The sequence below is a fragment of the Pseudomonas hormoni genome (genome assembly GCF_018502625.1).
Classification (GTDB): domain Bacteria; phylum Pseudomonadota; class Gammaproteobacteria; order Pseudomonadales; family Pseudomonadaceae; genus Aquipseudomonas; species Aquipseudomonas hormoni.
This window is the reverse complement of the sequence record NZ_CP075566.1, coordinates 1,543,009-1,600,679: the sequence shown is the minus strand read 5'-3', so window position 1 is coordinate 1,600,679 and position 57,671 is coordinate 1,543,009. Positions and strand designations below refer to the sequence as shown.

Sequence of the window (57,671 nt, the reverse complement as noted above, 5' to 3'; positions counted from 1 at the left end):
TCCGTCGGCAACGCTTTTGCCGCTGGCAGCCCAGGCGTCGAACACAACACCCAAGCCTTCCTCGAAGCCCTCGCCGCCGGTGGTGGCAAGCCGCTCGAGCAACTGAGTCCGAAAGACGCCCGTGCGGTACTCACCGGTGCGCAAAATTCGGTGAAGGTTGACCTGTCGGGTGTGGACGTCAGCGACCGTGCAATCAAGGTCGATGGGCAAACCATCAATCTGAAAATCGTGCGTCCGGCCAAGGTCAAAGGTGAATTGCCGGTGTTCATGTTCTTCCACGGTGGCGGCTGGGTACTGGGCGATTACCCGACTCACCAGCGTCTGATCCACGACCTGGTGGTCGGCTCCGGCGCCGTCGCGGTGTATGTCGATTACACGCCGTCGCCGGAAGCGCACTACCCGACCGCGATCAACCAGGCCTACGCCGCGACCCGCTGGGTGGCTGAGCATGGCAAGGACATCGGCGTCGATGGCAAGCGCCTCGCCGTGGCCGGCAACAGCGTCGGCGGCAACATGGCGGCGGTCGTGGCGTTGATGGCCAAGGAACAGAAAACCCCGGCGCTGCGCTTCCAGCTGTTGATGTGGCCGGTGACCAACGCGCAGTTCGACACCGGGTCGTACCAGCAATTTGCCGAGGGCCACTTCCTGACCAAAGGGATGATGAACTGGTTCTGGGACAACTACACCACCGACCAGGCCGAGCGTGCGCAGATCCATGCCTCGCCGTTGCAGGCCAATGCCGAACAGCTCAAAGGCTTGCCGGCAGCTTTGGTGCAGACCGCCGAATTCGACGTGTTGCGTGACGAAGGCGAAGCCTATGCCCGCCACCTCGATGCGGCCGGTGTTCCGGTGACGGCGGTGCGTTACAACGGCATGATCCACGACTTCGGTTTGCTGAACCCGTTGAGCCGGATTCCGGAAGTGAAGGCGGCGGTGCGTCAGGCAGCGCTGGAACTCAAGACGCATCTGAACTGAGTCCAGCCTCGCCACACAGCAATGTGTGGCGAGGTTGTTTTTTGTGGCGAGGGAGCTTGCTCCCGCTGGGCTGCGAAGCGGCCCCAAAAACTTCGCATCAATGCAAATTTTGTGAGTGCTGCGCACTCAAGCGGGAGCAAGCTCCCTCGCCACAAAAAGCACGCTGACAAAAAAACCGTTTGCCCCCTTCCACCGGAGTGTTTCCCATGTCCTTTGTCCTCGCTCACCTGCTGTCATTGAGCGCCCTGCTGCTGGTGATCGACGCCGTGCTCTGGCACCTCGCGCCGTTCAAGCATCGCGTCACACGCGTCGGTGTGCGCCTGGCGCTGTTCGTAATGTTCAGCGCGCTCATCATCAACGCCGGCGTCAGCCCCTTGCAGGCGCCGCCGTTTGCCGAAGATCGCGTGGCGCAACTGGGCGCCACGGCGCTGGGGATTCTCTGGTGGTTGTACACCGCGCGAGTGCTCACCGAAGTCATCGGCCTGGTGCTGATGCGCCGCATCGGTCACAGCGGTCGCTTGCTGCAGGACGTCATCGGCGCGCTGGTGTTTCTGATCGCCATCGTTGCGGCGGCCGGTTATGTGCTGGAGCTGCCGGTGAAAGGTTTGCTGGCAACGTCCGGGGTGGTCGCAATCGTCGTCGGCCTGGCATTGCAAAGTACCTTGAGCGACGTATTTTCCGGGATCGTGCTCAACACCACCAAGCCGTATCAGGTGGATGACTGGATCATGATCGACGGCGTCGAGGGCAAAGTGCTCGACATCGACTGGCGCGCGACGCACCTGCTGACCAGCGCCGGCAGTACCGCGGTGGTGCCGAACTCGGTGGCGGCCAAGGCGAAAATCGTCAACCTGAGCAGGCCGAACAACATGCACGGCGTGTCGATCAGCATTCAGGTGCCCAACCACATTCGCCCGCGTCGGGTACTGGATGCACTGGATCGTACGCTTCAGGGCAGTAGCCAGTTGTTGCTCAACCCGGCACCGAAAGCGGTGCTGAAAGAGGCCGGCGAAACCCTGTCCGAATACGTGGCAAGCGGGTTCATCGCCGAGCTGGGCAAGAAAAGCGAAGTGCGTAATCAACTGTTCGACCTGGCCCATCGGCACCTCGAAGCGGCGGGTATTTCCCGTCAGCTCGACGGCGTGATCGAACCGACAACCCGAGCGCGGGCGTTGCTGGATGAGGTGAAAATTTTCCGTTCCTTGAGTGAAGATGAACGCGATCAGATGGCGCAGTCGATGGTTGCGCAGCAGTACTCGGCAGGTCAGGTGGTGCTGGAGTTGGGTGAAGTGCCGGACAGTCTGATGGTCATCGCCACGGGCGTGGTCAGCGCCACCGTTCCCGACGGCACCGGGCAAACCGAGGCCGGTCGAATGGGGCCGAGCGAAGTGATGGGCGAACAGAGCATCCTCACCGATACGCCGTCCCAGGCGACCTTCACCGCCCTGACCTCGTGCATCATTTACCGGATCGAAAAATCCCTGACCCGTAGCTGCATGGAACAACGGGTTGAAGTGGGTCGGGCGTTGAACAAGTTGCAGGCGGTAAGGCAGCAGAACAGCCGGTTGGCGTTGCTGGCCAAGCCGGTGCCGATCAAGAAAGGTGGTTTTCTGAGCTGGCTGCAGAAACGCCAACAAGCCTGACTTTATTGAGGGGCCTTTTGTGGCGAGGGAGCTTGCTCCCGCTGGGCTGCGAAGCGGCCCCAAAAACTTCGCATCTATGCAAATTTTGTGAGTGCTGCGCACTCAAGCGGGAGCAAGCTCCCTCGCCACAGAATGGGGTGATTCAGACAAAAAAATGCCCGCACATTGGCGGGCATTTTTATGGGTGGTGGGGCTTACTTCGACGTCAGCACCGAATAGCTGTTCATCAGATTGCGGTAGTTCGGAATGCGCGGCGACAGCAGGTTCGCCAGGCCTTCCATGTCGTTGCGCCAGTCGCCCTGCAGCTCGCAGGCTACCGAGAACCAGTTGACCAGTTGAGCACCGGCTGCCGCCATGCGCGCCCAGGCTGCCTGTTGCACGGTTTCGTTGAAGGTGCCCGAAGCGTCGGTCACCACGAACACTTCAAACCCTTCAGCCAGTGCCGACAGCGTCGGGAACGTCACGCAAACATCAGTCACTACACCGGCGATGATCAGTTGCTTGCGGCCGGTGGCTTTGACGGCCTTGACGAAATCTTCGTTGTCCCAGGCGTTGATCTGGCCTGGACGCGGGATGTACGGCGCGTCCGGGAACTGCTCTTTCAATTCCGGAACCATCGGGCCGTTCGGGCCGTTTTCGAAGCTGGTGGTGAGGATGGTCGGCAGTTTGAAGAACTTGGCCACGTCACCCAGGGCCAGCACGTTGTTCTTGAATTCGTTCGGCGAGAAATCCTGAACCAGCGAGATCAGACCGGTCTGGTGGTCGACCAACAGGACAACTGCATCGTCTTTATTCAGGCGTTTGTACGGAACGTTGCTCATGTGAAGCTCCTCGATGGATGGGTGTTACATAAGGCGCCGACACCGCGGCATCGGCGCTTTTTGTGATCGTCAGAACGCGAAGCACGAGCAGCCAAAGGCACCCCAGAAACCCGCGAAATCGCTGACCGGCGCATTCGACAAACGCGCCTTTTCATGGCTGTGGGAGTGCACGCCGCACGGTCCGCTGCAATGGTGAACCTGCGCCTGCATCGGCGACGTCGGGCGCCAGTGACCCGGCACCTTCACCACCGGCGACCAGTCCGGCAGCACCGGTACGCTGGCCGGCCCGAGTTTTTCAAAATCACCGGCGGCGTACACCACCTTGCCGCCGACCACGGTCAACACCGATTCGATCCACTTGATCGCTTCTTCGTCGACGCTGAAAAAATCCGCGCTCAGGGCCGCGACGTCAGCCAGTTGGCCGACCTTGATCATGCCTTTCTTGCCCTGTTCGGAAGAGAACCAGGCGCTGCCGTGGGTAAACAGTTCCAGCGCGGTTTGACGGGACAGCCCCTCGGCGTGCAGCTCCAGGCCACCGACGGTTCGGCCGCTGACCATCCAGTACAGCGAGGTCCAGGGGTTGTAGCTGGACACTCGCGTGGCATCGGTGCCGGCGCCGACCGGCACGCCTTCGGCCAACATGCGCTTGATCGGCGGCGTGGCTTCAGCAGCCTTGGCGCCGTAACGCTCGACGAAATACTCGCCCTGAAACGCCATGCGATCCTGAATCGCAATGCCGCCGCCCAACGCCCTCACCCGCTCGATGTTCTGCGGCGTGATGGTTTCCGCGTGGTCAAAAAACCACGGCAACCCATTGAACGGAATGTCGCGGTTGACCTTCTCGAACACGTCGAGCATGCGGCTGATGGATTCGTTGTACGTGGCGTGCAAACGGAACGGCCATCGCTGCTCGACGAGGTGGCGGACCACCGGTTCCAACTCGTCTTCCATGGTTTGCGGCAGGTCCGGGCGCGGCTCGAGGAAGTCCTCGAAATCCGCTGCCGAGAACACCAGCATTTCCCCGGCGCCGTTGTGCCGCAGGTAATCATCGCCCTGATGCAGGGTGACGCTGCTGGTCCAGTTCTTGAAGTCCGTCAGCTCCTCCTTGGGCTTCTGGGTGAACAGGTTGTAGGCGATGCGAATGGTCAGTTGCTGGTCTTTGGCCAACTGCTCGATCACCTGGTAATCGTCCGGATAATTCTGGAAACCGCCGCCGGCGTCGATGGCACTGGTCAGGCCGAGACGGTTGAGCTCGCGCATGAACTGACGGGTCGAGTTGACCTGATATTCCAGCGGCAACTTCGGCCCTTTGGCCAGGGTCGAGTACAAAATCATCGCGTTCGGTCGCGCGACCAACATGCCGGTCGGCTCACCGTTGGCATCGCGCACAATCTCGCCACCCGGCGGGTTCGGCGTGTTGCGGGTGTAGCCGGCCACGCGCAACGCGGCGCGGTTGAGCAAGGCGCGGTCATACAGATGCAGCACAAACACCGGCGTATCCGGCGCGGCCTGGTTGAGTTCTTCGAGGGTCGGCATGCGCTTTTCGGCGAACTGGAATTCGTTCCAGCCACCGACCACGCGCACCCATTGCGGCGTTGGCGTGCGGTCGGCCTGATCCTTGAGCATGCGCAAGGCGTCGGCCAGCGACGGCACGCCTTCCCAGCGCAGTTCGAGGTTGTAGTTCAAACCGCCACGGATCAGGTGCAGGTGCGAGTCGTTGAGGCCGGGAATGACGCAACGGCCCTTGAGGTCGATGACCTGGGTGCCGGAACCGCGCAGGGCCATGGCTTCGGCGTCAGTGCCGACCGCGACGAAACGACCGTCGCTGATGGCCACGGCACTGGCGAGCGGGTTTTCACGGTCAACGGTATGAAATTGGCCATTGAACAGAATCAGATCGGCGTTCATCGCGTTTCCTTTGGCTGAGTGGAAGAAGACAGCCAAGGCGCGAACAACCGTGTCGCCATCGGCATGAACAGGTACACCACCGAGACGACGATGGTCAGCGTGATCAGAAACGTGGCGACCACGTAATTCGAGAGAACGGCATTGAGCTGCAACAGCGGTCCCCAAATCAGTGGCACCAGCAAGGTGTGCGGCAGAATCACCAACAACGTCACCACGGCCTGCTTCCAGCGCGGCGGCGGTGAACTGGTTTCAGCCTGCGGGGCGAACCAGAATTCGTTGACCGGATTGACCTCGGTCTGGTCACCGTCCGCCAGCATCGGCGTGGCTTCGTTGACCAGTTCCAGCCGTTGCGGCGAATCGAGCCAGCGCTGCATCGTTTCGGTGGAACAAAAGCGCAGCACGCAGGTGTACAGGTCGAGCCCGGCGCTTTTGCCGCGAATCACGTCGACGCCCAAGTGCCCTTCCTGCTGCCCGGCAATGCTGACAATGTTGCGCAACCAGGCTTCATAGGGCACTTCAAAACCGGCCTTGACCCGATGCTTGATAACCAGGGTCACGACTTCCTCAAAACGATTGGATTCAGGCATAACGCAAAGCTCCGGCGAATCGGACATTGAGCGCCAGCCGTCCCGGCCCGGCGATAAGAATGCTGGTGAACAGTATCAACAGCAGCCAGCCGAACTGCCCTTCATCGAGGCTCCATTGCGGGTGCACAACCAGCAACGCGACCCACAGCAAACACAGAATCGGCAGGCACGCCAGACGCACCAACACCCCAAAAATGATTAACAGCGGACACAACACCTCGGAAAAAATCGCCAGCATCAGCGTGACGTTTGCGCCCAGGTGAAAAGGGTCTTCTATGACTTGCAGTTGAGCGCTGTAGTTAAGCAGCTTCGGCAGACCGTGCACCCACAGCAGAAACAAACCGCCGCTGACCCGCAAAAAAAACAGCCCGACGTCCTCAGCCCGTTCATTCCATCGCGAAACGTTCATGGGATACCTGCACAAATGAAAAACCACCGGCATCAATACGCCGGGACCTCGTTTGATAGTGCCGGTGTGGGGATGGGGAAAATTGAATGTACGTGCTCTTTTTGATTGGCGTCGCTAATCCACCGCGCACTGAAGATCCCCTGTGGGAGCTAGCGGGTTCTCGAAGGCGGTGAGTCATTGAAAGTGGTATTGACTGGCACACCGCCATCGCTGGCAAGCCAGCTCCCACAGGAATCGGGGGCATCGGCGGACATCGGGTTGGTTGTCAGGGCGCTATCGCTGGCAGGCCAGCTCCCACAGGGATTTCGGTACATCCGCGAGAACAGGTCGGCTGTCAGGCCGCCTTCGCTGGCAAGCCAGCTCCCACAGGGATTTCGGTACATCCGCGAGAACAGGTCGGTTGTCAGGGCGCTATCGCTGGCAGGCCAGCTCCCACAGGGATTTCGGTACATCCGCGAGAACAGGTTGGTTGTCAGGGCGCTATCGCTGGCAGGCCAGCTCCCACAGGGATTTCGGTACATCCGCGAGAACAGGTTGGCTGGCAGGCCGCCATCGTTGGCAAGCCAGCTCCCACGGGGATTTCGGTACATCCGCGAGAACAGGTCGGTTGTCAGGGCGCTATCGCTGGCAGGCCAGCTCCCACAGGGATTTCGGTACATCCGCGAGAACAGGTTGGCTGGCAGGCCGCCATCGCTGGCAAGCCAGCTCCCACAGGGATTTCGGTACATCCGCGAGAACAGGTCGGTTGTCAGGGCGCTATCGCTGGCAGGCCAGCTCCCACAGGGATTTCGGTACATCTGCGAGAACAGGTCGGCTGTCAGGCCGCCATCGCTGGCAGGCCAACTCCCACAGGGATTTCGGTACATCCGCGAGAACAGGTCGGCTGTCAGGCCGCCTTCGCTGGCAAGCCAGCTCCCACAGGGATTTCGGTACATCCGCGAGAACAGGTTGGCTGGCAGGCCGCCATCGCTGGCAGGCCAGCTCCCACGGGGGTCAGCGAACATCTGGGAGGGATAGGTCGGCTGTCAGGCCGCCTTCGCTGGCAAGCCGGCGCCTACAAAAGCTGACCGGCGTACACCCGCTTTTCACCACTCATCAGGCCGAGCGTTAGCTCGCCTGCAGCTCTTGATCTTGATCCACCCGCCCCTTCGGGAGGCTGAGTGGAGGTGTTCATCCGGGGAGTGGCGCGCAGCGCCGTTCGACGCAGTCGAACACGCTGCATGTAGGTCGTCGCGAAGCCAACCTGCGGGCAGTGTCCCCGGATGAATACCGGAGCGAAGGAACGCCGAGCCTTAGCGAGGGGCCGGACGCTCGGGGCGAGCCTTTTTTTGCTTACTTTTTTTTGGCGTTTGAAAAAAAAGTGAGTCGCCGTAAGGGCGAAACCCTAAGTCGCCGTTACCGCAGAAATGGATATGTACTCAATCAGCAAGAACCTGGTCGGCCCGAAGGCCGCCACGTTCACCCCACAATCGGCAAAGGCCTGGACATGAACTCACCAATGCGAGACCGCAACCACCGCTCCGCCGGATCATTGTCATGCACCCCACTCCAGGCCATCGACAACTGCGCCGCCTCAATCGGAAACGGCGGATCCTCGGCCCGCAAACCACACCCCTCAACCAACGCACACGCCGCATAATCCGGCACCGTGGCAACCATCTCGGTCCCGGCCAGCAACGCCCGCAACCCACTGAACTGCGGAACCCCCAGCACCACCCGCCGACTCCGCCCGATCTTGGCCAGATCCAAATCGATATTGCCGCTCAAATCACCAGAGAACGACACCATCGCATGAGGCCGTTCACAGTACTCGTCAAGCGTCAGCACCCCCGGCCGTTTATCACCCCGCAGCACCTTGCACGGAATGTCCCGCAACTTCTTGCACTTGGCATTCGCCGGCAAATCCGTGGTGTAGCTCACCCCCACAGAAATTTCCCCCGAGGCCAGCAACGCCGGCATCAGCAGATAATTGGCGCGACGCACCACAACGACGATCCCCGGCGCCTCTTCCTGCAGCTGCCGCAGCAACGGCGGAAACAACCCGAACTCGGCATCGTCCGACAGGCCAATGCGAAACACATCGCAGCTTGTCGTCGGATCGAATTCCTTCGCCCGGCTGACCGCCCCGGAAATGACATCCATCGCCGGCTGCAACTCCTTGAGAATCGCCAGCGCCCGCCCCGTAGGCTCCATGCCGCGACCGTTGCGCAGCAACAACGGATCATCGAACAAATCCCGCAGCCGTCCCAGCGCAGCACTCACCGCCGGTTGCCCCATGAACAGTTTTTCAGCGACGCGGGTCAGGTTCTTTTCGAACATCAACGCCTCGAAAATCACCAACAGGTTCATGTCGACGCGGCGCAGATCATTACGGTTCATAGGCACGGTTTCCTTGGGAGGGCATCGGACTTTACTCGATCAGCGGGACTTTCGCCGCTCGTTTGTAGGGGCCGTATTCGACCGGCACCCATTGGAAGTACAGGACCGCCACATAACGTTAATCATGCACAGGACCCGCACCCTGAAAATTGCAGCAATGTGCTGAGTTGGCACGGTTGTCCTTAACTGCGCACAGACGAAATTAACAACGTTTAACTCGCCGGCCAGAGCACTCGCGCCCAAGAATGACGCTCACCGACACGGACATCTGTCATGGCTCATTCTCAGCAAAACGTCGCCTGCGTGACCGCCACTGAAACGCCAAAGAAAAATACGGGCGGCCTGACCCCGTGGCGCGAAAACCTGGCCAAGCAACTGATCCTCGAACGTCTGGGTGAAACCCTGGAAGTGACCGAACTGGCCCACGCCTGCGCGCTTTCGCGCAGCCACTTCTCCCGCGCGTTCAAGTGCAGCACCGGCCTCTCGCCCCAGGACTGGATTCGCCACCAGCGCATCGCCCGCGCCAAGCAGCTGATTCAGAACACCGACCTCAGTCTTACCCAGATCAGCCTCGAATGCGGCTTCTGTGACCAGGCACATTTCTGTCACATTTTCACTCGTAGCGAAGGCATCAATCCGTTTGCGTGGCGTTGCCGGGCCGTGCGTTCCCTCCCCCGCATAAACCTGTAGGTGACCAGCTTGCGGACGATGGCGATTTCACGGGCGCCTTCGCCGGCAAGCCGTGCTCCTACGGGTTGGCTGGATGTCCGGCATTAACGGTTCACACAAAATCTGTAGGAGCACGGCTTGCCGGCGAAGGCGCCCGTGAAACCGCCATCGCGAGCAAGCCAGGATCGTTTAAACCAACGGCACCAACCGTTCCAACGCCTCGGCCACGCCAAACCCGTACGCCGGATCAGCCTTGGTGCAATTGTCGATATGGCGCTGACGAATCGCCTGCGGCACGCCATTCATGGCTCGCGCGGTGTTGTCGAACAGCAACTGTTTACACACCGGGTCCAGCAAGCGAAACAGATTGCCCGGCTGCTCGTAATGATCCTCTTCCAGCCGATGATCATAGTGTTGCGCAAAACCTTCCAGCGGCAGCGGCGGCTCGGCCAGTTCCGGCGAATCCTGCCACTCGCCGACGCTGTTCGGGAAATAACTGGCGGTGCCACCCAGGTTGCCGTCAGTGCGCATGGCGCCGTCGCGATGGTAACTGTGGGCCGGGCAGCGCGGTGCGTTGACCGGTATGTGATTGAAGTTCACCCCCAAGCGATAGCGCTGGGCATCGCCGTAGGAAAACAGCCGCGCCTGGAGCATGCGGTCCGGCGAGAAGCTCACGCCCGGCACCACGTTGGCGGGCGAGAACGCCGCTTGCTCGATCTCGGCGAAGTGGTTCTCGGCGTTGCGGTTGAGCTCCATGATGCCCACTTCAATCAGTGGAAACTCGCCGTGCGGCCAGACCTTGGTCAGGTCGAACGGGTTGTGCCGGTAGTTGAGCGCCTGCTGTTCTTCCATCACCTGAATGCACAGCTTCCAGCGTGGAAAGTTGCCCTGCTCGATGACTTCGTACAGATCCCGCAGATTGCTTTCGCGATCCTTGCCGACCACGGCTTCTGCCTCGGCGTCCGAGAGGTTCTCGATGCCCTGCTGGCAGACAAAGTGAAACTTCACCCAAACGCGTTTGTTGTCGCGGTCAATCAGGCTGAAGGTGTGACTGCCAAAGCCGTGCATGTGGCGGAAACTGGTGGGAATCCCCCGGTCGCTCATCACGATGGTCACCTGGTGCAGCGCTTCGGGCAACAGGGTCCAGAAATCCCAGTTGCTGGTGGCGTTACGAAGGCCGGTGCGCGGGTCGCGCTTGACCACGTGATTGAGGTCGGAGAAACGCAACGGGTCGCGGAAGAAGAACACGGGCGTGTTGTTGCCGACAATGTCCCAGTTGCCTTCAGCGGTATAGAACTTCACCGCGAAACCACGGATGTCGCGCTCGGCATCCGCCGCGCCACGCTCGCCGGCTACCGAGGAAAAGCGCACGAACAGCGGCGTTTCCTTGCCCACGGCGCTGAAAATACTGGCCTTGGTGTAGCGGCTGATGTCATGAGTGACGGTAAACGTGCCGTAGGCGCCCGCCCCCTTGGCGTGCATGCGTCGCTCCGGGATCAGTTCGCGGTCGAAGTGGGCGAGTTTTTCCAGCAACCAGATGTCTTGCAAAAGCGCCGGCCCACGAGGACCGGCGGTCTGGATATTGAGGTTGTCGACCACCGGCGCGCCGGTGGCGTTGGTCAGCTTTTTCATGGTCATGTACTCGAAAAATCGGCTCATCAGGAGCAAAAACGGCGCGGATCTACACCCGCGCCGGTGTGCATCAACCCTTGAGGAACGCCAGCAGATCGGCGTTGAGCTGATCCTTGTGGGTGTCAGTCAAGCCATGGGGCGCGCCGGGGTAGACCTTCAGGGTAGAACCTTTCACCAGTTTTGCTGAGGCGATGCCGGCGGCTTCGATCGGCACCACCTGGTCCGCATCGCCGTGCACCACGAGGGTCGGCACGTCGAATTTCTTCAGGTCTTCGGTAAAGTCGGTTTCGGAGAACGCCTTGATGCAGTCATAGGCGTTCTTGTGGCCGGAGGTCATGCCTTGCATCCAGAACCAGTCGATCATGCCTTGTGATGGTTTGGCGTCCGGCTTGTTGAAGCCGAAGAACGGTCCGCTGGCGAGGTCGATGTAGAGTTGCGAACGATCGACCAGGGAGGCCTGACGAATGCCGTCAAACACTTCAATCGGCAAGCCGCCGGGGTTGGCTTCGGTCTTGAGCATCAGCGGCGGCACCGAGGAAATCAGCCCGGCCTTGGCCACCCGGCCAGTACCGTGGCGACCGATGTAACGCGCCACTTCGCCACCGCCGGTGGAGAAGCCGAACAGCACGGCGTCTTTCAGGTCCAGCAACTCGATCAGTTGCGCCAGGTCATCGGCGTAGGTGTCCATGTCATTGCCGGTCCACGGCTGACTGGAACGGCCGTGGCCACGGCGGTCGTGAGCGATGACCCGATAGCCTTTGGAGGCGAGGAAGATCATCTGCGATTCCCAGCTGTCGGCGTTCAGCGGCCAGCCGTGGCTGAAGACGATGGGCTGACCGGTGCCCCAGTCCTTGTAGTAAATCTCGGTGCCGTCTCGGGTGGTGAACGTACTCATGCGATGTCTCCTTAGTGAGTGTTGAGGTGAATCAAACCGGTGGGTGGCTCATGCGATCAGCCAGCCGCGCCACGCGCTCACCCAGGTGCGCGGCGGTGCAACGGTCTTCGGCGGGCGGTGCGAATTCGGGGGACTGTTCGACATTCGATTGCGCCATGGCGCCGAGCGAGCTACCGAGGCGGTTGAGTTGCCCATCGAACACGCCGATGCCGGAGCGCGCAGGCAGCAGGTCGAGACCGACCCAGATCATTGAATGCTGCGCGGCGAAAACCGCCATCTGCAGCAAGGTATTGAGTTTGTCGCCGCACAGGCAGCCGGAATTGGTGAAGCCGGCAGCCAGTTTGTCGCGCCAGGGTTGAGCCAGGTAGAACGCCGCCGTGGCTTCCATGAAGCCCTTGAAGCGTGCCGACGCGCTGCCCATGTAGGTCGGCGCGCCAAAGATGATCGCGTCGGCGCTGTGTAAACGGTCCCAGTGTTGGTGCACGTCCTCGACCGAAATCAGCTGGCAGGTACTGCCTAAGTGCCGTTCCACACCTTGGGCCACGGCTTCGGCCATGACCCGGGTGTGCCCGTAGCCACTGTGATAGACCACCACCACGTTGCTCATTCCGGCGTCGCTCCCTGTGTGTTCAATCCCTTTGCATCAATCCCGCTCGCACAGGTTGCACACGACGGCTGACCGGTGGGAGTTGAAGACCCAGAGTTTTGGGCGTAGACCAGACGCAGCACGAGTTAAACGTTGTTAATTTTCCCTGGCGCGCCAAAAGCCCCGACGACACCTTTTCGAGTGCCCCGCCCAATGAATACGGAACTCACGAACAGAGACGAGAAACCGCCAGGCCAGACGAACACCCGGGAGTCGCTGCACAGCACATTGCACAGATCAACAAACCTGACGACTATGCTCGAAAACCGCGTACCAGACGGTTGCAAGCAGGAGTGACCCGTTGACCCTTTCCCCCGCACAGGCCATCCATTTCGGCCCCTACCGGATCTATCCCGGCCAACGCCTGGTGACGGAGGCCGACCATCCCGTGCGTCTGGGCCGACGTGCCATGGATATTCTGTTGATTCTTCTGGAGCACGCCGGGAATGTGGTCAGCAAACAGGAACTGATCGCCAGGGTCTGGCCCAAAAGCGTCGTCGAAGACATCAACCTGCGGGTGCACATGGCGGCATTGCGCAAGGCTCTGGGCGATGGTCAGGCCGGCCAGCGTTACATCGTCACGGTGGCCCAACGTGGCTACAGCTTTGTCGCACCGTATTCGCTGGAATTCATTGAGCAACCCGCGGCGAGTCAGACACCAACGCCGAGCGGCCACAACCTGCCGGTGCGTCGAACCCGCATGATCGGGCGACAGTCCCTCGTCGACAGCCTGGTGGTCCAGCTGTCACGCCAGCGTTTCATCACCCTGGTCGGTCCCGGCGGGATCGGCAAGACCACCGTGGCCCTGCGCGTCGCCGAGCAGCTGATCGGGCGTTACCGGCACGGCATTCGCCTGCTGGATCTGGCACCGATCAACGACCCGGCGATGATCACCGCGCATCTGGCGACCTTGCTCGAACTGTCCTTGCACGGCACCGAGCCGATGAGCGGCCTCGCAGCGTTTTTGCGCGACCGGCAAATGTTGCTGGTGATCGATAACTGCGAACACCTGATCGACGACATCGCCTTGCTGAGTGAAAGCCTCCTGCGCGCCGCGCCCGAGGTTCACATTCTGGCCACGAGCCGCGAATGCCTGCGGGCCGAAGGTGAATTCGTCCAGCGCCTTGGGTCACTGGACTGCCCCCCGCCCATCGCCGTGCTCGACCGCGCTCAAGCCCTGACGTTTTCGGCCCTGCAGCTGTTTGTCGAGCGGGCGATGGCCAGCCACGACAGTTTCGAACTTACCGATGACGAACTGCCGCTGGCGATTGAAATCTGCCGGCGCCTGGACGGCATTCCATTGGCGATCGAACTGGCGGCCGCGCAAGTCAACAGCCTCGGATTGAGCGGATTGCTGACGCAACTGCAGGGCAGTTTTCGCCTGCTTACCCAAGGCTGTCAGACCACCTTGGGTCGACATCAAACCCTGCGTGCGACGCTGGACTGGAGCTTCGAACTGCTCAGCCCCTGCGAGCAAATCTGCCTGCGCCGACTGGGTGTGTTCAGGGGCGGTTTCACACTGGAATCGGCAGCAGCGGTGATCGTCGGCGAACACATCGAACCCCGTGAGGTGTTTGGTTCGATCACACAACTGGTGGCCAAGTCGCTGTTGAATGTGGAGGTCGGTGATGAAGAGGTGTTTTACCGTCTGCTCGACACGACCCGCAGTTATGCGCTGGAAAAACTCGACCAGGCTGACGACCTGCCGGACACCCGCAAACGTCACGCCGAACGCTGCCTGGCCTTGATGAGTCAGGCCCAGCACGACTGGGAACTGATCCCGACGGGGACGTGGATCGAGCGTTATGCACGCGGTCTGGAAGACATTCGCTCGGCCCTCGACTGGGGCTTGAACGCAAAAGGACCACAGGCATTGGCAATACGCCTGACTGCGACGTCCACGCCGCTGTGGCAGGAATTGTCGCTGCTCAGGGAGCACGGCGTGTACGTGCGCAAGGCGCTGGTCCTGCTGGACGCCGCGCCCGAGCCATGCCCTCGGCTGAAAATGGCCCTCAAGCTGGCGCTCGGCAGCTCGTGCTATCACACCAAGGGCGGCACGGCGGAGACCGTTGAAGCCTTTGTCAGTGCCAGAACTCTGGCCAGGCAGTGCAACGATCTGGCCGGTCAACTGCGAGCCGTGTCCGGGCACATGGCGGTCAACCTCAGTTGCGCCCACTATCAAACAGCCCTGGAGCAGAGCCAGCAGTTCGATCGGTTGGGCGAGCACAGCGATCCGGTGTTGTCCCTCAGCACCCACCGCTTGCGGGTGCTGGCGCTGCACTTTGCCGGGGACCAGCCACAGGCGCGTTTGAATGCCGAACAGGTACTTCAGCGCATGACCCAGAGTGGGCATCTCAACCGCTTCACCCACGGTTTTGGCGTGCAATACGACCAGAGCGTCGCCTCCCTGACGATTCTGGCGCGCATCCTCTGGTTGCAGGGTCAACCGGAACAAGCCTGGCGCACAGCCCGGCAGGCACTGGACATTGCGCTCCAGATCAACCACGGCACCTCCATCTGCTACACCCTGGCGCTGGCCAGCTGCCTGATCGCTCACTACAACGGCGACACCCGCACCGCTCGCGAACTCTTGCACCTGCTGCTGGAACAAGCGCAAAAACACTCGGTGCTGCTGTTCTACACCTGGGCCCGGCACTACGCCCAAGTGATCGACTACGCCGAGGTTCGCTCGTCCCTTCTGCCGGGCGAGGGGCTGATCAAGGACATCATGGTCACGCTGGACACCGGCTTCGTCGATGACGCCTTGTTGCAACGGGCGGACACCGGCACGGCCGGCTGGAGCACGGCGGAAATCCTGCGAGCCAGGGCTGATGCGCTGCTGGCGCAAGGTTGCCCGTTGAAAACCGAAGCAGCGGAAGCCGTGCTGATTCGGGCCTTGAACGTGGCAAAACATCAGGGCGCCCTTGCCTGGGAACTGCGCAGCGCCACTTCACTGGCTAAGCTTTGGCAGCGACAGGGACGGCACCGGCAAGCGCACACGCTGCTGGCACCGATCTACCACCGGTTCACTGAGGGTTTTGCCACACCGGACCTGACCAAGGTGCGCCGATTACTCGACGAGTTGCAGCGCCACCTGCCCGCTTGATGTCCAGCGCGTCCGGCTGATGTAGCGGGCGTAACGCATTTCAAAGGCACGCAGCTCACCGCTGTGTTCAAGTTTTTCGAGGGCGTAGGCGCGCGTGGTGTTGAGGAAGCGGTATCGGCTCAGTCCGCCGCCCTGCTCCAGCGACAGCAGCGATTTGAGCGCCAGGCTTTCCACCACCTCAACCACACGGTCGGGCAACAGCGCCGCGCAACCGAGCACGCCAACCGCCGCGTCCAGCGTAAAGGCCATTTTGAACACCGCCAGACGCTGCAACACGGTTTGCTCCAGCGGACTCAGCTGTTCAAAGCTCCAGTCCAGCGCCGCTTTAAGGGTTTGATGGCGGGGCACGGCGGTGCGCCGGCCGTGGCTCAGCAACTGAAAACAGTTGTCGAGTTGGGCTTGCACGCCCACCAGCGCCAACGCGTCGATTTGCGCGGCCGCCAGCTCGATGGCCAATGGTAATCCATCGAGGCGGCGACAGATTTCGCCCACGACCTTGAGGTCCTGTTCGCGCAGGGCAAACCCTTGCTGACGGGCGCGGGCGCGACTGACGAACAGCTGCACCGCCGAATAGCCCATGGCCTCCGCCACACTGTGCAATCCCGACGCCGGCGGCACCGCCAGTGGCGGCAAACGCAGGACCGATTCCCCCAGCGCATTGAGCGGCTCTCGACTGGTGACCAGGATCGACAGCCGCGGTGCGGATTTCAGCAGGTCCTCGACCAACGTGCGGCAGCGTTCGTGAAGGTGCTCGCAATTGTCCAGCACCAGCAAAGCATGGCGTTGCTTCAACGTATCGAGTGTCGTCCCGACCTCCAGTTCAAGCGCCCGGGTCAACTGATCGACCACCATTGCGGGATCATCGATTGCCGCGAGATCGACCCAGACGCCATCCTGATAGTGCTGCAAAAGCAGTTCGGCCACACGCAGCGCCACGGTGGTCTTGCCGATGCCACCGGGACCGACCAGGGTCATGAAGCGTCGAACCGGCAATTGCCGGACCAGGCTGCCGACGATCGAGTCGCGACCGGTTACCGGCGTGAGCCGTGCGGGCAGGTTGTGCTGAGGTTTCTGAACGGTCTCGATCGACGCCAGAGAACACGCAGGCACGCGTTGCACTGCCGCGATAAAGCTGTAGCCACGTTGGGGAATGTTGACGATATAGCGCTGCGCATCCTGCCCGTCGCCCAAGGCGCGACGCAGCGCGGCGATGTGCACGCGCAGGTTGATTTCCTCGACCACCGAAGTCGGCCAGACGAGCGCAATCAATTCATCCTTGCTGACCACGGTACCTGCGCGCTGGACCAGCACCTGCAGGATATCCAGGGCTCGCCCGCCCATGCGCAGCGGCCGGTCACCGTTCAGGATCAACCGTTGCCGCAGGTGGAGTGCGTAGGGGCCGAATTGCAGCACCGCGTCGCTGTTCAAATTTGTAAAGCTGTTCATGCACGTTCACGTGCGCAAACCCGGGGCGGCTCGAAGGACTGCACATCCATCGCGCGCCAGGCTCCCGCACCTCCATTGCAAAGAGTTCAGCGGTATCTTGGCAGGCCTCGGTGACGGTACAACTGCGGCGGTGGGAGCGTCACGGCCATCACGGTGCGCAAAACGGACAACAAGGCTCTAGCTGAACTGTTCCCGGTACTGGGTCGGCGTCAACCCAAGCTTTTCACTGAACAAAAACCGCATGTGCCGCACACTGCCGAAGCCACTTTTGAAGGCCACGGTCTTGAGCGGCAAGTCAGTGGTTTCCAGGAGATTCCTGGCGCAGTCGATGCGGGCGCTTTGCAGAAATTCCATCGGGGTCATGTTCACTTCCCGGGCGAACACCCTGGCGAAATGACGTGGGCTCATGGTGGCCAGGCCCGCCATGCGTTCGATGCTGAACGCCTCATCCAGATGCTCAAGCATATAGTTCTGCACGCGGGTCACAGGCGTTTCATGCGGCGCGACAGCGGCCATCAACGGACTGAATTGCGCCTGACCGCCCTGGCGTTTCATCACCACCAGCAACACCTTGGCCACGTCCTGGGCGACTTTCTTGCCGTGGTCTTCGGCGACGACTGACAACGCGAGGTCGATGCCGGCCGTGACGCCACCGGAGGTGATGAGGTTGCGGTCCTGCACGTAAATCTGGTCGGTCTCCACCGTCGCCTTCGGGAACCCCTTGATCAGCCGTTCGGTGTAATGCCAGTGGGTGGTGACGCGATAGCCGTCGAGCAGACCGGCGTGCCCAAGCACGAATGCGCCGGTGCAGATCGAGCCATAGCGGCCTGCGCGGCTGACGGCGTTTTGCAGCCAGTCGAGTAACGGCGGGTGCTTTTCGCTGTAGGCACCGGGACCGCCGGGCACCAGCAACAGGTCATACGCTTGATCCGCCTGGTCGATGTGGACGTCGGGGCGAACATTGACGCCGTTTGATGCACGCAATGCCCCGTGTTCGGTGCCGACAGTCGACAACTCATAGCGCTCCGCCGGATCCAGGTAGCGATTGGCGATGGAAAACACTTCCATGGGCCCGGCCATGTCGAGCAGGAGAAAGTCGGGGAACAGCACCATTGCTACGGTTTTCATGGTTCAAAATCACTGAGATCAAAAAAGGATTACTGGCTGAACACCAAATCCTGTAGGAGCCGAGCTTGCTCGCGATAGCGGTGTATCAGTCGCCAACAGTATCGCCTGATACACCGCTATCGCGAGCAAGCTCGGCTCCTACAGGGGACACGCGCGGCATCAAGTGGAGCAGTGCATTATCGCCAAGTGTGGCATTGGCAGCCGATTTTTATTGTCAACTTGATAGAGACAGTATTTCAATTTTCATCTACTTATTGCACTAGCCGATAAACATTAACCTTCTCCTCACTCGGACGAATCAACGTCCCAACAGGAGATTTCATCATGCTGACCCTTCGCAAAGCTTCCGATCGCGGCGCGGCCAATCACGGTTGGTTGAAGTCGTTCCATACCTTTTCTTTCGCCAACTACCGCAACCCGAAAGAGCAGGGTTTTTCCGACCTGCTGGTGATCAACGATGACCGCGTCGCCGCCGGCAAAGGCTTTGGCCAGCACCCGCACCGCGACATGGAGATTTTCTCTTATGTGCTCGAAGGTGCCCTGGAACACAAGGACACCCTGGGGACCGGTTCGGTGATCCGCCCCGGTGACGTGCAATTGATGAGCGCCGGCAGCGGCGTGGCACACAGCGAGTACAACCACTCGGCCACCCGTGGCGTGCACTTCCTGCAAATCTGGATTGTGCCGGACGTCAGCGGTGCCAAACCGCGCTATCAGCAAGAGCATTTCAGCACGCAGAAGAAACGCGGCCGCCTGCAACTGATCATCTCCCCCGAGGGGAAAAACGGTTCGCTGAAGGTGCGTCAGGATGCACGGGTGTATGCCGGGCTGATCGACGGCAAGGAATCCGCCACCCTGGAACTGGCCGCCAATCGCTATGCCTACGTGCATGTGGCGCGCGGCAGTGTCGAACTCAACGGCATGCCATTGCATGAAGGCGATGGCGTGCGGGTTCGGGATGAACAGCTGTTGACCTTGAGCAATGGCGTCGATGCCGAGGTGCTGGTGTTTGACCTGCGTCCTCAGGAACTGCCAGAAATGCCATAACGTTGGAACGTCAAAAGATCGCAGCCTCGCTGCGATCTTTTTGCCTTACTCGCCCGTCCCCGAAAACCCCGCAACAATCTCATCGATGACCACACGTACCCTGGCGGTATGCCGCAAGTCGGCGTGGGTCACCAGCCACACGTCATACGGCACCGGTCGTGTGCGCTCCGGCCACAGCCTCACCAGTGCGTCCCTCTCCCCCATGTACACCGGAATTTCCCCCAGACCGAGCCCGGCGGCAATGGCCCGGCGCACCAGCAGACCGGAACTCAGGCTCGATACGATGCGCCCGCGCCCCAGCGGCTCCGAGACCAGCGTCATCTCCTTGTTGCCCTGCAAATACGGCTGATACACCACCAGATCATGCCCCTCGAACGCTGAACCCGGTGCCGGCACGCCGTGGGCGTCCACATAGTCTTGCGAAGCAAACAGGCCCACCGGCCAACGCGCAATGCGCCGGGCGATCAGGTCAGGGTTATCGGGCCGGGTATTGCGCACGGCGATGTCGGCTTCGCGTTTCGACAGGCTGAGAATTTGCGTCGAGGCGTCCAGTTGCACCCGCACGTCGGGGTGTTGCTCGTGCAAGCGGGCAATGGCCGGGATCAGGAAGTCGATGGCCATGGAGTCGGTGGTGCTGACCCGAACGGTGCCCGTCAGTCGATCATCAAGCCCTTGAATCTGTCGTTGCAGTTCCAGGGCGGAATGCTCCATTTTTTCCACGACTTTCAATGCGGCTTCGCCAACGGCAGTCAGCGCGTACCCCTCGGACGTGCGAAGAAACAGCGTCGCACTCAAGGACTTTTCCAGTGCCGTGATTCGCCGGCCAACGGTGGCCTGATCGACACCCAGCACCCGCGCTGCGCCGCGTAGCGTCGATTCCCGGCAAACCGCGAGAAATACCCGTGCGTCATCCCAATTCATACGGTTCTCCACTGATGCATATATGCATCACGATAGCGCAAACTCGCTGCGTTATTGAATCAGAAAATCTGGATAAGCTGGGCATTAGAGATAAACCTACAGGACAGCCCCCATGCTCAGTACATCAACCACCCCGCGCAGCGTGATCTGGCTGCCGATCTTCGCCGGTCTTTGCGCCAGCCTCGTCAGCATCGGTCTGGCGCGGTTTGCCTACACGCCGTTGATTCCTTCGTTGATCCAGGCGCACTGGTTTTCCGCCAGCGACGTGGTGTACCTCGGCGCCGCCAATCTGGTCGGTTACCTGATCGGTGCACTGATCGGCCATCCGCTGGCTCGCCGCACCTCCAACAAAAGCGCGCTGCGCCTGATGATGCTGGCGGTGACGCTGTCGTTTTTCGCCTGTGGCTTTCCGCTGTCGGTGAGCTGGTTCTTTGGCTGGCGCCTGCTGTCGGGCATCGCGGGTGGCGCGATCATGGTGCTGGTCGCTGCGACTGTACTGCCGCATGTGCCGGTCGCCCGTCGAGGATTGGCCAGCGGTGCGATTTTTCTGGGCATCGGTTTGGGCATTGCCGGATCGGGAACGATTGTTCCGCCGCTGCTGAGCCTGGGTTTGCAGAACACCTGGTTCGGTCTCGGTTTGCTGGCGCTGGTGCTGACCGCCGCAAGCTGGTTCGGTTGGCCGTCAGCCGCGCACCCTGCAACCGTCGTGATCTCTGGTGACAAATCCAGTGTGCCGACCGATCCGAGGGTTTATCTGTTGTTTGCCCAGTACGCGTTCATGGCGGCCGGCCTCGTACCCGCCATGGTGTTTCTGGTGGATTACGTCGCCCGCGGGCTCGGTGCCGGGTCGCATGTGGGTGCGCTGATTTGGGTGATGTACGGTGTGGGCGCGATTATCGGTCCGGTGAGCTACGGTTTCCTGGCCGACAAACTGGGCGCACGACTGAGCATTCGCCTGGTGCTGGCGGTACAGGCGCTTGCCGTGGGTCTGCTGTCGATTTCCAGCTCCTTCACCGCGCTGGCCTTGCTGGCGGTGATCCTCGGCTCGTTCCCGCCGGGCATCGTGCCGCTGGCTCTGGCCCGGGTTCACGAACTAATCCCGCAGCATCACCCGCAGCAAATTGCCTGGAGTCGCGCCACCGTGTCGTTCGCCACCTTCCAGGCGATTGCCGGGTTTGCCTATTCGGCACTGTTCAATGCCAGCGGCTGGCATCACGGGTTGTTGTTCATCGTTGCGGCGGGAGCCATTGTCGTGGCGCTGCTGCTGGAACCGGGCATGCGCCTGCTGAACCGTCACGATCGGCTGCAACCGGCATTGAACTGAGTCACTGCCACCTTGATGTGGTCCCACTTACTGAACACCTTCCAGACAGGACACTCCCATGAATCTGCCCTCCACCATGACCCTGATTGAAATCACCGAACCCGGAGGTCCCGAGGTGTTGAAGCCGCGCCAGGAGCCGGTGCCTACCGCCGGTGTCGGCGAAGTGCTGATTCGCGTGCACGCCGCCGGGGTCAATCGCCCCGACGTGATTCAACGGGCCGGCAAGTACCCGATGAAGCCCGGCATGAGCCCGATCCCTGGCCTGGAAGTGGCCGGCGAAGTGGTCGCGGTCGGCAAAGACGTGAGCGAATTCATCGTCGGCGACAACGTCTGCGCACTGACCAACGGCGGCGGCTACGCACAATACTGCGTCGCACCGGCCAGCCAGACACTGTCGATTCCTCAAGGCATGGATTGGGTGCAAGCGGCGGCGGTCCCGGAAACGTTCTTCACGGTGTGGGCGAACCTGTTCGACATGGGTGGCGCCAGCAAAGGCCAGCGGGCATTGATTCACGGCGGCACCAGCGGCATCGGCACGACGGCCTTGATGTTGTGTCGCGAGTTCGGCGTCAAGGCTTTCGCCACGGCAGGCAGTGAGGAAAAGTGCGCGGCGATCCGCACGTTGGGCGCGGAGGCGATCAACTACCGCGATCAGGATTTCGTCGAGGTGATTAAGGAAAAAACCGCCGGCAAGGGCGTCAATGTGATCCTCGACATCATGGGCGGCTCGTACCTGAATTCGAACATCGCGGCGCTCGGCATGGAGGGTCGACTGGTGATGCTGGGCTTTCTCGGCGGTGCCCACGCCAAAGACGTCGACCTGATGGCGATCATGAGCAAACGCGCGACGATCACCGGCTCACTGATGCGCTCGCGGACCCGCGAAGAAAAAGCCTCGATCGCCGAGCAACTGCGCGAGTACGTCTGGCCGGTATTGGCTGCCGGGCGTTGTCTGCCAATGATCGACAAGGTCTATCCGCTGGCCGATGCGGCGCAGGCTCATGCGCGGATGGAAGGTGGCGATCACATTGGCAAGATTGTGTTGCGGGTGGATTGACAACACCGACCCTTTTGTAGGAGCAGAGCTTGCTCGCGAAGGCGGTGTGTCATTCAACATTTCCGTTGTCTGACACTGCGCATTCGCGAGCAAGCTCTGCTCCTACAGGGGTGGGTGAACGGCTGTCGAAAATTTTCCCGTCGCCGGTGCGCTTCTGTTAAAAACCGAACTTAAGTTTTTTTACCGGTAGACCGACCCATGCCCTCCTCCCTGCTCACACGTCTGCGCCGACGCTGGCTGCCCTTGCTGTGCATGGCCGCGCTGATTGTCGGTCTGCCCGTGAGTTGCGGGGTGCTTGAGCACACCGAGCGCGAGTTGCTGTTTCGTATCGAGCCGGGCACCGCCGGCTGGTATCGCGGCTTGCCGAAGGATGTTCAGGAGTTCGACATCAAATCCGCGAGCTTCAAAGGTGGGCAAAACCTGCATGCCTGGTGGTGGCCTGCCGCGCGTCGTGATGCACCGTCAATCCTCTATCTGCATGGCGTGCGCTGGAATCTGACAGGTCAGGCATTCCGCATCGAGCAATTGCGCGCCATGGGCTACTCAGTGCTGGCCATCGACTACCGTGGTTTTGGTCAAAGCAAAGGGGATCTGCCGTCGGAAGCCAGCGTGTATGAAGACGCCCGAGCCGCCTGGGAACGTTTCAAAACGATGCAACCTGACGCCAGCAAGCGCCTGATCTACGGCCACTCCCTCGGTGGCGCCGTGGCCATCGACCTGGCGGCTGACCTGGCCGCACAGGCGAAAAAAGACCACATCGCCGTCCCGGTGCGCGGTCTGGTGATCGAGTCCACCTTCACTTCCCTGGGCGATGCCGTGGCGCAAGTGGCCGAAAGCAACCTGCCGGTGAAATGGCTGCCCGTGCGCTGGTTGCTGTCGCAAAAATTCGATTCCATCGACAAGATCGTCGACATCGATATGCCGCTGCTGGTGGTCCATGGCCTGGCCGACGCGTTCATGCCCTCACGATTCAGCCAGCAGTTGTTCAATGCCGCCAGCGAACCCAAACGCCTGCTGCTGGTGCCGGGGGGGACGCACAACAACAGCATGAGCCTGGGCGGAACACAGTATCGCCAGGCACTTGAAGGCTTGATGAAGGCAAAACCGCCGCAGATGGCCGGGCCGGCGCTGACTCGCGGTACTCAGGACTCCTGACGGCTATCGATAACCTAGCGCCTGCAGGTTGAACAACTGCGCGTAACGCCCGCCCGCCGCCACCAGACTGTCGTGGTCGCCGCGCTCAAGGATCGCGCCCTGATCCAGCACGATGATGTGATCGGCATTGCGCACGCTGGAAAACCGGTGGGAAATCAGCAGCGTCATGCGACCTTCGGTGTGCTCGCTGAAATGTTCGAACACCGCCGCTTCCGCCGCCGGGTCGAGGGCTGAAGTCGGCTCATCCAGAATCAGTATGTCGGCATCACGGCGCATGTAAGCGCGGGACAAGGCGATCTTCTGCCATTGCCCGCCGGACAGTTCCTGCCCCCCGGCAAACCAGCGGCCCAATTGCGTGGCATAGCCGCGATCCAGACGCTCGATGAAAGGCGCGGCCATGCCCTCGGCGGCGGCCGCCTGCCAACGTTGTTCATCGTTGAACGCCAACGTATCACCTACACCAATGTTCTCGCCCACGGAGAACTGGTAACGGATGTAATCCTGAAAAATCACGCCAATACGCCGACGCAGCGCGCCTTCTTCCCACGCCTGCAAATCGCTGCCGTCCAATAGAATGCGGCCCTGATCGGGACGGTACAGACGGGTCAGCAACTTGATCAGCGTGGTCTTGCCTGAACCGTTCTCCCCCACCAGCGCCACACTGTGCCCCGGCACGAGGTGCAGATCGATGCCCTCCAGCGCCGCGCGGCTCGCGCCCGGATAGCGGAACCCGACGTTCTCGAACCGCAGACCATCGCCAGGCAGCGCTCCCTCGGTGAGGTGCCCGGTATCCGCGACGACGGGTTCAGCCAGGTATTCATAAAGGCTCGAGAGGTACAGGCCATCCTCGTAAAGGCCGCTGATGGCACTCAAACTGCTGCTCACCGCGGTCTGCCCCTGCTTGAACAGCACCAGGTACATGGTCATCTGACCGAGGCTGATACTGCCGTGAACGGTGTCGACCACCACCCACGCGTAGGCCAGGTAAAACGCCCCCGTGCCGAGCAACCCCAGCACGAATCCCCAGCCATCCCGGCGCAAGGTCAACCGGCGATCTTCGGCGTAGAGTCGCGCGAACGTCTCGCGATACCGCTTCAACAGCAGCGGCGCGAAACCGAACAGCTTGACCTCTTTGATGTAGGCCTCATGGGAGAGCAGGGTTTCGATGTAGTTCTGCTGCCGACTCTCCGGCGCACGGCGGGTGAACAGCCTGAAGGCATCACCGGAGAAATGCGCTTCGGCGAAAAAAACCGGCAAGGCGCCGATCACCAACAACACCAGCGCCCAGGGCGAAAAATGCACCAGCAACACGCCGAAGCTGATCAGCACGATCAGGTTCTGGATCAGCCCCAGCGACTTCATCACCAGCGCCAACGGCCGGGTCGACGCCTCGCGCCGCACCCGAACCAGCTTGTCGTAGAACTCCGAATTTTCGAACTGCACCAACGACAACGTCTGGGCCTTCTCCAGAATCATCGTGTTGACCTTCTGCCCCAACTGCACCCGCAACAGCGACTGCTGCACCGACAGCGCCCGCTGAGTCCCGGAAAGCAAAGCAAGCACACCTGCTTCAAACAGCACGTAACGCACGACCGGCCATAACGGCGCACTGCCCTGCTGTGCATGCAGCTGCATGGCGAACACCACGGCATCGACGATGCGCTGACCCAGCCAGGCGGCCAGTGCCGGGAGCATGCCAGCGATCAGGGTTGCAAGCACCAGCCCCAGAAACAACCCGCGAGAGGTTCCCCAGACAAGGAGCAAGGCGCGTCTGGCCTGGTCGAGCAATGAGGTGACGCGGGAAAGGCGCGCAGGCATGTTTATCTGCTGCGCTTGCGCGGTCTCTCAACATCTCTTCTTGAAGGTGGAGGACCGGTTGGAATCACCAGTCCGGGGGGAGGAGGACCACCTTTTTCCCATTCCTCCATTAACCGCCTCAGTTCAGGCGGCATTTCTTGTGGCGCTCTGCATGTCATTTGATCACCTTATTGTTTTTGCGAATTCGACCCATTGCACTTTCGATGCATCAATAACAACGGCTTTGGCCCTGTTAGGTAGCGGATTGTCGTCGTTATCGATCCAGCGAGGGAACTCGAGAACAAACTGTCCGTTTGCAGGCTCCGATGGCCATTCGCATGGCCAGCCAAACAGACGCTTTCCACCGATCAAATGCAATACCACAAACTCCTGTCTCGATGAAAAAGCACTGTACCACTGGCAAGGGAACGATTTTTGGGTGGTAACTTCCAGTTTCCTCAGTAACGCATGAAGCTTGTCGCCGTTCGCGACGTGGCAGGAAAGAAATCCCATCGCCACTGCAATCACTGCTGACCATAAAGCCTCAGATTTCTTGTCCCATGCGCCGACTGAGAAAAACCGCTCTCCCGTCAAAAGCAACAACCCCTCCAAACCGACAACCAGCGACTGAATCACAAACGTGAAAATCAGCGCCTGGACTATCTGTCCAAAGGTGTCCGGCCGTTTGAATGCCGTAAGTGAGTAAAAAATCCAGGCCGCCAAAAACCCCGGGAGCAAATACTGAAGTAACGGAATCACTTCCTTGACCAAGCCATCCATGCCGTTTCCAATCCATTGAAAAATTCGAGCTGGAGCAAATAAATACAGCACCTCGACGGCCTGTGTCATCCATTGAAAAAGGAGGGTCGTCACAAGAAATTTCAGGACTACAACCGGGACTACAAACGGAAAACCTTCCTACATTTAACAAAGAAAAACTGGACAAAAACTCAATCCAGATCCGACGTCATGTGTTCCTGAAACCGCGCCCGATACCGCCCCGGACTCTCCCCCGTCCACTTCTTGAACGCCCGATGAAACGCACTCGGCTCCTGAAAACCCAACTGCTCGGCAATGTCACCAATGCTGGCCTTGCTCTGACGCAACTGTTCAAACGCCACGCCACGTCGCACTTCGTCCTTGATCTCCTGATACGAACACCCTTCCCGCTCCAGCTTGCGGCGAAAGGTGCTGGGGCTGAGGTGTTGCTCCAGGGCGAAGGCCTGCAAGGTCGGCCACTGGCTGTAATGACTGTTGCGCAAACGCTGATGAACCTGCGACGCCAGGCCATGCTGGTTGCGGAAGCGGATCACCAGCCATTGTGGCGCCGTGCGCAGAAACACTTTCAGCGAGGCGAGGTCCTGAACCACCGGCAAGCGCAGGTAATGGCTCGCGAATTCGATTTCGGTGCGCTCGGCGCCGAAGGTCAGGTTGGGGCCCCAGAGCAAACGGTCATCGCTGAGGGCCACGCGTTGATGACGGAAATCCGCGCGATCGATGGGGATTCGCCGACCGCCCAGCCAGCACAGCAGACTGATCATCAGCACCAGAAAAGTCTCTTCGCCCAAACGCGCAACATCATCGTTTTGCGCGCAAGTATCCAGGCTGATGACCGCACGTTTGCCGCGTACCGTCAGCGTCCCGCGAAAGTCGCGAAGGAACAGCGAGAAGTTGCTCAGGCACTGGCGCATGGCTTTGTGCAGATCGGGCTCCTGAATCAAGGCGCGGCAAATCAGGGCGAAACTGCCCGGCGGCATGCCGTGGGAATCGAGCCGGAAGAACTCGTCGTCGAGCTCGCGGATCTGGATCAGCCAAAGTGCGGCAAACGCGCTGGCCGGTACCCGCGCCACGGGCTGTTCGATCAACGCCGGATCGATACCTGCCTGTTCCAGCGCAGCCCGCCGCCGCTGCGGATTGTCCCCCAGCCCATGGATCATCGCCTGCACGAAGTAGGCGGCTACCGAGTCCTTTTCCCGCATCTGAACGCTTCGCTCCCCAATCACCCGAATGGCAAAAAACACCAGCACCGTTGAACAGTTTCGGCATAGGACAACCGTCCCGCCGGTTCTAGACTCGTGGCCAATAGTACGCCTTCGGCCGTTGCCTCGGCCAAGGTATCGCAGGGTTTGACCGGAAGGACGTGTTACATGAATCTGCAAAACATTGGCGTGATCGGCGCTGGCACCATGGGCAACGGCATCGCACAAGTCTGTGCCCTGGCCGGCTTCAATGTGACCTTGATCGACATCTCCGAGAGCGCTTTGCAAAATGCACTCGCGACCGTCGGTAAAAACCTCGACAGGCAGGTCAGCAAGGACACGCTGACCCAGGAGCAAAAGCTCACCGCCCTCGACAAGATCCGCACCAGCACCGATTACAGCAGCCTGCAGAACGCGCAACTGGTCATCGAAGCCGCCACCGAAAACCTCGACCTGAAACTGCGCGTGCTGCAACAGATCGCCGCGCAGGTCAGCACCGAGTGTGTGATCGCCTCCAACACGTCGTCGCTGTCCATCACCCAGCTCGCCGCCAGTGTCAGCGAGCCTGAGCGTTTCATCGGCCTGCACTTCTTCAACCCGGTGCCGGTGATGGGCCTGATCGAAGTGATTCGCGGCCTGCAAACCAGCGACGCAACTCACACGCTGGCGCTGGACATGGCGACCACCCTGGGCAAAACCGCGATCACCGCCGGCAACCGTCCGGGTTTTGTGGTCAACCGGATTCTGGTGCCGATGATCAACGAAGCGATCCTGGTTTTTCAGGAAGGCCTGGCCAGTGCCGATGACATCGACGCCGGCATGCGCCTGGGTTGCAACCAGCCGATCGGCCCGCTGGCGCTGGCGGACCTGATCGGCCTGGACACCGTACTGGCGATTCTCGAAGCCTTCTACGACGGTTTCAACGACAGCAAATATCGCCCCGCGCCACTGCTCAAGGAAATGGTCGCCGCCGGCTACCTGGGACGCAAAACGGGGCGCGGCTTCCATGCCTATGCCTGAGCGTTGCTCACGTTTCGCCGAGTACCGGGACAAGGTGCTGGAGCTGTTTGCCAGCAAGGGGTTCGGACAGGTCGGCATGCGTGAGCTCGCGACGTGCCTGGGGCTCGCCCCGGGCTCGTTGTATCACCATTACCCCAGCAAGCAGCACTTGCTGCTCGACCTGATCGAAGAGCTCTATGAAGAACTGCTGTCGACGCTTGGGCGTATCGATCAAAAAACTTCAGCGAAGCGCGACAAACTGCAAAACCTGATCCGCGCACACCTGAACCTGCATCAGGAAATGCCCTGGCATTTCCGCCTGGCGGAACGCGACAGCGGTTGCCTCAATGATGAGCAGCAGGCGCGCGTTCGGCAGTTACGCGAACAGTACGAATGCAAATTGCTGCTGATGCTCGGTACCAGAGCCCGTCTCAGCGAACCGGCGCAACGTGCCGCCGCCCATGCTATCGCCAATCTGCTCAACAGCGCGCCGAGCTGGCTGGCGCATCAGGCGCTGGAGGAACATGAGCGGGTTGAGATGCTGGAAAATCTCGTGGGCGGGGCCATTGAACGTTTGCTGCGTCCTACGGTGCCACGCGCAGTGGCCTTAGAAACCGGCCTGGTTTCAGTGGATCGAGCGAGGCGCCGATGCAAAGCGTGAACCCACGCCGCATAATGGCGCGCCCTCAAACACAAAAAGGAATTCGTGTGTTATCCCGTCCCCGCACCCTCTGGTCATGGCTCTACTACCCCCTGAGCTGGATCGCCGTCTTCGTACTGATTCTGCACATCGCCGCGTTTGACTGGTCGCTGATAACACCCATCGATGTCGGCGGGACCTTTATGGGGGGCGGCATGGCGACCCAGCTCTATCTGATCGGCTGGGGCGCTGCCACCGTCGGCCTGGTACTTGCCGTTGTGTTTCGGTTGCCCGGATCGATCTTCGGCTGGATCAGCGCCGGACTGTTGCCATTGGGCATTGGCGCCTGGTGGCAACTGAACTATCCGGCAAACGCCGATCAATTGATTTTGAGCACCAGCCGACAGGAGATCGGCGTGGCCATGCTGATCGGCGCAGTGTTCCTGTGCAGCGGTCTGTATGCCCGCTCAAGAATCAAAAGCAGCGCCTCCAAACCTTTGCCTTCGCGGTCCGGAATGCTTGGGCGGATGACCGTCGCGGCCACGTTGCTCACCTTGTTTGTCGGCGTGCCGATGGCCATCTTCAAGCAACAATCGTTACCGAACTGCGCCGTCAACAAGGCGGGTCAACAGTTGACGGTCTGCCTGGGCGAAGACGATGTCCCGGTGATCGTGGATTGAGTGATAACCCGCCCCGCTTCAATAGAAAAAACATCTAAACGATTTTTGCCAATTACCACCTCTAAGGCTTTGCTATGGAGTCCAACCATTGCAGAGCCGAAGGTGAATGCCGCCTCCCTCTGTCTCCTTCATCACTGGGAGTAAAACATGAAAATCAATCCCTACCTCATCTTCAACGGCGACTGTAAAGCCGCGTTCACCTTCTATGCCCAAGCCCTGCAAGGCCAGCTCGAAATGATGATGACCTTCGGTGAAAGCCCGGCGCGCGAGCACTTTCCGGCGGACCTGCACAACCTGATCATTCACACCCGCCTGTCGGTGGGCGACCAGGCGATCATGGGGTCGGACACCACACCTGATCGCCCCACGGATGACATGGCCGGTTGCTCAGTCTCGCTGAATGTCGACAGCATTGCCGAGGCGGAGCGCGTCTTCAACGCGTTGGCCGAAGACGGCAGCGTGCAAATGCCTCTCGAAGCGACCTTCTGGGCCGCACGTTTCGGGATGCTGGTCGACCGGTTTGGCGTGTCGTGGATGGTCAATTGCGAAAAGGATCAGTGAACTTCAATGCATGAAAAAAGCCCAGCCTGAACAGGTTGGGCTTTCTGTAGTGTCGGAAGGACTGACTACCACCGTCCTCACACCGGGCACTTGCACTCAACTCTGAGCCTGGTGGCCCCTTCTTCCTTGCAATCAATAGTTATTGGCAAGAATCGTTCGATGACCTCGATGTTGCTTTTCAGATGTTCGGTCATCCGTGGCGTGGTAAAGCTTCCACCGCCTGCCAACGCCATCGGCAACAACAATTGATCGGCAAGGTGTTCGGCCACTGCGGCCTTGCTGTTGAGCCAGTCCAAGGCCTGGTTGATCGCGACATCAGCGACCTTTTCTGCACGAAGGGCCGCTTGGCCAAAGGCACTGAACACCTCGGTGACGTGCTCGAACCGGTGCTCCAGCAGCAGAACGTTGCCTGGCCCTTGATCCTGATTGATCGTGACCATTTTCAGTTGCTCCTGCGCCATGTCCAGACGCCTGGAGACCCGATCAAGCTCGCGCTCCGCCACATGCGGCGCAAGTCCCGCGATCAACGCACTGGCGCATTGCGTGAGCAAGGCGCCGCGTTCCAACAGATGCAACGGCAGCAGTTTCGACGGTTGCACAAACACCTCGATCTCACCACCACCGGCCGGTACAAAACCGTGACGCAACAGCTGCAGCTCAACCTTGGCACCCATGCGTCGCAACTGCGGCAACCAGGCAAGCTGTAGAAAATCAGTCGGCGGCGCCATCGGGTTATGAGTACCACCCGATATACGCACCCGACTGGCTTCAGGCGCCAGCAGCAAGGCCGGCATCAGCGTCTGCAACACCAAGGTGCAGCTACCCGCCGTGCCGATCGCAAAGCTGAAATCCCCACCGCGCATCTGGCCCGGCTCGAAGGACAGGCACTGCGAACCCAATTCAGCGCCCTGCACTTTCGCATCGCAAACCCGAGCCGCCGCCAGTACGGCGGTCAGGTGCTGACGCAACAGTCCGGGGCGGCTGCGTTTGGCTCTGATGTTTTTAATGTGCAGCGCGCGACCGGTCACCATCGACAGGCTTAAAGCGCTGCGCAACACCTGGCCTCCGCCAATGGCGCCATCCAGTTCAACCACTTCCTGTTTCATCTTCATCCTTATGCGTAGTGCCCGACGGTCTCTCTCAAGTAATCGTCGAGCAATCGCGAGTCTTCCTGAGTACGCGGCAGTTTAGGTACGGCACGCTCCAACTCCGCAGCGATAAACGTGTGCAAGGCGTTGCGTCTTGGGCCGTATGCACGTTCATCGGCGTTGCGTTTGAGCACCAATAGCTCGGCGACTTCATCCAGCAACGGCTGGTCATCCACTGTGTTCAGTAAGTCGGCGAACGTCATCGGCGGGCGACCCAGCCCTTGATCGATCCAGCGCACGGCGAGTAACGGCCGTAGCACGTAGAAGTACTTCTTGAACCTCACGCTGTCGCCTTGCAAGTAACCGCGAAAATTCTTCCTGGCCATCGACAGGTAATGGTTTCGTGCTGCCGGCGGGCTGTAGAAAGCTTCGGCCAGCTCACGCAGACGCCCGGTCGCGGCAGGTTCGCTGCGATACACCAACGGCGAATCCAGCCACTCAAGCAAGGTCGGATTGGACTTGCGCAACAACCCCAGAGTCTTGCGCAACTCCCAGCCGCTGACATCAAGCTCATCGTCCAGCGGTCGCTCGATCACATCCCGCGCGGTATCAACCTGGACGAACCAGTCCGGTTTCTCCACATACACAAAACGCACGTCGTAATCACTGTCGGTTGAGGCAAAACCCCAGGCCCGACTACCGGATTCGCAGGCATAAAGCACGGTGACGTTACGCTCGCGCTCGATGCGCGTCAGCTCTTCCAGGACTCTGGCACGCATCTCGGGCGCCAAGGGGTGAGGGTCGTGATATTCCATTTTTCTCTATCCTTTTACGCACACCACCTGACGCAAGGTGTGCAGCACTTCTACCAGCTCGCGCTGGGCGTGCATGACTTGGTCGATGTCCTTGTAGGCCATCGGTATTTCATCGATGACAGCAGCATCCTTGCGGCACTCCACGTGGGCAGTGGCTCGGATCTGATCTTCGACGGTGAACATGTTTTTCGCTTTGGTGCGGCTCATGGTGCGACCGGCGCCGTGGCTGCAAGAGCAGAACGATTCCTCGTTACCGAGCCCGCGGACGATGAAGCTTTTTGCGCCCATCGATCCCGGAATAATCCCCAGTTCGCCCTTCTTCGCCGACACTGCACCTTTTCGGGTGACCAGAATGTTTTCACCAAAATGCCGCTCTTTTTGCACATAGTTGTGGTGGCAGTTCACCGCTTCCAGGGCAACCTCAAAAGGCTTGCTGATCACCTTTCGTGTCGCTTGAATCACCGCTTGCATCATCAACGCGCGGTTCTGCCTGGCGAAGTCCTGGGCCCAACCGACCGCTTCAACGTAATCATCGAAGTGTTGGCTGCCTTCCTCGAAGTAGGCCAGGTCACGATCCGGCAGGTTGGCGATGTGCTGACGCATATCTGCCTGGGCCAACTGAATGAACAGGTTGCCAATGGCGTTGCCTACCCCACGGGATCCACTGTGCAGCATGAACCAGATCCGATTGGCTTCATCCAGACACACCTCGATGAAGTGGTTGCCGCTGCCCAACGTGCCCAAATGCCCACGGTTGTTGGTGTTGCCCAGCTTCGGGTATTTGTCGGTGATCGCCTTGAACCGCGGGTCCAGTGCCGCCCAGGCCTGATCCGCTTGTTGCGGGATATCGTCCCAGGCGCCCTTGTCCCGGCGAGAACGCGTGGATGTGCGACCGTGAGGCACCGCTTTTTCTATCGCGCAACGCAGGCCGTGCAGGTTGTCCGGCAAATCACTGGCAGTCAGCGATGTGCGCGCGGCGATCATGCCGCAACCGATATCCACTCCCACAGCAGCCGGAATGATTGCCCCAACGGTAGGAATCACGCTGCCGATGGTCGAGCCCTTGCCCAAATGCACATCCGGCATCACCGCCAGGTGCTTGAAGATGAACGGCATTTTTGCAGTGTTCATCAATTGCTGTTTGGCTTCGTTTTCTACCGGGACACCTTCGGTCCAGAGTTTGATCGGTTTGCCGTTGGCGACTTCCAGCAGTTGGTAGGTATGTTCTTGCATGATTTCGATTCTTTCTATTGGCCGAGCATTCGGCGTTGGCCTGGAGTATTGCAGTCGACGTGCCAGCTTCATCCCTACGACAAACTTTATTATTAACTCGTTTTTTTATATGTATTTTTAATTACAACAAAACAAAACGCCTCAAGATTTGGACAAATCCGCCGTCTATTATTTATCCATCATTATCGTCATTTATCTTTTGGTACAAGCATGTCAAGGAAGCCCACGGTCGCCATCGGATTTATCGGTTCTACACTCGACCGCGTTGGCAAAGGCGCCAATCGCTGGAGTCACTGGCGACCGAGTGTGGGCCTGTGCCAGCAACAGGATGTGGTGATTCATCGGCTCGAGCTGATCCATGGTATCGATGCCCGCGACGTCAGCCTGGCCGAGCGTGTTCGCGAAGATATCCGTCAGGTCTCGCCGGAGACTGAAGTGCACTTGCACCCGATGTCGCTGCGCAACCCGTGGGATTTCGAAGAGGTGTACGGCGCACTGCACGACTTCACCACTGCCTATCGTTTCGACACCGAACGCGAGGACTACCTGGTGCACATCACCACCGGGACCCACGTGGCGCAGATTTGCTGGTTCTTGCTCACCGAAGCGCGCTACCTGCCGGCAAGGCTGATCCAGACCTCTCCCGTTCGCCGGCTTAACGAGCAGGCGCGCGCCATCGGCACCCACGCCCTGATCGATCTCGATCTGTCGCGCTACGACCGTATTGCCACGCGCTTCGCCCATAAACGCCTGGAAGGCCTGGCTTTTCTCAAATCCGGGATCGCCACCCGAAACGCCGCGTTCAACCGCTCCATCGAGCAAATCGAGCGCGTGGCGGTGCGCTCGCGAGCGCCAATGCTGCTGATCGGCCCGACCGGCGCAGGCAAATCCTTTCTGGCCCGTCGCATCTATGAACTCAAGCGCAGTCGCCACCAGATACAGGGCCGTTTCGTCGAAGTGAACTGCGCCACACTGCGCGGTGACGGCGCCATGTCGACCCTCTTCGGCCATATCAAAGGCGCGTTCACCGGCGCGCAAAACGCTCGTGACGGTCTGCTGCGTGCCGCCGATGGAGGCATGCTGTTTCTGGATGAAATCGGTGAATTGGGCGCTGATGAGCAAGCCATGCTGCTCAAGGCCATCGAAGAGAAACGCTTCTTCCCTTTGGGATCGGACAAGGAAGTGGAGAGCGATTTCCTGATCATCGCCGGCACCCACCGCGACTTGCGCAGCCGCGTAGCCGAAGGCCTGTTTCGCGAAGACTTGTATGCGCGCATCAACCTATGGACATTCGACCTCCCCGGCCTGGCCGGGCGTCGCGAAGACATCGAGCCGAACATCGATTTCGAGCTCGAACGCCACGCCCGGGAACAAGGTCACATGGTGCGCTTCAATCTCGAAGCACGACGCCGCTACCTGGCCTTCGCCAGCTCAAGTGAAGCCGCGTGGCTGGGCAACTTCCGAGAGCTGTCGGCCTCCATCACCCGCATGGCGACATTAGCCGACAGCGGGCGAATCGATGAAACCCAGGTTCAGGAAGAAATTGATCGCCTGCGTTATGCCTGGGGCCTGGCGCAACCGGATGACGGGCTGGACCGATGCCTCGGCGATAACGTCGAGATCGACCTGTTTGACCGCCTGCAACTCAAGGCTGTCCTCGACATTTGCCGTCAGGCAGACAGCCTGTCCGATGCAGGTCGACGGTTGTTTGGAGTGTCACGCCAGGCAAAGGCGCAGCCGAATGATGCTGATCGACTGCGCAAATACCTGGCACGCTTTGACCTCGACTGGAAGCAGGTGTCAGGTTGACGCAGCCGCCGCAAACCCGCGCTGCAGATCCTCGATCAACGCCTCGACATCCTCCAGCCCGATATGCAGGCGCAACACCGGATTCAATGAACGATCCGCTGCGCTGTTGCGGTCCTGGGTGTCGGCGACGGTGATCAGAACTTTCGCCCCCCCCGAAGCATGGAAATGCTTGGCCCGGACATGCGCGTGCTGGGTGAAAACGGCGGGTTGCCGCGACTGCCGGAGGTCACCTACTACCTGTGGATCCGGCCAAACACCGCCAACCTGATTGCGCGAAAAGCCTACGACCTGATTCGCGCGAGCCAGGGATTGTCCTTTTCCTGAAGGTCGATTCAGAGCTTCGCAATCGAGACTTCGGTGGATTTGACGAAAGCGATCACCTCGCTCCCCACCTTCAATTCAAGGTCTCGCACCGAGCGGGTGGTGATCACCGAAGTGACGATCCCGGAGGCGGTTTGCACATCGATTTCCGAGACCACTTCGCCTTCGACGATTTCCTTGATGACGCCCTTGAACTGGTTGCGGACGTTGATCGCTTTGATGGTCATGTTGAAGCTTCCTGTGTGAAGTCGAACGCATCCGAACGGATGGGCAGGCGTTCAAAGTGCACCTCATGATTCAACATTAAAAGGAATATATAATTATCTATTTATACCTTTTAGAAATATGAGATTTGACCTGCTCCTGCGGCTTACACAAAACCCGTAGGAGCCGGCTTGCTGGCGATGGCGGTCTTGCGGGCGCTATCGCTGGCAAGCCGGCTCCTGAGGATCGGGGGTGCGCTCGGGATTGGGGGGGTTACACAAAACCTGTGGGAGCCAGCCTGCTGGCGATGGCGGTCTTACGGGCCTGGTTCCTACGGATTAAGCCGGAACCGGGGTCGGAAAACTCTGAAATGCTCAATTTCCAAGGCACCTCACATCAACGCCTGTTAACCCCTGATAAGTTGCACTGACCCGGCTCCGGGGAGTTTGGTTGTGTTGACCATGGAAGGTCATATGCAGGCGTGCATCAACGTCCCGAAGCCTTTACCACGCCACAGGAAAAGGAAACCTGGATGCTCAACGCAGATCCCCGCGCCCGTTTCAGCCTCACGATCCACGACATTCAACATGACCTTCAGGTGCTCAAATTCACCGGCAAAGAATGCATCAGCCAGCCCTACGCCTTTGAGATCGAACTGGTCAGCGACAGTCGAGACCTGAACCAGAATGATCTGCTGCACAAGCTAGCCTTTCTCGCTTTCAACGGCTCCGGCGACGGCATTCACGGGCAAATTCATGGCGTGGGCAAAGGCAGTCTCGGCAATGGTCTCACCCGCTACAGCGTGACGCTGGTGCCCCGGTTGACGTACCTGGACCACCGCATCAATTGCCGCATCTTCCAGCAAATGACCGTCCCGAAAATCATTGCGCAGGTGTTGGAAAACCACGGGATCCATCGTGACTTCCACCAGTTTCAACTGGGCAGCGTTTACCCGGATCGCGAGTACTGCGTTCAGTACAAGGAGTCTGACAGAGTGTTCATAGAACGCCTCTGCCAGGAAGAAGGCCTGCACTACCACTTCCAGCACAGCCGCGAAAAACATGTGATGGTGTTCGGCGACGACCAGACTGTGTTTCCCCGGCTCGACCGTCCGACACGCTTTAAACACGACAATGGCCTGGTCGCCGAAACGCCGGTGATCAAGCACTTTGACGTGCAAGTACGAGCCGGCACCAACCGCACCACTCGCCGCGATTACGACTTCAACAAAGCGCGGATTTTGCTGGAGGCCGAGAGCAGGTCCGATAGGTCCAGGGCTCAACCGGATCTGGAGGATTACCAGTACCCCGGTCGTTTTACCCAGAGAGATCGCGGCAAGCTGTTGAGTCGACGCGAACAGGAACGTCACGGCGCCGAGAACCGGGTGGCGCGAGGCAAAAGCGATCAACCGATGCTGCTCTCCGGTCATTTCCTGCCGCTGTCCGAACATCCGGACGAAGAATGGAACGACCTGTGGTTGCTGACCGAAATCGACCATGAAGGCGCACAACCGCAAGTCCTGCAAAAGTACGCGGACTACACCGGCACGGGCGGTGACAACGGCTTTCAGGGTTATCGCAACCAGTTCCTCGCCACGCCTTGGGACGTGATCTACCGCTCGCCGCTGCCCCACGACAAACCACGAATCGCCGGCGTTCAAAGCGCCGTGGTCACCGGCCCGAAAGGCGAGGAAATCCACTGCGACGACTACGGTCGGGTCAAGGTGCAATTCTTCTGGGATCGCGAAGGTCGCCACGATGATAAAAGCAGCTGCTGGCTGCGGGTTTCCTCCCTTTTGGCCGGCAACGCCTTTGGCGGCTTCGCCGTGCCGAGAGTCGGCATGGAGGTGCAGGTCAGTTTTCAGAACGGCGACCCCGATCACCCCGAAATCAGCGGCTGCCTGTACAACAGCGCCAACCCGGTGCCCTACGAATTACCCGACAACAAAACCCGCAGCGTATTCCGCTCCCGCAGTTCACCGGACAGCACGGGGTTCAATGAAGTGCACATTGAAGACCGTGCCGGCCAGGAGTTGATTTACCTGCGCGCCCAGCGAGACATGGAACAACGGATAGAGAACGACAGCCGTCTGGAGGTCGGCAACGAGCTGCGCACCATCGTCAAGGGCGACAGCTCTACCTTACTGCAAGCCAAGGAACATCGAACCACAACCGGTGATCGGCACATACATCTCAATGCCAACGACTACCTGAAAGTTGCCGGAAATAGTCACACCTGCGTCGATCAAACGCTGGCGTTAGGCGCTGGCCGGTTGATTGTTGTCGAAGCGGGCGATCACTTGATTCTGAAGGCAGGGTCCAGCATCACGCTGGACGCCGGTGGCGAACACATCGTGGTGGGCTGCGGCGGGATTTTCGGCAGCAGCGAACTCCAGATCGGCGGCACTCCCATGCGCGCGCCAGCCGCCTCACTTGCCATGTCTCGGTCAGTTGATGGCCTATCTGTGCCACCCGAACTGCCGCCGATGCTCGCGTCGTCCCAGCCGAAATTGATGGCGGCAAGCAACGCGTTGGCGGCGGATCTCTGCCCGATCTGCGAAGCCTGCCGTGATGGCGTCTGCCTGACGGAAGGAGCCGCCGCATGATCAACACGCTCCCCCGCCAATGGATGAACGAACAGCGCCGCCTGGGCCACGAACTGTGCCTGGTGCTGGACTCGCAGAACGAGCGCGACACACGTCAGCTGTTGGTGAAGTCCAGCGGACATGACCACTACCTGAGCGTCTACAACGCAACAACCCTCGCGAACCTGGCCGATGCCGGTCCGTTCATCTTCACGCTGGAACAGTCCGGTAACCGGCGCCTCGACGACCTGCTGGATCATCCCGAGCGCAACTGGGGCTGGCTCGCGAGCGTGGAAAGAGGTGCCTTGCGCGGGTTGGTCCATCACTGGCAACAACGGTTGATTGTCGAGACACGTCCCTATCAGGCGCTGTACCGGTTTCACGACAACCGAGTGTTGAGCCGCGCGCTAAAACATCTACCGCCTGAAGAATATCCGGCCTTTCTTGGGCCGGCGATCAGCGTCTGCTACTGGGACGGCGCAGCCTGGAACACCGCTCAAAACCCTGCCCCCGGCACGTATCCCGTGCCCGACAAACCACTCTGGTTGCGCACACCCCTGCCCCACCCGCAGGCCTCGGAAATTCGCCGGCTCAACGCCCATCGTTATTTGCTGGCCGAGCACGTTGAGGCCTACGCCAATCTTGCCGAAGAGCATGACCCTGATGCGTGGTTGCGTGAGCGCCTCGCACTGGCAGACACGTGGGGATGGCTGGAGCCGGAGCAGTTGGAGTTTCTGTTGATTCAGAGCTTGCAGGCGCCGGGGTTTGCGTTGCCGCCAGAGTGGGAGGTGCGGGGTGATGAGAGTCCGGTGGAGCACTTTGAACGGGTGCGGCAGTTGGTGGGGTTTTGGCGGGGGAAGGGTCCGATATGAATCAGACGCGCGTCATTACTTCGGACAACCCCACCACACTATTAAAAATACAGGTCGGAAAATGAAACTACTTTTACTAAGTCTGACTTTGCCTCTACTGACTGGTTGTACTTGGGGCTTACTATTCATAAAAGAAGGGGCGATGGAGCTAACCAGCCATTACGGGATTCGACGTGCAACCATAATAGTTGAGACACCTGCGAATTTTTACGCTTCTTACACAGCTTACTATAAGCCTCGCATCCCGGAAAATTGCCAATTCTATGGCGTTGGCACCGGCGGCTACTACACTCGAGACAGCAAACAAAAATTTGAAAAATCCGAAACAAGAAACTTAGAACAAGCTATAAAATTCAAAGTTCCACTTACCTATCACATTGGCACTTGCACGATGCATCTCTCTGGATTGAAAACCGAAATTGAGTCCACAAACAACCGAGGATCCAGCACTTCCCTAGACATTATAAGCACTACTCAAAAAACTAATAAAAACACTCTCGGAGAAAAAACCATCAGAAATTTATGCGACCCTAGTTTCGTTATAAAGGCCGCGACTAATGACATCAAAAAAATATCTATGTACTTACCTTGCAAAAAAGCCAATGAACAATGGCAACTTTTGGAAAACATCTTACATCAACCCGACTTACATAAAGAAATTTCGTTCGACGAGCTTAGGCGCACGCCTGTTCGATATATATACCGCATAACACAAAATGAACGACCGCTATTTCCGAAGAACTGGATAAAGTCAGAGAGTGGTTGGAAACCCTGCGCCCCTATATCGAAATCGCTAGGCGAAGGAGCATGTAGCCACTCCGAATCGAAATTCACGGACTTTCAAACTCCGGATGGACGTATCTGCACCATATATCCCGGCTGCACGGAATAAGGACATTAATCACATGCCAATCTTTTCTTCTCAGCAAAAGTTGCTGTTGAAACTTTCTGCTTTGAGTTTCTACATCACATTAATCACCGGCTGTGCCAAGAGTCAGCCGGACACATTTATCTTAACCGCCGATTTTCCGCCCAACTTTGCCTACAAGGCTATCGCCGAGTATGTGCCCGCCAATGGAGAAACCTGCACCGTGCCGGGCGGAAGAAATACGGCCGTCGGCTACAACATGAAGTGGCGTGAAAGTTACACGCCGGATTCTGAAATTGCCATGTACCGGACAGTCAGTGGCTGTCCGCTAGTGATCAGGCGTATCAAGCTGGATATCAACGCTTCCTATTGGACACATCGGGGGGACTTCGGTGGGGACAGTGCAATGGTCATCATCCGCGATGACCTGGAGGAAGAGTACAAAGGCACGTTCAGTGACGCCGGCGAAAGCACTTTCTACGGCCATTGTCAGTGGCTGTTTCGCACTTCAGGTGCGCAGCGACGCATTGTCAAAATCCTTGATTGCAAAGCAGCGAACGCCCGAGGAGAGCCGGAACGAGGCCGCCCAGTTTCGGGGTACAGCCTCGATCAGCTACCGGGTAAGACCGTGAAGATGAAGATCACGTTGGCTGATGAAGAGCGCCCCGCCATTGGCGACACCTGGGTCAATGTGACTGGCGGCTGGAAACGCTGCATGGGAGACAACTTTGAAGACCAATACGCCTTTTGCTTTGGAAACGACAAGGACTTCAGCAGTTTTCGCATGCCGGACGGACGCCAATGCACCATTTACCCGGGCTGCACAGAATAAGGAGAATTTGAAATGACGTCATTGGATAGAGAGTTGGAATTACGCTTGAGCAGTCGCGTGCTCGCCTGTCCGTTACAAAGCAAATGGAGCACTTTTCAGCTGGTCAATGAATTCGGATCAGGTGAGCCTTACGCTGGCTTAGCTTTTACAGCGACTGACTCGGAAGGTATTAAATACAGCGGCCACTTGGATATTACTGGTACAGCCACAATCACAAATCACTCTGCAGGGCCTGTAGCAGTTTTGCTCAATCAACCGTACGAAGGTAGTGAAAAAAACTATGTTTTTCTACAGGAAAGACCTCACTACCCACTCAAAATAACTGAACTTCAAGTCCGAGCCGAACAAACCCGCTATCTGAATCAAAACTCCACCCGCACCCGGACAAACCCGGCACAAGCCTGCGCGGATGAGTTCCTCCAAGTAGAAGTACGTCACTTGGTCAAGTATGTCTCACACCTGCCACCCGAGGTCTATCGTCATTATCCCCATAGCCCGAACCGTGCGAGAACCATGGGTGAACATGGGAAGCTAGGCGTTGCGCTGATGCCCCTTAAACACACGGTTCTGGAAGTGCGCCCTCTGCGAGCGTTGCGACCGATGCTGTCGACCGACCCGGAGTTTTGTGCGCTGAATCTCTACCAGCTCGCGCTGATGGCCACGCTGAGTTATTGCCCTTTCGGGCAGCAGCCTGACGGTCATCCGGTAAAAACGACGACCGTGACCTTCCCTATACAACCCAGCGTGGGAAATTGGTTCGGCGATGCGCTGGCCAAGTCTGATGAGTTGTGGCGTGTCGATGCCGCGCAAAAACAAGCCTTCTACCCACTGTATGAGGACGTGCCGTACTCCAAACGCCTGGAAATCGTGCCTTTCGATCCGGGCCTCTATGAGGTCAACAAACTCAAGCAAGATGGCGATCAGGAACATCCTGCAAAAATTCACTTTCTCGATGACAGGACGCTAGGTAGTGACGCGACTGATACTCAAGCGTTCATCACTCACAACGATGAACTGATACTGATCGCGGTACGTGGCACTTATGAACTTCTAGCGGATGGACTACGCGATGCAGATGCATTCCAAGTGCCATTTGAAGACACAGACAGCAAAGTGCATCGAGGTTTCTATGAATCCGCACAAACTGCCTATGAGTTCGTCGTTAAATACCTCGAAAAATTTTACGCCGGACAGAAGCTCATCATATGCGGCCACAGCCTCGGTGGCGCCGTTGCAGTGCTGCTCTCCGAAATGCTGCGTCGTCGCCCGGGTTTCGACTACACCCTCCAGCTCTACACTTACGGCGCACCCCGCGCTGGCGATGCCAAATTCGTCGAAGGCGCGAAAGACCTGGTGCATCACCGCATCGTCAACCACAACGACCCGGTGCCAAGCGTGCCGGGTACGTGGATGGACACTAAGGCCGATGTTTTTGGAACGGGGTTGGCGTTGACGTTTGTCAACGTGCCGCTCGGATTGTCGGTGTTTTTTGCGGGCATTACTAACTGGACAGGCGAGCCGTACGATCACCATGGTTCGTTACGGCACTTCATGCCTGTGGAGTTTGAGCGTGGGAAAAAGTCCGCGATCCTGTGGGAACCCGGCTGCGACACCATCACCCAACATGCGGCTTGCAGCTTGGCGATTCAGCAGAAAAACGGGTTGCCCCATCGGCCACCATTGCTGGCGCAGATCTTCCAGGCCGGAAATCATTTGATGGCCGGCGGATATGTTCCGGCGTGTTGGGCGGTTCTGCTGCGGTGGCGGCAAGCGCACGAGGACAAGCGTTCGCGGGTTACGGACCTTGAGTTCAATTGGGTCGCGAATTCGCTGGCACGAATCACCACACAGTTACGGGAGATAGAACGTGGAATACCGGCGCGTTCGGAGGCTTACGCGCGCACCCAGGAGAACAACATCCGAGCACTCGGCCTGGAAAAAAGCAGGATTGCAATCACAGTCGATCGCTTGAAACGCGTGCGTGAAGAGAGGGTGACGGCACACGCGCTTTACGGGTCGCTGCTGGAACAGCCTGAACAACTGAAGGCTAACGTGGCGCGCTGGCTGGCACATCCTGAGAACAAGGTTAAAGACCCGTTCGCCATGGCGCCGGAAGACCCTGAGGGGGACGCGCTGACGGCTTCGATCTATGGGCACACCATCGGGGCGCCGCACACGCTGGATATTGATTCAATCTGTTAAACACGCCCATGTTTAAAAGCCTCACCGGTTACTTCGCGAAAGCTACAGCGCCTTGCGTAATTGCCTACGGTTACGCCAGAATCCGCCGGCTTGTGCGCCTTGGGCCTGGGTTCTATCGTTGGTCGGTCACTGAAAAAACAGTGATCGGGTTTGGTAGCCCGGATTAATTAGGTGCGTAGCGCACCGTTTGCAGACCTGTCCGGTCTCTGTTTTATGGTGGCCATGCGCAGGGCTCCTTCGGGGGCGCCGGGTTCCTAATTACCGGTCTACCAACCTCCGTATGGCCGCCACCCTCCGTTTGGTAGCGAGGGGGTGAAGGCTCCTTAATTTCAATTAGGAGTTTCACCAATATCAAACAAACACCCAACCCACCGGAAGCTGCCCCCTCCGCCGCCGAGATCCGAGCCACCCCGCGCGCACCTAGTACGATGTACACCCTCGACCCACTCATCAACACCGAAGACCTGCTGGGACACGCGTGCGAATCACTGGCCTCAGCCCATGTCATGACCATGGACCTGGCGGACCGTACGCACGGGCCGTGTCGCAATACCCTGCTGGGCATTGCCCAAGTGATCATGTTGGGCGAACTGAACGTGAACCGGGCGCTGGATCAACTCGACAGCCCGACATAGCCGAGCCTGGACGCCCATGAAAAAGCCCAACCTCAAAAGGTCGGGCTTTTTCATTTATCGGGTATCCATCATCTTGTCAGCGAGCGCCTTGGCTCTTTCAATCAACAGATTCTGCCTGTCCTCATGAGTGGCCCCTCCTACAACCGGCGCCGTCAGATTGCTTTCCGCAATCAGCGCAGCGCAGAAATATTGATCCCAGACAGCTTTGTCCGCGGACGTCTGTGCGGTCGTTCGGTCGGCAATCATATTGCGGCTCCTTATGATGAAGTAGCCCTGCCAGTTTACGCCCGATTCAGAACCCGCAACCGACCACCATTCGTCGCCTGAAAACGCCCGTCAAGAAATTGTAACAACCTCTGGCTCAAGCTTTGCAAACGCAGGCCGTAGCTGCCCCGGAACGACGGAATTCTGACGTGGCGGCCAATCAATCAATACTTATGGACGCCAGCCTTACGCTGGGTCCGGCACCCGGAGATGTAACGTGTCAACTCTCAATGAAATCGCAGCGAACCACGCGAAAATGGCGAAAAAACTGGCGGGAGAGTCGACCGAAATGTGTGAGCGACAGCCGCTGGTGGTGGGTGGGTTTGAGGTCACTTCCGTGGATGAGCAACCCCATGTGCCGATGCATCTCATCGTTGCAGGGCAGGACAACCACCTCGTCCAGGCTGCTGGCTATCTGCCCTGAGCCGCCTCAGTTCAAATACCACCCCCAGGGTCCGCCGTTGTATCGGGTGATTTGCTTGGTCTCGAGGTAATTGTTGAAGCCCCACTCACCCAGCTCGCGCCCGATACCGCTCTGCTTGTAACCGCCCCAAGGGGCCTCGACAAAGGTCGGTTGCGAGCAGTTGACCCAGACGATCCCGGCACGAAAGCGTCTGGCCACTCGTTCGCAGCGCGGGATATCGCGGGACATGACCGCTGCCGCCAGACCAAAGGGCGAGTCGTTGGCCAGGCGAATCGCTTCGGCTTCCGTGTCGAAGGCTCGCAGGCAGACCACCGGGCCGAAGATCTCCTCGCGCCACACCGTACTGTGCTCCAGCACATCGGCGAATATCGCCGGGGTCAGGTAATAACCTTTCTGCAGATGGGCCGGGCGTGTTCCGCCGGACACCAGTCGCGCCCCCTCTTGCTGACCGGCCGCAATGGCATCGAGCACCTTGTCCAGTTGCTCCTGGCTGACCAGCGGCCCGAGCTTCACACCCTCGGCAAAGCCTTGGCACTCCGGCGGGCAAGCCGGCCTGATCAGCAATACCGGCCAGTTCAAGGGCGGTCAGCGGTTTCAGTTCCGACGGTTTCAGCACCACCGTGCAGCCTGCGGCCAGCGCCGGAGCGACTTTCCACGACGCCATCAGCATCGGGAAATTCCAGGGAATGATCGCGGCGACCACGCCGACCGGTTCCTTGATCACCGAGGGATTGAAACGTTCATCGGGTACGCTGATCGACTGCTCGCTGTGCGGTTCCGCGCCTTCGGCGAGCCCGGCATAGAAATCGAAACAACCCGAGGTGTCAGCGATGTCCCACAACGCTTCCGGCAGCGGCTTGCCGTTGTCGCGCACTTCGATGGCGGCCAGTTCGTCCTGACGCGCACGAATGCCGTCAGCGATGCTCCGCAGGACCTGCGCTCGCTGCGCCCCCGTCCAGCGCGGCGTTGCCAGGTGCATTCTCGTCAATTTCCATAGTGCCACTCCACTCTCATGCCCGGGTGAATCCGTGCTTAAACGTGAGAGAGCCACATCGCGCTCGATTGCCCAGCATTGGACGGATGGCGAAAACGAAAAAACCGGCACAGTGGCCGGGCAAGGAGCCGTGCAGTTAAGAAAGTAAGCCCACCCTGACCAGTTGCGGCCACTCAGCATTTCTCTGAAACAGCTGGCAGGGCGAACTACTGAACCTTATTCGATGTGAGTTAGCAGCGGATTTGGCACCGACCAGGACCTTGCAAGAGATTCCGAGCTGACCGCTAGAAGCCGCGGCCGACGGATCTTTCGAGGGTTCAGCGGCACTCAATCGGTGCCAACTACCTGCAAAATGGTTTGTCACCAAAACAGCAAGAAGTCGGGTGAATTTGTGGTCTGTTTGGCACTGCGGTTTGGGCCCAAAAACGTCGAATTTGGAGGTATGAGGCAGGCTCTCGGACGCGATGGTTTGATTCCAAATCGGCCCCTGGGCCTTGTAATCAAAGGGTCTTCAGAAGGCCCACAGCCCGTCAGCAATCAATTCGAATAGATGCGCCCTCCCCGCGCTCTGTTCCGTTTCCCTAGCGCACAATCGGAAGTCCGGCCTAAAGGTGCTTCCGTTTGTCTTCAAAGGCACGGCCCGCGTGACGTACACGCCTGTTTCGCGGATGTTGGATGGTGACCTTTAAGAACGAAGAATCGGAACTGAGCTTCCAGGGTTTAGCGCCGCGGAGCGGGTGAGGAAAAACGCCCTAATCGCCCGGAAACAGGGCGTTTGGCAAGGCTATCTGACATGCGAAAAAGCTGAGAAAGGAAGAGAAATATCAGACAGGATTGGTGCCAATGGCAGCGCGAAAAAGGGCCAAAAGCGGCGCGAACTCACAGCCCTAATCGCCCGGAAACAGGGCGTTTGGCAAGGCTATCTGACATGCGAAAAAGCTGAGAAAGGAAGAGAAATATCAGACAGGATTGGTGCCAATGGCAGCGCGAAAAAGGGCCAAAAGCGGCGCGAACTCACATTCGAGAGAGGCTTTCTCGTATATCAGCTAATCCCTGATACCCAACGTCAGCATTCCCCGCAAATGTCACGCACATGAAAAAGGCCAATGCTGTGAACATTGGCCTAAGTCATTGAAAAATATGGTCGGGACGGAGTGATTCGAACACTCGACCCCTAGCACCCCATGCTGGGGACTGTATTGACCCAAGCATTTGTTTTATAAGGATAACAGCCTGTTTTCATGGTGGCAAAACATCCGTTTTTTTGTGCTTATGCAAACGGAAACACGCGGCCTCCAGAGGTGATTTTGCGCAATATCATCTGCGATCTTTCTGAATTTATTCACCCCTCAAGGCCTCATATTTGTTAGGCATCCTGCCAAGTTCCGAGAGGTCTGAAAATGCCAAACTCAAAGTCAAAACCAGCTGATTCCGCCAAACCAAAAACACCGAATCTTCCCAGTAAAACCGGCGGAAAATCCGGAAAGAAAAGAGGAAATGCAGAACCTAAGCAAAAATGATCGTGCACAGGAACCGCATTGGCCGCGCCCAGGAACACCAATGTGCTGGGCGCGGTTCTGCAAAAGTGGGCGCCACCATGTCAAGGTGACCGGGAGCCAGTTTTAATCTATTGATTTGAAAGGGAAATAGGGTAATTTTCGATACTCTCAAAACAGGCACATCACCCTATAAGAATCAATAACTTAGCGTTGTATATTCCTACAGTCGTACCCCCCTTCTCCGGCGTTCTGCCGAACGAGTGCCAATCCTTTTTTGACTGCTACGCTTTCCTCAATCCACTGAGGAATCCCGATGCCGAACTCTGACCTGCTCCCCTCCCTTCTCTTCAAGATCAACGAAAACCAGCTGGCCCTCGAGGCGGCGATCATGGAACTGACAAATTGGGTCGAAGCCCATGGCTCAGCGGAAATTGCCGACAACGTGCGCGGCGCCCTGGACACCATCGACAAGAACGAAGAGTTCATCAAGTTGACGCTCGCGGTGCTGATGACCCCCGAGTGAATGAAAACGGCCCTGTTAGACGGCAGAGCCTTGTGACGATCGACGTCGGCCCGGATGGCAAAAAATGAAGTTGGAGGCCGTTTAGTATTGGCATGCGTTAAGTATCTGCCATAGAGAGCACAGCTTTATCGAAGCCTCATCCTATAATATTCCAGCCTGCTCATTTCCAGAATTTGCTCATCCACACCTCGCTATTCTTGGCATCCATAAGCCTGTAATGGGCAAACCCTGAATTGACTGAGTCAAGGTAGCCAATTGCATAAGTTACCGGTTCGATGCGAGTGCAAGCATAGTTTTGCGTTGGGTGAGCTTTGGGACCGTCAGAGGCGCTAAGAATAGCAATTCCAGCTTTGGCTGCGCGCGTGCTTGCAGGGATGTTCTGTTTTGCACCCTCCAAGGTGTTACACGCAAGGACCGGCTTTTCCAGCCTCACCATGTTGGTATTCTTGCCATAGGCAAACTCGAGTTGTTGCTGTGTCAGCCAGCCCAACCCTGGATTTGCCCCCCTATTCTCTTTATCGATCTGGATTTGCACGATGCCGTTAGCGGCGGTACCTGGAACTATTCGATAACTTGCCGGGCTCTTCCAAAATGTACACCCGCTGTTATCCGCCAGAACAAACTCACGCATACGGTCTTCATTTAATCCAAGCCGGGACAGCTTTATGGCCTGAGATGGGCTATCGCAGACCATCATGTACACACCAATCTCGTTGTAAACATCGTCTGCTGCTTGTGCGATCGAGGCACTACAAACCAGCATCAGGCTCATGAACGCATTGCGTAGGGTCATCACTTTATCCTTGTGGGCAAAAGGCCATTATCCCATACGTATCCCTGCGGCTGTCTAGGACCTTCAGTCAACAGCATTGACTTGCTCTTGCGGCTTTCTGCCGAGCTGTTCGTCACTTCGGCCTCGCCTGAACCGCCACACTCGATTACTGTATATCCAAACAGTATCGACAAGGCGTCGCCGTGGAACCGCACGAAATCGAAGATACCAGCGACTGGCTGGGCTCTCCAACCGAGCTTGAAACCTGCCGTCAGTTCTTGCGCATGTACGAGAACGAAGTGCAGGAGCTCACCCTACAAATGCGCAATGCCAGAGAGAACATCTTCGGCCTGGTGCAAATGCACGCCGACGTGTCCAATGAGCGGGACAAGCTACGAGCAGAGTTGAACCGCCTTAAAGAAGAGCATTCCGAACTCTCGAGCAAGGTTTACAGCCTCCAGCTGATAGCCGACCAGCGAGATCACCTGTTTAGAGAAAACCAGAGGCTGCTCATAGAGAAGCGGGAGCGACAATCTCCCTGATGTATGCCTGGCACGCCTTTAGCGCAATCAGTCCCTGATCACCGGCGTCGGTAATGGCGACAATTCGTTGAGCATGCGCTGGGTCAAGTGGGGCGCGCGCTCCTCCATGAACCACGCCGACGGCTTCGGTACCGGTTGACACTGAACAGCCACTGGCTGGATCCGTGGCGTCGAGAAGGACTGACAACCGCAAATCAGAAGTGGCAAGGCGATCGCGCAGGCGAGCCTGGTTGGTTTGAGCATCGCTCAGTTCCTTGTGGTGGGTTTGGTCACTGACCGACAGGCGCTGCTCGAGCGCAAGCCGCTTATCTTGATCAGCGCGGACCTGGGCAGCGGCGCCGCTGCTGATGGCCGACAGGTCATCGGCGTGCAGGCGACTTTGCTCGGCCAACTGCTGACCGTAGCGCCAACCTTGCACCTTCCATGCTCCCGCCGCACTTCCGCCCATCAACAACACAATCAACACCAGCAGAGCTATCAGCTTTTGCGCCGGCGTCATCACGGCACATCCTTGAAGAAGATGTGGCCACCAATCTTCAACGTTTGCTTGGCGTCCCTCGCCCAGATCGGCGCCTTCGGCATCGCAGTGGCGTAGTAATGCGTGGCGCCTCCGGTCGGATCTGGCACCTTTCCGTCAATCACCTGGTCAGCGGCGATCCGCGCTTGCGAAAGTTCGCGGAACGGGATCCGCTTTATGCCGATCAGGAAGGCATAGTTCGGGTCGCTCTTGTTCCAACAACTGAACTGAAATGGCTTCTGGCACACGCCGGCGTAGCCCTCGCCCCACCAAGATGTAGCCTTGCCATCCTCCACACGGTTGCGAACAGTCCAGGCCACGGCGATCTGGCCGGCCGTACTTTCGCCGCGTGCCTCGCCCCACAACGTGCGGGCGAGAATGTCGCGGTCCTTTTCAATCACAGGCATAACTTTTCTCCAGGCAAAAAAATACCCGCTCGATGGCGGGTGGCAGTAATCAGGATGGTTGGGGTCAAGACCTCGATCAGTAACCGGTTACGTCCAGGATTAGAAAGCTGTAGTTATAAAACTCATACGAAAGAGTTGGCTGAGTGCCAGGCGTGGATGATGCGTTTATGGTGTCCAGCGTGTACTGCCATGAACCGCCTGAGCATATCCCTCTGCCCCCCTCTACCACGACTGTGACAACTGGCTGCCCCTGGCTTACGGTTCTCCTCAGCCAAAAGTAAGGCCGCATCTGAACGGCCACAGCGATAGTCTTTCCGCTCACGCCGCCGCTGATAACTTCTCTACGGCCGAGGGTTCCAGACCTCCTGTCTAAAATCTTCATGTACTTGCGTTCGGAGCTGTAGGCGATGTTTCCGGTGGCCGGATTACGCACCCGCAACCCTATGATTCCGCTCGTGCCGCTACTGGTTGGTTTGGGGGTGCCGAAAACGTAATAGTTTATGGGCGGGGATATACCTCCGGACACGATGGCGTAAACCCTGCACACCGTATCGCTGATCATTACGGACCAGCAAGAATAAGCACCGGCCAGAGCCACCACGGGGAACAGCTCGCCAGATGGCAACGAGAAGTCCGCGTAGCGCCCCTCGGTCCCGCCTGAAGTCAAGTAAATGGTCCCTGACGCTACAAGCTCGAAGTTTCTGTAGTTGGAGTCGATTTGAGCTGTCCCAAGCGCCCCTTTTACCCTGAATCCTGCATTTGCCATTTACTAAACCCCGTAAGTAATCCAGCAGCCGACCGGTAGATTTCCTGTGCCGGTTCCGGGGAATGACCACGACAAGCCTGACAATGATGTGACGATCAATGGCGCGGGCGTAGGTCTGATCGCGGCCTGTTCAATCACCAGCGGAATAGCCCATCCGGTGCCATCTCCAAACTCGGGAATGCTGATGCCACCCGGACCTGCCCCCGTGTAAACGCGGCCGATGATGCGAGTAATCCTATCGGTGATCTCAAGGGTTACGACGCCCGTAACCCTGTCCCTGATCCTCAGCCCGACAGTCAACTCAACACCCCCAATTCCACCACCACAACGTTGGTTGTCGTATCGGTGAGGTAAAAGCCCTGGTTGTTGAGCTTCAACCTGTACCCGACACCGGTGCCGTTGAACTTCAAGGTGCCACTCTTATCGAGCTGCCAGCCTTTGGTATTTTCCACGTAATCGGTCGATTGAATGACGTTGCCAATCTTCGCGTTCGTGATGGATCCGTCCTCGATGAACGCCGCTTTGATGTAGGCAGTGTTGTTCTGGACCACGAACGGATAGAAGATTTCTGACGCATTTGGATCGACGATCGCAAACCGACTGGCTGCGATCAGTACCTGGCTGGTGATGATCCCCTCGTCGTTCTCCACGCCTACACCGATGCCAGCCAGGAAAGGCTTTCCATCAACGGTGAGCTGAGTCTTGATGCTGTACATCGCGGCCAGCTCGCTTTTCATGGCCTCAATCTCAATCGACGCCCCTCCCCCGGAATCGATCTTCTCCAGAAGGTGCTGGCTCAATTGCGTTTCGGTAATCTGGTCATTCAGATAGTCCAGAATCGGGCCGGCATCCGCAGAGGACTGACCAAACACCGGACCAAAGAACGCCCCGACGTTGCCGATTCGATCCACCAGGCGAGCCCAGAAAAAGAACGTTTTGCCTGAAGCCAGCCCCATAATCGTCAGGTCGGTCTGCGGATACGCGTAATCCCCAAACTTGAAGGCCTCGGCGATCTGGTTTGTTTCGCTGTACCAGATCTCGGTGCGCTGCAGGTCGGCCGTGCTCAATTCCTGTGGGATGCCCCACTTGAGCTTGATGCCGAACACAATCGACTCGGCGGTGAACGATGAAACCACTGGCGGCGGCGTGGTCTTGCCGTTCAGCACCGTCTCCGCGGAAGTCGCGAACACCGAGCCGATGTCGAGCGAGTTGATCGCCCGGACCTTGGCCACGTAGCGACCGGCGTAAATCCCGCTTACATCGATCGAGGTGGTGCCGGTGCGCCCCGCAAAGATCCAGTCCCCATCGTTCTTGCGCCAGTAAACCTCGAAGGCGATCGCGCTTGGCGGCCGATCCCACTCGATGGTCATCACGCTGATCGCGCTGCCCTGGTCGACAAAGTGGTCATTGCTGACGGTGACTGTCGATGGTGGGCGCTGCACGCTCGGCGGAATGACCGTGATCGGTGGCCGCTCAATGCGGGTGCCATTATCGATGGCGCCATATTTGCTGGAGTTGTGGCGGACCGCGCTGATCGTGAATTTGATTTCAGAGTCCGAGAAGTCTTCCGCGACGGACATGACGCGGAACTGCTGAACAGCCAGGGTCGGCGAGTCAATCGCCCACATCGAATGGCGCGGCGGCAGGTCGTCAAGGTCTTCGGTCAGCACAACCTGTTGCACTTCGGACGGAAAGCCCGTGGTGTCAAAGGTGACATTTCCGTTATCCCAGGTAATGCCGGTGCTGTCCCATGTCAGCGGATAGCCAGAAGACTTGATGATGCGAGATACCGCTTTGCCGTTGGGCATAATCAGCGTGATGGTGTCGCCCGGGTAGGCCGTCACGTCAGCATCGAGGACCAGGGTGTCGAGCGTCGACGAACGCAGTCGGCCACCGATGCGGCGCCCTGCCCGGTCATTGTCGGCCACTCGAATGATTTGGCCCGGCCTGGCCAAGGTCCCGTCCAAGCCGACGGAAAAATCCACGCTCTCAGTTTCCAGGCGGTTGGTGAGCAACGCCCACTTGCCGATGCGATGGGCTTGGGCTTGCGAGGTGCAACCAGTGGCAGTGATGTCTGTTTGCTGAATGCCGTAGCGAGTGATCCCAGCTTGGTCGTCGACATACTCCACCTTCTGCCGATAAAAATCTGCTGGGTCGTTCCAGCTCACCAGTGCGACGGTATAGCGAGATTTTTTGGCCGAGCCGGTGTATTTGAACTTGCCCTCGATCACGTTGGCGTTTGAATAAGTGAACACCGGGTCTTCAGGAATGTCGGCCACGGCCATGACAGAGCCGGCCGCCCAATAAGCCATGCCTCGGAAGGTGGTGGCCAGATCCTGTAGCACCTTCAGCGCATCGGCTCGTACCGATAGATACAGGTTGCAGGTGAATCGCGGTTCAGTGCCGCCCTTCCCATCAGGCACGGGTTGATCGCAATACTGGCCGATCCGATACAGTTCCCACTTGTCGACCTGGCCAGCGTTCAGCAGGTGACCAAGGCCATAACGGAAGTGGAGCAACAGGTCGTAGAAGATCCATGCAGGGTTATCAGTCCATGCATTCTTGAAGCTGCCGTCCCAAATACCGGTGTAAACCCGGATCTCTGGGTCGTAGTTGCTCGGCACCCTGATGATCCGACCAAACAGGTCAAACGACCGAGAAGGAATCGACTGAAACTGCGAGGCGTCGAATTGCAGGCCAATAAGGGCAGAACCCGGGTAACGCAGTTTCGCGTCGATGACCTCTGTGATGGCTTCGACGTTGGTGGTGTCTGCAATCGCGCCACTGGTGGAGTTCGGAGTCAGACGAACAACACGCACTGTCCAGCCGCTACTGGCCTCGGGAAGGTCAATGCGGTGGGACCTTTCGTACTTCGTTGAGGTTTTGCCAGTGAACGCTGGAGACAGGATGGGAACGAACGGGCCGCCGTCAGTCGACAAGTCAATCCGATAGGCGACGGTGAAGCCGCCAGTGTCGCCGTTTGATGTATTGGTCTGAGCCAGGCGCGGGGTGGAAAGCCTGATACGGACTGCCGACAACTGCAGGTTGCTTACGGACCGCACCCACGGCTGGCTGATAGTCAGTTCGACCCCAATAGCAGTTTCACTTTCAACAGCAGGAAAGCCGGCGATGTGCGTTTGATCTTGGCTGCCAGTGCGAGCGTCGAGCGTCACGCCGCTGAAGTTAATGCTGCCGTCAGCATTCGCCAGTTGGGTTTCGTCGAGAAAAACCGAGCGCATACCGCTGGCCAATCCGCGGATCTCACCCTCACTTACCAAATCCAAAATACGGGCGTAGGCGATGCTTTGAAGGCTGTCGGGCGCCTCAACAGACGGACGCGGCTTCGACTCGCCGCCCTTGCGGCCGGTGATTGCGAGATTGGTCATGGCTTTCCTTCAGGCGAAAAAAAACCCGCTCATGGCGGGCCTGCTGGCGGGGTACGGGCTACATCTGGTCTTCGGAGTAGATCCCGGCGCTGATCACCGCGCTGCCGACAATCATCCGACCGTAGAGCAGCGGCACGCAGCCGCCTTGGACGCTGGTGTTTACGGCGCCGTTGAAGCTGTAGCTGGGTCGGTTATTTGGGGAGTCTTGAGTGCCGAGTCCTTTGGCTTGCGGACTGAGCATTTGAATTGCACCTCCAGCTGCCAAGCCGATACCGACCGGCAGCAATGCCTGAAAGCCAGGAATGAAAGAAGCGGCAATCAACACAACACCCACGATTGTCTGAAGGAGGCCAGCGCGTTTCGAGCCCGCAATAACTGGAACAATACGGATGATTTTGCGCCCCGTGGGTTTATCCAGGTCATCCTCAGAAATATTTTCCTTTCCATTAAAAATGGCGAACCGAAGCCCCTTGCTGGAACTTTCCATCATGTACTTTTCAAACCCAGGGAACTGCGATTTGAAGTAACCCATGATGTCGCGAAAACCACCCGAGGTAGTCAGGCGATGCTCACGACCAAACAGGCGACCAAGAGAGCCCGACAGGAAAACTGTTTGCATTTTTTCTTGTGAGTTGCCGTACGACATATTTTCTCCAGGCGTAAAAAAACCGCCCGTGGGCGGCAGTAGAAAACGGGTGTTACAAGCATCTATTCAGCGCAGCGGAAAGTCCGCCTCGACCAACCTGCGACCATGACGCTCGCTGATAGTGTCTTACCAAGCTCCCGCTACCCTGATCGGACGCCTCGATGCTGAGTACGTCGTCGGTCTGACCTGTGTCCGTACCTGCAACTATGCGGTAGCCGGTTGTCGTCTCACTCATGACAGAGGTTGAACGATAATCTTGCCAAGCCGGATATACGCAAAGAGCTACATCCTTCGGTGACTTGGTTGTTGTGTGATTGCTCACTGGCTTGCCAGCCATCAAATCGGAGGGTGTTGTGCAACCCGCCAACAACGCCACCACCAACGCCCCCATCAAAATCCGCATAGATACCGCTCCTTGTGAGATCGGCAGACGATAGCATTCGGCGGGCAGAAACGAAAAAGTCCAGCATTCGCTGGACTTCATATAAATTCGCGTTAATCGGAACCAACCTACCTCGGAGACCTGAATGACAGATACCTCTCTCACCTTCAAATGCCTCGGCCACACCAAACGAGACGACGGTTTGATTGGGCGCTACCACCTAGAAGTGACCGATACCCGGAGCGGCAAGACCGTGACGATCTCTGTCGAGCCCAGACACCTTGCGTCAGCCCGGAGCATGAAACGGGTCCTTCTAGATCGGTGCATGTTCTATAAGGCAACACGGGCGTCACACGACCAGATGCTTCTTGAGATGCTGGATCCGCAGACTGCTCAATCAGAGAGCCAAAGCCTGGTCTGAAGTGCTCCGTCACAAGTTAGAGCTGATCTCGATAATTGCAAACTTCCGCCCTTCTCCTTCTGTCGCAGCTGCGAGCTGGGGTCGGCGCGCATCATCGCGGCTCAATTCCACGTTGAATGCCGATACATCGTAAATCTCGAATGGCCGCACCAAGTATCCGGGGGTCACCACATCAGCGTCTTCGCTCGTCACTAGTACTTCAAGACTTGGATCGAGCGTCTGCAGTTTTTCGATGAGCTCTTCGACTTTCACAGGAAATCCTTTCGCTTGGTGCGCTACAAGCGCGTTAGCTCGCAGAATACCACTCGCCAGATGCAAAAAGCCCAGCGCGGGCTGGGCTAGTCGTTGCAGTAAATCTACTTTCGATAGAAACGCCGAAAAACCGTTTTGCCGTCATAGAACCGCTTGCAAATTTTTCTAGATCCAAGCCCACACAGCAGGAAAACGGCACCGAAGACGATCCACAACAATGTCGAGTTAGTCGAAATGAAGGCATGAACCAGTTTGGCTCCCCACCATCCAGCAATGACACAAAGAATTAGGAAAAACACAGCAACACCCTGTGGAGTGCCGTAACGAATTTCAGCCTGACAACCCCTGCATACGTGAGCGCCCCAAGGCACCTCGTTCATACAATGTGGACAGCTAATAGTGTGATTGCTTGCCACGACTCATTCCTTTGATTGGTACTGAAAAGCCCCGAAGTCTACGACATTCGCAAATACCGAGATATCCCTAGGCGCATTTTCCATCCCTGTTTACCGTCCAATGGAGACCCGCGGCTCTACTGCTTCTTTAGTTGATCGTGCATCTTTGTGCCGCCAGTAGCTGACGGTGACCTCGCCCCAGTACCCGCCGTATGTGTCCCTTTTGCTGTCTCGGCCATAGAGGTGGTGCAGGATCGAGCCAGGTGCCGGGTAATGCTCGGGCTCGGTCTCCAGAACTCCGGTTTCCAGATAGACCCCGGCATGGTTCGGCACCGGCGAGCGGATCTGCATCAGCACCAGGTCCCCATGCTTCAGGTTCGAGACCTTCTCGAAGCCGGCGGCGGGCAGGTTTTCCAGGTACAGATTACCGCCCTTGTCCCACCAGCCATCCTCGCGCTCGTAGTTGCCGAGCTCGATGCCCATCTCGCGGCGGTAGAAGTCCAGGATGATGCTCAGGCAGTCGTGCACGCCGTGGGCGAACTTGCGGCCAATCAATGGGGCTTCGTAGCCAACGGGCGTAAAGCTCACCAGCTCACCAGCGCGCACCTGGTCGTCCTCACTTTTCCTGACTTCGAGAATGTGCCAGGGCAGACCGGATGCTTCGCAGGAAACCCGGTCGGCTTCGCTCGGCGCCGCCGGATAGTCCGGGTGACTGTGCACGACCGCCAGCACCGGGCCACGGTCCTCGGCGGCGGCATAGTCTTCCGGTGCCAGCCTGAAATGCTCGCTGGGCGTCGAAGCCGTATTGCGGCAAGGGACGTAGACTTCTTTGCGCCCCTCGCGCACCAATAGCCCGCAACATTCCTTCGGATACTCGGCCAAGGCGTGACGCTCGATCGCAGCGCGATTTGCTTTGTTCATGGTCAGTTCCGAATCAGGCCGGCGGCCGGGAATGAGCCGTACGGCAGAGGGTTGTTTTCGCCGAAGCGCAGCTTGCAGCTGGTCAGGCGCCCGCCACATTTGTCCTTGGACGCGTCGGTGACAATGATGTCGTTTTCATCAGCCACCGGCGGCCCGTTGTAGCCGCAGTACGGACCGCGGTAACCGCCGCAGCTCAGCCACCAACAGACGTTGGCCACGATCTGCCGGCGCGGCAGTTGCACGCCGGCGAAGTCCAATGCCGTGGCCAGTTCGAACTGGACCGTTTCGTTGTCCTCCGCAGCCTTGCGCTCGACGTACCAGATATCCGGTGGCAGCTCTTCGTCTGGATCCGCTTCAGGCTGTCCGTCCAGGTACTTGCCCAGCGTGCGGTGTCGAATCAGCTTCGCGCCCACCAGATCCTCGAAATACAGGACCAGAGCCGTGATGAAGCCGCCGACGTTGCCCACGGACAGTGTCGGTGTTGGCTGTGCGCCCTGCCCGGTCATCTCGAAGCCTTCGGCCTTGATCGGCCACGGCGAATACTCCTCGCCCTGCCAGAAGATCGACGACTGCTGCGGGTAACCGTGGAAGCGGTACAGCTCGGCGCCCAGCACCGTGGCATCGAGCTCAAATAGCTCCACCCACGCGCCAGGCTCCAGGGTCTGGATATCGGCCGTGATCGGCATCGTGTTT

At 58.7% G+C, this 57,671-nt stretch carries 51 protein-coding genes and 2 pseudogenes (1 of these 53 running past the window's edge); 24 read left to right on the top strand and 29 right to left on the bottom strand.

The features are described 5' to 3' along the window. Positions 1–975 carry the 3' portion of an alpha/beta hydrolase gene (locus KJF94_RS07560; protein ID WP_214382303.1) on the top strand. Its footprint begins 45 nt before the window's first position, so only the last 975 of its 1,020 coding nucleotides appear in the window; its start codon lies beyond the left edge, outside the window; its stop codon occupies positions 973–975. Positions 976–1,181: 206 nt separating this feature from the next. Next, a complete protein-coding gene (locus KJF94_RS07555) occupies positions 1,182–2,618 on the top strand; it encodes a mechanosensitive ion channel family protein (protein WP_214382302.1) in 1,437 nt (478 codons plus the stop codon). A 194-nt stretch (positions 2,619–2,812) separates the two neighbouring features. Here KJF94_RS07555 and ycaC read toward each other — a convergent pair whose 3' ends face one another. From ycaC to KJF94_RS07535, 4 genes are all read right to left on the bottom strand, one after another. Further along, on the bottom strand, positions 2,813–3,439 hold the full coding sequence (gene ycaC / locus KJF94_RS07550) for an isochorismate family cysteine hydrolase YcaC (protein ID WP_008032694.1): 627 nt from the start codon (positions 3,437–3,439) through the stop codon (positions 2,813–2,815). Between the two features lie 69 nt (positions 3,440–3,508). Beyond that, the gene (locus KJF94_RS07545; RefSeq protein ID WP_214382301.1) at positions 3,509–5,347 is read right to left on the bottom strand and encodes an amidohydrolase; all 1,839 of its coding nucleotides are present in this window, start codon (positions 5,345–5,347) and stop codon (positions 3,509–3,511) included. Further along, complete coding sequence (locus KJF94_RS07540) at positions 5,344–5,934, bottom strand: antibiotic biosynthesis monooxygenase (RefSeq protein WP_214382300.1); 591 nt, start codon at positions 5,932–5,934, stop codon at positions 5,344–5,346. Before KJF94_RS07540 ends, KJF94_RS07545 begins: the two co-directional genes overlap by 4 nt. After that, positions 5,927–6,343, bottom strand: coding sequence for a DoxX family protein (locus tag KJF94_RS07535; protein WP_214382299.1), 417 nt, complete (start codon positions 6,341–6,343; stop codon positions 5,927–5,929). Before KJF94_RS07535 ends, KJF94_RS07540 begins: the two co-directional genes overlap by 8 nt. Positions 6,344–6,520: 177 nt before the next feature. On the opposite strand from KJF94_RS07535, the gene KJF94_RS07530 reads away from it, so the two are divergent. Continuing rightward, positions 6,521–7,360: a hypothetical protein gene (locus KJF94_RS07530; RefSeq protein ID WP_214382298.1), complete on the top strand. Its 840-nt coding sequence runs from the start codon at positions 6,521–6,523 to the stop codon at positions 7,358–7,360. Between the two features lie 441 nt (positions 7,361–7,801). On the opposite strand, the gene KJF94_RS07525 is transcribed toward KJF94_RS07530, so the two are convergent. Beyond that, positions 7,802–8,722: a LysR family transcriptional regulator gene (locus tag KJF94_RS07525; RefSeq protein WP_214382297.1), complete on the bottom strand. Its 921-nt coding sequence runs from the start codon at positions 8,720–8,722 to the stop codon at positions 7,802–7,804. A gap of 273 nt (positions 8,723–8,995) precedes the next feature. Between KJF94_RS07525 and KJF94_RS07520 the strand changes: the two genes are divergently transcribed. Next, the gene (locus KJF94_RS07520) at positions 8,996–9,412 is read left to right on the top strand and encodes a helix-turn-helix domain-containing protein (protein WP_214382295.1); all 417 of its coding nucleotides are present in this window, start codon (positions 8,996–8,998) and stop codon (positions 9,410–9,412) included. Between the two features lie 168 nt (positions 9,413–9,580). On the opposite strand, the gene KJF94_RS07515 is transcribed toward KJF94_RS07520, so the two are convergent. The 3 genes from KJF94_RS07515 to KJF94_RS07505 form a co-directional block, all read right to left on the bottom strand. Further along, entirely contained in the window at positions 9,581–11,023 is a 1,443-nt protein-coding gene (locus KJF94_RS07515; protein ID WP_284681140.1) for a catalase, read from the bottom strand. A 70-nt stretch (positions 11,024–11,093) separates the two neighbouring features. After that, complete coding sequence (locus KJF94_RS07510; protein ID WP_084323781.1) at positions 11,094–11,918, bottom strand: alpha/beta fold hydrolase; 825 nt, start codon at positions 11,916–11,918, stop codon at positions 11,094–11,096. Between the two features lie 31 nt (positions 11,919–11,949). Next, positions 11,950–12,525, bottom strand: coding sequence for a flavodoxin family protein (locus KJF94_RS07505; protein ID WP_214382293.1), 576 nt, complete (start codon positions 12,523–12,525; stop codon positions 11,950–11,952). Between the two features lie 340 nt (positions 12,526–12,865). On the opposite strand from KJF94_RS07505, the gene KJF94_RS07500 reads away from it, so the two are divergent. Then, entirely contained in the window at positions 12,866–15,670 is a 2,805-nt protein-coding gene (locus KJF94_RS07500) for an ATP-binding protein (protein WP_214382292.1), read from the top strand. On the opposite strand, the gene KJF94_RS07495 is transcribed toward KJF94_RS07500, so the two are convergent. Further along, positions 15,635–17,116: an ATP-binding protein gene (locus KJF94_RS07495; RefSeq protein ID WP_214382291.1), complete on the bottom strand. Its 1,482-nt coding sequence runs from the start codon at positions 17,114–17,116 to the stop codon at positions 15,635–15,637. The genes KJF94_RS07500 and KJF94_RS07495 overlap by 36 nt on opposite strands. Positions 17,117–17,293: 177 nt before the next feature. Next, the gene (locus tag KJF94_RS07490) at positions 17,294–18,244 is read right to left on the bottom strand and encodes a GlxA family transcriptional regulator (RefSeq protein WP_214382289.1); all 951 of its coding nucleotides are present in this window, start codon (positions 18,242–18,244) and stop codon (positions 17,294–17,296) included. Positions 18,245–18,568: 324 nt separating this feature from the next. Here KJF94_RS07490 and KJF94_RS07485 point away from each other — a divergent pair, with 324 nt between their 5' ends. Continuing rightward, positions 18,569–19,291, top strand: a complete 723-nt coding sequence (locus KJF94_RS07485) for a pirin family protein (RefSeq protein WP_214382288.1) — start codon at positions 18,569–18,571, stop codon at positions 19,289–19,291. 45 nt (positions 19,292–19,336) lie between these two features. Here the strand turns inward: KJF94_RS07485 and KJF94_RS07480 are convergent, their stop codons facing one another. After that, the gene (locus tag KJF94_RS07480; RefSeq protein WP_214382287.1) at positions 19,337–20,212 is read right to left on the bottom strand and encodes a LysR family transcriptional regulator; all 876 of its coding nucleotides are present in this window, start codon (positions 20,210–20,212) and stop codon (positions 19,337–19,339) included. 112 nt (positions 20,213–20,324) lie between these two features. Between KJF94_RS07480 and KJF94_RS07475 the strand changes: the two genes are divergently transcribed. The 3 genes from KJF94_RS07475 (at position 20,325) to KJF94_RS07465 (ending at position 23,748) form a co-directional block, all read left to right on the top strand. Next, the gene (locus KJF94_RS07475; RefSeq protein WP_214382285.1) at positions 20,325–21,536 is read left to right on the top strand and encodes a YbfB/YjiJ family MFS transporter; all 1,212 of its coding nucleotides are present in this window, start codon (positions 20,325–20,327) and stop codon (positions 21,534–21,536) included. 58 nt (positions 21,537–21,594) lie between these two features. Beyond that, positions 21,595–22,593 (top strand): NAD(P)H-quinone oxidoreductase, encoded by a 999-nt coding sequence (locus KJF94_RS07470; protein ID WP_214382283.1) that lies wholly within the window; start codon positions 21,595–21,597, stop codon positions 22,591–22,593. Between the two features lie 198 nt (positions 22,594–22,791). Continuing rightward, on the top strand, positions 22,792–23,748 hold the full coding sequence (locus tag KJF94_RS07465) for an alpha/beta hydrolase (protein ID WP_214382282.1): 957 nt from the start codon (positions 22,792–22,794) through the stop codon (positions 23,746–23,748). Positions 23,749–23,751: 3 nt separating this feature from the next. On the opposite strand, the gene KJF94_RS07460 is transcribed toward KJF94_RS07465, so the two are convergent. The 3 genes from KJF94_RS07460 to KJF94_RS07450 form a co-directional block, all read right to left on the bottom strand. Continuing rightward, the gene (locus tag KJF94_RS07460) at positions 23,752–25,566 is read right to left on the bottom strand and encodes an ABC transporter ATP-binding protein (protein WP_214382281.1); all 1,815 of its coding nucleotides are present in this window, start codon (positions 25,564–25,566) and stop codon (positions 23,752–23,754) included. Positions 25,567–25,728: 162 nt separating this feature from the next. Continuing rightward, positions 25,729–26,325, bottom strand: coding sequence for a DUF6338 family protein (locus KJF94_RS07455; protein WP_214384768.1), 597 nt, complete (start codon positions 26,323–26,325; stop codon positions 25,729–25,731). Positions 26,326–26,495: 170 nt separating this feature from the next. Further along, complete coding sequence (locus KJF94_RS07450) at positions 26,496–27,524, bottom strand: AraC family transcriptional regulator (RefSeq protein ID WP_214382280.1); 1,029 nt, start codon at positions 27,522–27,524, stop codon at positions 26,496–26,498. Positions 27,525–27,692: 168 nt separating this feature from the next. Between KJF94_RS07450 and KJF94_RS07445 the strand changes: the two genes are divergently transcribed. The 4 genes from KJF94_RS07445 (at position 27,693) to KJF94_RS07430 (ending at position 30,404) form a co-directional block, all read left to right on the top strand. After that, positions 27,693–28,544: a 3-hydroxybutyryl-CoA dehydrogenase gene (locus tag KJF94_RS07445; protein ID WP_214382279.1), complete on the top strand. Its 852-nt coding sequence runs from the start codon at positions 27,693–27,695 to the stop codon at positions 28,542–28,544. Then, positions 28,531–29,184, top strand: a complete 654-nt coding sequence (locus KJF94_RS07440) for a TetR/AcrR family transcriptional regulator (RefSeq protein ID WP_214382278.1) — start codon at positions 28,531–28,533, stop codon at positions 29,182–29,184. The genes KJF94_RS07445 and KJF94_RS07440 overlap by 14 nt, the downstream gene beginning before the upstream one ends. A gap of 47 nt (positions 29,185–29,231) precedes the next feature. After that, complete coding sequence (locus KJF94_RS07435) at positions 29,232–29,843, top strand: hypothetical protein (protein ID WP_250548231.1); 612 nt, start codon at positions 29,232–29,234, stop codon at positions 29,841–29,843. Between the two features lie 147 nt (positions 29,844–29,990). Continuing rightward, on the top strand, positions 29,991–30,404 hold the full coding sequence (locus tag KJF94_RS07430; protein WP_017337912.1) for a VOC family protein: 414 nt from the start codon (positions 29,991–29,993) through the stop codon (positions 30,402–30,404). A 77-nt stretch (positions 30,405–30,481) separates the two neighbouring features. On the opposite strand, the gene rtcA is transcribed toward KJF94_RS07430, so the two are convergent. Genes rtcA through KJF94_RS07415 form a run of 3 tightly spaced genes read right to left on the bottom strand, consistent with a single transcriptional unit; the run spans position 30,482 to position 33,540 of the window. Continuing rightward, entirely contained in the window at positions 30,482–31,510 is a 1,029-nt protein-coding gene (rtcA, locus tag KJF94_RS07425; RefSeq protein ID WP_214382276.1) for an RNA 3'-terminal phosphate cyclase, read from the bottom strand. 8 nt (positions 31,511–31,518) lie between these two features. Then, complete coding sequence (locus tag KJF94_RS07420) at positions 31,519–32,307, bottom strand: nucleotidyltransferase domain-containing protein (RefSeq protein ID WP_214382275.1); 789 nt, start codon at positions 32,305–32,307, stop codon at positions 31,519–31,521. A gap of 6 nt (positions 32,308–32,313) precedes the next feature. Next, positions 32,314–33,540 carry an RtcB family protein gene (locus KJF94_RS07415; protein WP_214382274.1) on the bottom strand — a complete coding sequence of 409 codons (1,227 nt, stop codon included), beginning with the start codon at positions 33,538–33,540 and terminating at the stop codon, positions 32,314–32,316. A gap of 210 nt (positions 33,541–33,750) precedes the next feature. Between KJF94_RS07415 and rtcR the strand changes: the two genes are divergently transcribed. Further along, positions 33,751–35,349 (top strand): RNA repair transcriptional activator RtcR, encoded by a 1,599-nt coding sequence (rtcR, locus tag KJF94_RS07410; protein WP_214382272.1) that lies wholly within the window; start codon positions 33,751–33,753, stop codon positions 35,347–35,349. Positions 35,350–35,499: 150 nt separating this feature from the next. Beyond that, positions 35,500–35,673: pseudogene (locus KJF94_RS07400) on the top strand (LysR substrate-binding domain-containing protein); the annotation flags it as partial. Between the two features lie 8 nt (positions 35,674–35,681). Here KJF94_RS07400 and KJF94_RS07395 read toward each other — a convergent pair. Then, on the bottom strand, positions 35,682–35,897 hold the full coding sequence (locus tag KJF94_RS07395; RefSeq protein WP_038983759.1) for a TOBE domain-containing protein: 216 nt from the start codon (positions 35,895–35,897) through the stop codon (positions 35,682–35,684). 509 nt (positions 35,898–36,406) lie between these two features. Between KJF94_RS07395 and KJF94_RS07390 the strand changes: the two genes are divergently transcribed. From KJF94_RS07390 to KJF94_RS07365, 6 genes are all read left to right on the top strand, one after another. Further along, positions 36,407–38,479: a type VI secretion system Vgr family protein gene (locus tag KJF94_RS07390; protein ID WP_214384766.1), complete on the top strand. Its 2,073-nt coding sequence runs from the start codon at positions 36,407–36,409 to the stop codon at positions 38,477–38,479. Further along, a complete protein-coding gene (locus KJF94_RS07385) occupies positions 38,476–39,330 on the top strand; it encodes a DUF4123 domain-containing protein (protein ID WP_214382270.1) in 855 nt (284 codons plus the stop codon). Before KJF94_RS07390 ends, KJF94_RS07385 begins: the two co-directional genes overlap by 4 nt. A 61-nt stretch (positions 39,331–39,391) precedes the next feature. Further along, a complete protein-coding gene (locus tag KJF94_RS07380) occupies positions 39,392–40,222 on the top strand; it encodes a hypothetical protein (RefSeq protein WP_214382268.1) in 831 nt (276 codons plus the stop codon). Between the two features lie 13 nt (positions 40,223–40,235). Next, entirely contained in the window at positions 40,236–41,030 is a 795-nt protein-coding gene (locus KJF94_RS07375; RefSeq protein ID WP_214382266.1) for a hypothetical protein, read from the top strand. Between the two features lie 12 nt (positions 41,031–41,042). Continuing rightward, positions 41,043–43,232, top strand: coding sequence for a lipase family protein (locus tag KJF94_RS07370; protein ID WP_214382265.1), 2,190 nt, complete (start codon positions 41,043–41,045; stop codon positions 43,230–43,232). 350 nt (positions 43,233–43,582) lie between these two features. Beyond that, positions 43,583–43,867 (top strand): DUF6124 family protein, encoded by a 285-nt coding sequence (locus KJF94_RS07365; RefSeq protein ID WP_214384764.1) that lies wholly within the window; start codon positions 43,583–43,585, stop codon positions 43,865–43,867. A 54-nt stretch (positions 43,868–43,921) separates the two neighbouring features. On the opposite strand, the gene KJF94_RS07360 is transcribed toward KJF94_RS07365, so the two are convergent. Then, positions 43,922–44,113: a hypothetical protein gene (locus KJF94_RS07360; protein ID WP_214382264.1), complete on the bottom strand. Its 192-nt coding sequence runs from the start codon at positions 44,111–44,113 to the stop codon at positions 43,922–43,924. Between the two features lie 235 nt (positions 44,114–44,348). Between KJF94_RS07360 and KJF94_RS07355 the strand changes: the two genes are divergently transcribed. Further along, positions 44,349–44,555 (top strand): hypothetical protein, encoded by a 207-nt coding sequence (locus KJF94_RS07355; protein WP_214382263.1) that lies wholly within the window; start codon positions 44,349–44,351, stop codon positions 44,553–44,555. Positions 44,556–44,561: 6 nt separating this feature from the next. Here the strand turns inward: KJF94_RS07355 and KJF94_RS07350 are convergent. Continuing rightward, positions 44,562–45,510 (bottom strand): annotated as a pseudogene (locus KJF94_RS07350) (aldehyde dehydrogenase family protein); the annotation flags it as partial. Between the two features lie 1,851 nt (positions 45,511–47,361). On the opposite strand from KJF94_RS07350, the gene KJF94_RS07345 reads away from it, so the two are divergent. Beyond that, positions 47,362–47,571, top strand: coding sequence for a hypothetical protein (locus KJF94_RS07345; RefSeq protein WP_214382262.1), 210 nt, complete (start codon positions 47,362–47,364; stop codon positions 47,569–47,571). 160 nt (positions 47,572–47,731) lie between these two features. Here the strand turns inward: KJF94_RS07345 and KJF94_RS07340 are convergent, their stop codons facing one another. After that, positions 47,732–48,364: a hypothetical protein gene (locus tag KJF94_RS07340; protein ID WP_214382261.1), complete on the bottom strand. Its 633-nt coding sequence runs from the start codon at positions 48,362–48,364 to the stop codon at positions 47,732–47,734. 182 nt (positions 48,365–48,546) lie between these two features. Here KJF94_RS07340 and KJF94_RS07335 point away from each other — a divergent pair, with 182 nt between their 5' ends. Next, positions 48,547–48,885 carry a hypothetical protein gene (locus KJF94_RS07335; RefSeq protein WP_250548230.1) on the top strand — a complete coding sequence of 113 codons (339 nt, stop codon included), beginning with the start codon at positions 48,547–48,549 and terminating at the stop codon, positions 48,883–48,885. Here KJF94_RS07335 and KJF94_RS07330 read toward each other — a convergent pair. The 8 genes from KJF94_RS07330 to KJF94_RS07295 form a co-directional block, all read right to left on the bottom strand. Beyond that, the gene (locus KJF94_RS07330) at positions 48,854–49,384 is read right to left on the bottom strand and encodes a lysis system spanin subunit (RefSeq protein WP_214382259.1); all 531 of its coding nucleotides are present in this window, start codon (positions 49,382–49,384) and stop codon (positions 48,854–48,856) included. The two genes, KJF94_RS07335 and KJF94_RS07330, sit on opposite strands and share 32 nt — an antisense overlap. Continuing rightward, on the bottom strand, positions 49,384–49,809 hold the full coding sequence (locus KJF94_RS07325) for a cell wall hydrolase (RefSeq protein ID WP_214382257.1): 426 nt from the start codon (positions 49,807–49,809) through the stop codon (positions 49,384–49,386). Before KJF94_RS07325 ends, KJF94_RS07330 begins: the two co-directional genes overlap by 1 nt. A 76-nt stretch (positions 49,810–49,885) precedes the next feature. Beyond that, positions 49,886–50,575, bottom strand: coding sequence for a hypothetical protein (locus KJF94_RS07320; RefSeq protein ID WP_214382255.1), 690 nt, complete (start codon positions 50,573–50,575; stop codon positions 49,886–49,888). A gap of 296 nt (positions 50,576–50,871) precedes the next feature. Then, complete coding sequence (locus KJF94_RS07315; RefSeq protein ID WP_214382253.1) at positions 50,872–53,961, bottom strand: TipJ family phage tail tip protein; 3,090 nt, start codon at positions 53,959–53,961, stop codon at positions 50,872–50,874. A gap of 58 nt (positions 53,962–54,019) precedes the next feature. Then, positions 54,020–54,607 (bottom strand): tail assembly protein, encoded by a 588-nt coding sequence (locus KJF94_RS07310; protein WP_214382251.1) that lies wholly within the window; start codon positions 54,605–54,607, stop codon positions 54,020–54,022. An 812-nt stretch (positions 54,608–55,419) separates the two neighbouring features. Continuing rightward, positions 55,420–55,662 (bottom strand): hypothetical protein, encoded by a 243-nt coding sequence (locus tag KJF94_RS07305; protein WP_214382249.1) that lies wholly within the window; start codon positions 55,660–55,662, stop codon positions 55,420–55,422. 506 nt (positions 55,663–56,168) lie between these two features. After that, positions 56,169–56,978 carry a C40 family peptidase gene (locus KJF94_RS07300; protein ID WP_214382247.1) on the bottom strand — a complete coding sequence of 270 codons (810 nt, stop codon included), beginning with the start codon at positions 56,976–56,978 and terminating at the stop codon, positions 56,169–56,171. Positions 56,979–56,980: 2 nt separating this feature from the next. Next, positions 56,981–57,664, bottom strand: coding sequence for a phage minor tail protein L (locus tag KJF94_RS07295; RefSeq protein WP_214382245.1), 684 nt, complete (start codon positions 57,662–57,664; stop codon positions 56,981–56,983). Between the last annotated feature and the right edge of the window lie 7 nt (positions 57,665–57,671).

What these genes read in the sequence shown, in the direction of transcription:
- KJF94_RS07555 (WP_214382302.1), top strand. Translation starts at nt 1,182, where the DNA reads ATGTCCTTTGTCCTCGCTCACCTGCTGTCATTGAGCGCCCTGCTGCTG.
- ycaC (WP_008032694.1), bottom strand. Translation starts at nt 3,439, where the DNA reads ATGAGCAACGTTCCGTACAAACGCCTGAATAAAGACGATGCAGTTGTC.
- KJF94_RS07545 (WP_214382301.1), bottom strand. Translation starts at nt 5,347, where the DNA reads ATGAACGCCGATCTGATTCTGTTCAATGGCCAATTTCATACCGTTGAC.
- KJF94_RS07540 (WP_214382300.1), bottom strand. Translation starts at nt 5,934, where the DNA reads ATGCCTGAATCCAATCGTTTTGAGGAAGTCGTGACCCTGGTTATCAAG.
- KJF94_RS07535 (WP_214382299.1), bottom strand. Translation starts at nt 6,343, where the DNA reads ATGAACGTTTCGCGATGGAATGAACGGGCTGAGGACGTCGGGCTGTTT.
- KJF94_RS07525 (WP_214382297.1), bottom strand. Translation starts at nt 8,722, where the DNA reads ATGAACCGTAATGATCTGCGCCGCGTCGACATGAACCTGTTGGTGATT.
- KJF94_RS07520 (WP_214382295.1), top strand. Translation starts at nt 8,996, where the DNA reads ATGGCTCATTCTCAGCAAAACGTCGCCTGCGTGACCGCCACTGAAACG.
- KJF94_RS07515 (WP_284681140.1), bottom strand. Translation starts at nt 11,023, where the DNA reads ATGAAAAAGCTGACCAACGCCACCGGCGCGCCGGTGGTCGACAACCTC.
- KJF94_RS07510 (WP_084323781.1), bottom strand. Translation starts at nt 11,918, where the DNA reads ATGAGTACGTTCACCACCCGAGACGGCACCGAGATTTACTACAAGGAC.
- KJF94_RS07505 (WP_214382293.1), bottom strand. Translation starts at nt 12,525, where the DNA reads ATGAGCAACGTGGTGGTGGTCTATCACAGTGGCTACGGGCACACCCGG.
- KJF94_RS07495 (WP_214382291.1), bottom strand. Translation starts at nt 17,116, where the DNA reads ATGAACAGCTTTACAAATTTGAACAGCGACGCGGTGCTGCAATTCGGC.
- KJF94_RS07490 (WP_214382289.1), bottom strand. Translation starts at nt 18,244, where the DNA reads ATGAAAACCGTAGCAATGGTGCTGTTCCCCGACTTTCTCCTGCTCGAC.
- KJF94_RS07485 (WP_214382288.1), top strand. Translation starts at nt 18,569, where the DNA reads ATGCTGACCCTTCGCAAAGCTTCCGATCGCGGCGCGGCCAATCACGGT.
- KJF94_RS07480 (WP_214382287.1), bottom strand. Translation starts at nt 20,212, where the DNA reads ATGAATTGGGATGACGCACGGGTATTTCTCGCGGTTTGCCGGGAATCG.
- KJF94_RS07475 (WP_214382285.1), top strand. Translation starts at nt 20,325, where the DNA reads ATGCTCAGTACATCAACCACCCCGCGCAGCGTGATCTGGCTGCCGATC.
- KJF94_RS07470 (WP_214382283.1), top strand. Translation starts at nt 21,595, where the DNA reads ATGAATCTGCCCTCCACCATGACCCTGATTGAAATCACCGAACCCGGA.
- KJF94_RS07465 (WP_214382282.1), top strand. Translation starts at nt 22,792, where the DNA reads ATGCCCTCCTCCCTGCTCACACGTCTGCGCCGACGCTGGCTGCCCTTG.
- KJF94_RS07460 (WP_214382281.1), bottom strand. Translation starts at nt 25,566, where the DNA reads ATGCCTGCGCGCCTTTCCCGCGTCACCTCATTGCTCGACCAGGCCAGA.
- KJF94_RS07455 (WP_214384768.1), bottom strand. Translation starts at nt 26,325, where the DNA reads ATGGATGGCTTGGTCAAGGAAGTGATTCCGTTACTTCAGTATTTGCTC.
- KJF94_RS07450 (WP_214382280.1), bottom strand. Translation starts at nt 27,524, where the DNA reads ATGCGGGAAAAGGACTCGGTAGCCGCCTACTTCGTGCAGGCGATGATC.
- KJF94_RS07445 (WP_214382279.1), top strand. Translation starts at nt 27,693, where the DNA reads ATGAATCTGCAAAACATTGGCGTGATCGGCGCTGGCACCATGGGCAAC.
- KJF94_RS07440 (WP_214382278.1), top strand. Translation starts at nt 28,531, where the DNA reads ATGCCTATGCCTGAGCGTTGCTCACGTTTCGCCGAGTACCGGGACAAG.
- KJF94_RS07430 (WP_017337912.1), top strand. Translation starts at nt 29,991, where the DNA reads ATGAAAATCAATCCCTACCTCATCTTCAACGGCGACTGTAAAGCCGCG.
- rtcA (WP_214382276.1), bottom strand. Translation starts at nt 31,510, where the DNA reads ATGAAACAGGAAGTGGTTGAACTGGATGGCGCCATTGGCGGAGGCCAG.
- KJF94_RS07420 (WP_214382275.1), bottom strand. Translation starts at nt 32,307, where the DNA reads ATGGAATATCACGACCCTCACCCCTTGGCGCCCGAGATGCGTGCCAGA.
- KJF94_RS07415 (WP_214382274.1), bottom strand. Translation starts at nt 33,540, where the DNA reads ATGCAAGAACATACCTACCAACTGCTGGAAGTCGCCAACGGCAAACCG.
- rtcR (WP_214382272.1), top strand. Translation starts at nt 33,751, where the DNA reads ATGTCAAGGAAGCCCACGGTCGCCATCGGATTTATCGGTTCTACACTC.
- KJF94_RS07395 (WP_038983759.1), bottom strand. Translation starts at nt 35,897, where the DNA reads ATGACCATCAAAGCGATCAACGTCCGCAACCAGTTCAAGGGCGTCATC.
- KJF94_RS07390 (WP_214384766.1), top strand. Translation starts at nt 36,407, where the DNA reads ATGCTCAACGCAGATCCCCGCGCCCGTTTCAGCCTCACGATCCACGAC.
- KJF94_RS07385 (WP_214382270.1), top strand. Translation starts at nt 38,476, where the DNA reads ATGATCAACACGCTCCCCCGCCAATGGATGAACGAACAGCGCCGCCTG.
- KJF94_RS07380 (WP_214382268.1), top strand. Translation starts at nt 39,392, where the DNA reads ATGAAACTACTTTTACTAAGTCTGACTTTGCCTCTACTGACTGGTTGT.
- KJF94_RS07375 (WP_214382266.1), top strand. Translation starts at nt 40,236, where the DNA reads ATGCCAATCTTTTCTTCTCAGCAAAAGTTGCTGTTGAAACTTTCTGCT.
- KJF94_RS07370 (WP_214382265.1), top strand. Translation starts at nt 41,043, where the DNA reads ATGACGTCATTGGATAGAGAGTTGGAATTACGCTTGAGCAGTCGCGTG.
- KJF94_RS07360 (WP_214382264.1), bottom strand. Translation starts at nt 44,113, where the DNA reads ATGATTGCCGACCGAACGACCGCACAGACGTCCGCGGACAAAGCTGTC.
- KJF94_RS07345 (WP_214382262.1), top strand. Translation starts at nt 47,362, where the DNA reads ATGCCGAACTCTGACCTGCTCCCCTCCCTTCTCTTCAAGATCAACGAA.
- KJF94_RS07340 (WP_214382261.1), bottom strand. Translation starts at nt 48,364, where the DNA reads ATGACCCTACGCAATGCGTTCATGAGCCTGATGCTGGTTTGTAGTGCC.
- KJF94_RS07330 (WP_214382259.1), bottom strand. Translation starts at nt 49,384, where the DNA reads ATGACGCCGGCGCAAAAGCTGATAGCTCTGCTGGTGTTGATTGTGTTG.
- KJF94_RS07325 (WP_214382257.1), bottom strand. Translation starts at nt 49,809, where the DNA reads ATGCCTGTGATTGAAAAGGACCGCGACATTCTCGCCCGCACGTTGTGG.
- KJF94_RS07320 (WP_214382255.1), bottom strand. Translation starts at nt 50,575, where the DNA reads ATGGCAAATGCAGGATTCAGGGTAAAAGGGGCGCTTGGGACAGCTCAA.
- KJF94_RS07315 (WP_214382253.1), bottom strand. Translation starts at nt 53,961, where the DNA reads ATGACCAATCTCGCAATCACCGGCCGCAAGGGCGGCGAGTCGAAGCCG.
- KJF94_RS07310 (WP_214382251.1), bottom strand. Translation starts at nt 54,607, where the DNA reads ATGTCGTACGGCAACTCACAAGAAAAAATGCAAACAGTTTTCCTGTCG.
- KJF94_RS07300 (WP_214382247.1), bottom strand. Translation starts at nt 56,978, where the DNA reads ATGAACAAAGCAAATCGCGCTGCGATCGAGCGTCACGCCTTGGCCGAG.
- KJF94_RS07295 (WP_214382245.1), bottom strand. Translation starts at nt 57,664, where the DNA reads ATGCCGATCACGGCCGATATCCAGACCCTGGAGCCTGGCGCGTGGGTG.